This is a genomic window from Pseudoalteromonas sp. MMG010 (assembly GCF_018100905.1).
In the GTDB taxonomy this organism is placed as follows: Bacteria; Pseudomonadota; Gammaproteobacteria; order Enterobacterales; family Alteromonadaceae; genus Pseudoalteromonas.
Genome location: NZ_JAGJEG010000006.1, coordinates 1 through 57671 on the forward strand (window position 1 = coordinate 1; position 57671 = coordinate 57671).

The 57671-nt window shown below is 37.0% G+C and carries 48 protein-coding genes and 2 pseudogenes (1 of these 50 running past the window's edge); 14 read left to right on the top strand and 36 right to left on the bottom strand.

Features of this window, described 5'->3' with window-relative positions; all coding sequences use genetic code 11:
* Positions 1-233 (top strand): annotated as a pseudogene (locus J8L70_RS07900) (site-specific integrase); the annotation flags it as partial.
* Positions 234-398: 165 nt separating this feature from the next.
* On the opposite strand, the gene J8L70_RS07905 reads toward J8L70_RS07900, so the two are convergent.
* Positions 399-2963, bottom strand: coding sequence for a tetratricopeptide repeat protein (locus J8L70_RS07905; RefSeq protein WP_211055003.1), 2565 nt, complete (start codon positions 2961-2963; stop codon positions 399-401).
* Positions 2963-3796: a hypothetical protein gene (locus J8L70_RS07910; protein WP_211055004.1), complete on the bottom strand. Its 834-nt coding sequence runs from the start codon at positions 3794-3796 to the stop codon at positions 2963-2965. The genes J8L70_RS07905 and J8L70_RS07910 overlap by 1 nt, the downstream gene beginning before the upstream one ends.
* Before the next feature lie 601 nt (positions 3797-4397).
* On the opposite strand from J8L70_RS07910, the gene J8L70_RS07915 reads away from it, so the two are divergent.
* Positions 4398-5342 (top strand): hypothetical protein, encoded by a 945-nt coding sequence (locus J8L70_RS07915; RefSeq protein WP_211055005.1) that lies wholly within the window; start codon positions 4398-4400, stop codon positions 5340-5342.
* A gap of 144 nt (positions 5343-5486) precedes the next feature.
* Here the strand turns inward: J8L70_RS07915 and J8L70_RS07920 are convergent, their stop codons facing one another.
* Positions 5487-6524, bottom strand: a complete 1038-nt coding sequence (locus tag J8L70_RS07920; RefSeq protein WP_211055006.1) for an AI-2E family transporter — start codon at positions 6522-6524, stop codon at positions 5487-5489.
* A 122-nt stretch (positions 6525-6646) separates the two neighbouring features.
* On the opposite strand from J8L70_RS07920, the gene J8L70_RS07925 reads away from it, so the two are divergent.
* Positions 6647-7537, top strand: a complete 891-nt coding sequence (locus J8L70_RS07925; RefSeq protein WP_211055007.1) for a TIGR01777 family oxidoreductase — start codon at positions 6647-6649, stop codon at positions 7535-7537.
* 79 nt (positions 7538-7616) lie between these two features.
* Here J8L70_RS07925 and J8L70_RS07930 read toward each other — a convergent pair whose 3' ends face one another.
* Both J8L70_RS07930 and J8L70_RS07935 read right to left on the bottom strand, forming a co-directional pair.
* The gene (locus tag J8L70_RS07930; RefSeq protein WP_211055008.1) at positions 7617-10160 is read right to left on the bottom strand and encodes a glycoside hydrolase family 3 N-terminal domain-containing protein; all 2544 of its coding nucleotides are present in this window, start codon (positions 10158-10160) and stop codon (positions 7617-7619) included.
* Positions 10160-11443 carry a sugar MFS transporter gene (locus tag J8L70_RS07935; protein WP_211055009.1) on the bottom strand — a complete coding sequence of 428 codons (1284 nt, stop codon included), beginning with the start codon at positions 11441-11443 and terminating at the stop codon, positions 10160-10162. Before J8L70_RS07935 ends, J8L70_RS07930 begins: the two co-directional genes overlap by 1 nt.
* 265 nt (positions 11444-11708) lie before the next feature.
* Between J8L70_RS07935 and J8L70_RS07940 the strand changes: the two genes are divergently transcribed.
* The 3 genes from J8L70_RS07940 (at position 11709) to J8L70_RS07950 (ending at position 15578) form a co-directional block, all read left to right on the top strand.
* Positions 11709-13037, top strand: coding sequence for a GH1 family beta-glucosidase (locus J8L70_RS07940; RefSeq protein WP_211055010.1), 1329 nt, complete (start codon positions 11709-11711; stop codon positions 13035-13037).
* Positions 13038-13149: 112 nt separating this feature from the next.
* Positions 13150-14472 carry a glycoside-pentoside-hexuronide (GPH):cation symporter gene (locus J8L70_RS07945; protein ID WP_211055011.1) on the top strand — a complete coding sequence of 441 codons (1323 nt, stop codon included), beginning with the start codon at positions 13150-13152 and terminating at the stop codon, positions 14470-14472.
* Between the two features lie 95 nt (positions 14473-14567).
* A complete protein-coding gene (locus J8L70_RS07950) occupies positions 14568-15578 on the top strand; it encodes a LacI family DNA-binding transcriptional regulator (RefSeq protein WP_211055012.1) in 1011 nt (336 codons plus the stop codon).
* A 37-nt stretch (positions 15579-15615) separates the two neighbouring features.
* On the opposite strand, the gene J8L70_RS07955 is transcribed toward J8L70_RS07950, so the two are convergent.
* Positions 15616-16254 carry a DUF2987 domain-containing protein gene (locus tag J8L70_RS07955; protein ID WP_247664749.1) on the bottom strand — a complete coding sequence of 213 codons (639 nt, stop codon included), beginning with the start codon at positions 16252-16254 and terminating at the stop codon, positions 15616-15618.
* 19 nt (positions 16255-16273) lie between these two features.
* A complete protein-coding gene (locus tag J8L70_RS07960) occupies positions 16274-17077 on the bottom strand; it encodes a glucosaminidase domain-containing protein (RefSeq protein ID WP_211055013.1) in 804 nt (267 codons plus the stop codon).
* Between the two features lie 166 nt (positions 17078-17243).
* Between J8L70_RS07960 and J8L70_RS07965 the strand changes: the two genes are divergently transcribed.
* The 3 genes from J8L70_RS07965 to J8L70_RS07975 all read left to right on the top strand — a co-directional run bounded on the left by J8L70_RS07965 (position 17244) and on the right by J8L70_RS07975 (position 21818).
* Positions 17244-18536, top strand: a complete 1293-nt coding sequence (locus tag J8L70_RS07965; RefSeq protein WP_211055014.1) for an anti-phage deoxyguanosine triphosphatase — start codon at positions 17244-17246, stop codon at positions 18534-18536.
* Positions 18537-18539: 3 nt separating this feature from the next.
* Positions 18540-18845 carry a DUF962 domain-containing protein gene (locus J8L70_RS07970; RefSeq protein ID WP_211055015.1) on the top strand — a complete coding sequence of 102 codons (306 nt, stop codon included), beginning with the start codon at positions 18540-18542 and terminating at the stop codon, positions 18843-18845.
* A gap of 456 nt (positions 18846-19301) precedes the next feature.
* Positions 19302-21818, top strand: coding sequence for a TonB-dependent receptor (locus J8L70_RS07975; protein ID WP_247664750.1), 2517 nt, complete (start codon positions 19302-19304; stop codon positions 21816-21818).
* Between the two features lie 81 nt (positions 21819-21899).
* Here J8L70_RS07975 and J8L70_RS07980 read toward each other — a convergent pair whose 3' ends face one another.
* The 17 genes from J8L70_RS07980 to J8L70_RS08060 all read right to left on the bottom strand — a co-directional run bounded on the left by J8L70_RS07980 (position 21900) and on the right by J8L70_RS08060 (position 39623).
* Entirely contained in the window at positions 21900-22901 is a 1002-nt protein-coding gene (locus J8L70_RS07980) for a branched-chain amino acid aminotransferase (protein WP_348772142.1), read from the bottom strand.
* Positions 22902-23170: 269 nt separating this feature from the next.
* Positions 23171-24223 carry an acyl-CoA desaturase gene (locus tag J8L70_RS07985; RefSeq protein WP_211055018.1) on the bottom strand — a complete coding sequence of 351 codons (1053 nt, stop codon included), beginning with the start codon at positions 24221-24223 and terminating at the stop codon, positions 23171-23173.
* Positions 24220-25263 (bottom strand): FAD-binding oxidoreductase, encoded by a 1044-nt coding sequence (locus J8L70_RS07990; RefSeq protein ID WP_211055019.1) that lies wholly within the window; start codon positions 25261-25263, stop codon positions 24220-24222. The genes J8L70_RS07985 and J8L70_RS07990 overlap by 4 nt, the downstream gene beginning before the upstream one ends.
* 247 nt (positions 25264-25510) lie before the next feature.
* Positions 25511-25942, bottom strand: coding sequence for a GNAT family N-acetyltransferase (locus J8L70_RS07995; protein WP_211055020.1), 432 nt, complete (start codon positions 25940-25942; stop codon positions 25511-25513).
* Between the two features lie 41 nt (positions 25943-25983).
* On the bottom strand, positions 25984-26775 hold the full coding sequence (locus tag J8L70_RS08000; protein ID WP_211055021.1) for an SDR family oxidoreductase: 792 nt from the start codon (positions 26773-26775) through the stop codon (positions 25984-25986).
* A 6-nt stretch (positions 26776-26781) separates the two neighbouring features.
* Positions 26782-27285, bottom strand: coding sequence for an Mpo1-like protein (locus J8L70_RS08005; RefSeq protein WP_211055022.1), 504 nt, complete (start codon positions 27283-27285; stop codon positions 26782-26784).
* 79 nt (positions 27286-27364) lie between these two features.
* Complete coding sequence (locus J8L70_RS08010; protein ID WP_211055023.1) at positions 27365-28033, bottom strand: Crp/Fnr family transcriptional regulator; 669 nt, start codon at positions 28031-28033, stop codon at positions 27365-27367.
* Positions 28034-28038: 5 nt separating this feature from the next.
* The gene (locus J8L70_RS08015; RefSeq protein WP_211055024.1) at positions 28039-28683 is read right to left on the bottom strand and encodes a hypothetical protein; all 645 of its coding nucleotides are present in this window, start codon (positions 28681-28683) and stop codon (positions 28039-28041) included.
* 322 nt (positions 28684-29005) lie between these two features.
* On the bottom strand, positions 29006-30475 hold the full coding sequence (locus tag J8L70_RS08020; protein ID WP_211055025.1) for an NAD-dependent succinate-semialdehyde dehydrogenase: 1470 nt from the start codon (positions 30473-30475) through the stop codon (positions 29006-29008).
* Between the two features lie 178 nt (positions 30476-30653).
* Positions 30654-33854, bottom strand: a complete 3201-nt coding sequence (locus J8L70_RS08025) for a PilC/PilY family type IV pilus protein (RefSeq protein WP_211055026.1) — start codon at positions 33852-33854, stop codon at positions 30654-30656.
* A gap of 1 nt (position 33855) precedes the next feature.
* Positions 33856-34347, bottom strand: a complete 492-nt coding sequence (locus J8L70_RS08030; RefSeq protein WP_211055027.1) for a pilus assembly protein PilX — start codon at positions 34345-34347, stop codon at positions 33856-33858.
* Positions 34335-35327: a PilW family protein gene (locus J8L70_RS08035; RefSeq protein ID WP_211055028.1), complete on the bottom strand. Its 993-nt coding sequence runs from the start codon at positions 35325-35327 to the stop codon at positions 34335-34337. The genes J8L70_RS08030 and J8L70_RS08035 overlap by 13 nt, the downstream gene beginning before the upstream one ends.
* Before the next feature lies 1 nt (position 35328).
* On the bottom strand, positions 35329-35904 hold the full coding sequence (gene pilV, locus J8L70_RS08040) for a type IV pilus modification protein PilV (protein ID WP_211055029.1): 576 nt from the start codon (positions 35902-35904) through the stop codon (positions 35329-35331).
* 411 nt (positions 35905-36315) lie between these two features.
* Positions 36316-36720, bottom strand: coding sequence for a hypothetical protein (locus J8L70_RS08045; RefSeq protein ID WP_211055030.1), 405 nt, complete (start codon positions 36718-36720; stop codon positions 36316-36318).
* Between the two features lie 266 nt (positions 36721-36986).
* The gene (locus J8L70_RS08050) at positions 36987-37835 is read right to left on the bottom strand and encodes a nitrate- and nitrite sensing domain-containing protein (protein WP_211055031.1); all 849 of its coding nucleotides are present in this window, start codon (positions 37833-37835) and stop codon (positions 36987-36989) included.
* A 13-nt stretch (positions 37836-37848) separates the two neighbouring features.
* On the bottom strand, positions 37849-38781 hold the full coding sequence (locus tag J8L70_RS08055; protein WP_247664746.1) for a methyl-accepting chemotaxis protein: 933 nt from the start codon (positions 38779-38781) through the stop codon (positions 37849-37851).
* Positions 38782-39218: 437 nt separating this feature from the next.
* Positions 39219-39623: a hypothetical protein gene (locus J8L70_RS08060; RefSeq protein WP_211055032.1), complete on the bottom strand. Its 405-nt coding sequence runs from the start codon at positions 39621-39623 to the stop codon at positions 39219-39221.
* 194 nt (positions 39624-39817) lie between these two features.
* On the opposite strand from J8L70_RS08060, the gene J8L70_RS08065 reads away from it, so the two are divergent.
* On the top strand, positions 39818-40105 hold the full coding sequence (locus tag J8L70_RS08065) for a helix-turn-helix domain-containing protein (protein WP_211055033.1): 288 nt from the start codon (positions 39818-39820) through the stop codon (positions 40103-40105).
* A gap of 44 nt (positions 40106-40149) precedes the next feature.
* Here J8L70_RS08065 and J8L70_RS08070 read toward each other — a convergent pair whose 3' ends face one another.
* The 10 genes and pseudogenes from J8L70_RS08070 to J8L70_RS08115 all read right to left on the bottom strand — a co-directional run bounded on the left by J8L70_RS08070 (position 40150) and on the right by J8L70_RS08115 (position 50354).
* Entirely contained in the window at positions 40150-41238 is a 1089-nt protein-coding gene (locus tag J8L70_RS08070; RefSeq protein WP_211055034.1) for a cell division protein FtsZ, read from the bottom strand.
* An 81-nt stretch (positions 41239-41319) separates the two neighbouring features.
* Complete coding sequence (locus J8L70_RS08075) at positions 41320-42294, bottom strand: WYL domain-containing protein (RefSeq protein WP_211055035.1); 975 nt, start codon at positions 42292-42294, stop codon at positions 41320-41322.
* Positions 42295-42529: 235 nt separating this feature from the next.
* Positions 42530-44221, bottom strand: a complete 1692-nt coding sequence (locus J8L70_RS08080; protein ID WP_211055036.1) for a hypothetical protein — start codon at positions 44219-44221, stop codon at positions 42530-42532.
* A gap of 40 nt (positions 44222-44261) precedes the next feature.
* A pseudogene (locus J8L70_RS08085) lies at positions 44262-44504 on the bottom strand (restriction endonuclease subunit R); the annotation flags it as partial.
* Between the two features lie 223 nt (positions 44505-44727).
* Positions 44728-46035, bottom strand: a complete 1308-nt coding sequence (locus J8L70_RS08090) for a DUF4145 domain-containing protein (protein WP_211055037.1) — start codon at positions 46033-46035, stop codon at positions 44728-44730.
* The gene (locus J8L70_RS08095; protein ID WP_211055038.1) at positions 46032-47000 is read right to left on the bottom strand and encodes a viperin family antiviral radical SAM protein; all 969 of its coding nucleotides are present in this window, start codon (positions 46998-47000) and stop codon (positions 46032-46034) included. Before J8L70_RS08095 ends, J8L70_RS08090 begins: the two co-directional genes overlap by 4 nt.
* A 731-nt stretch (positions 47001-47731) precedes the next feature.
* Positions 47732-48337, bottom strand: coding sequence for a deoxynucleoside kinase (locus J8L70_RS08100; protein WP_211055039.1), 606 nt, complete (start codon positions 48335-48337; stop codon positions 47732-47734).
* 92 nt (positions 48338-48429) lie between these two features.
* Entirely contained in the window at positions 48430-49101 is a 672-nt protein-coding gene (locus J8L70_RS08105) for a hypothetical protein (protein ID WP_211055040.1), read from the bottom strand.
* Positions 49091-49525 carry a hypothetical protein gene (locus tag J8L70_RS08110; protein WP_211055041.1) on the bottom strand — a complete coding sequence of 145 codons (435 nt, stop codon included), beginning with the start codon at positions 49523-49525 and terminating at the stop codon, positions 49091-49093. Before J8L70_RS08110 ends, J8L70_RS08105 begins: the two co-directional genes overlap by 11 nt.
* Positions 49518-50354: a hypothetical protein gene (locus tag J8L70_RS08115; protein WP_211055042.1), complete on the bottom strand. Its 837-nt coding sequence runs from the start codon at positions 50352-50354 to the stop codon at positions 49518-49520. Before J8L70_RS08115 ends, J8L70_RS08110 begins: the two co-directional genes overlap by 8 nt.
* A gap of 609 nt (positions 50355-50963) precedes the next feature.
* Here J8L70_RS08115 and sbcB point away from each other — a divergent pair.
* From sbcB to J8L70_RS08130, 3 genes are all read left to right on the top strand, one after another.
* The gene (sbcB, locus tag J8L70_RS08120; RefSeq protein ID WP_211055043.1) at positions 50964-52415 is read left to right on the top strand and encodes an exodeoxyribonuclease I; all 1452 of its coding nucleotides are present in this window, start codon (positions 50964-50966) and stop codon (positions 52413-52415) included.
* 205 nt (positions 52416-52620) lie between these two features.
* Positions 52621-53124, top strand: a complete 504-nt coding sequence (locus tag J8L70_RS08125; protein ID WP_211055044.1) for a glutathione peroxidase — start codon at positions 52621-52623, stop codon at positions 53122-53124.
* Between the two features lie 135 nt (positions 53125-53259).
* Positions 53260-54237: a 2-hydroxyacid dehydrogenase gene (locus tag J8L70_RS08130; protein ID WP_211055045.1), complete on the top strand. Its 978-nt coding sequence runs from the start codon at positions 53260-53262 to the stop codon at positions 54235-54237.
* Positions 54238-54369: 132 nt separating this feature from the next.
* On the opposite strand, the gene J8L70_RS08135 is transcribed toward J8L70_RS08130, so the two are convergent.
* Entirely contained in the window at positions 54370-55692 is a 1323-nt protein-coding gene (locus tag J8L70_RS08135; RefSeq protein ID WP_211055046.1) for a sodium-dependent transporter, read from the bottom strand.
* A 150-nt stretch (positions 55693-55842) separates the two neighbouring features.
* Here J8L70_RS08135 and J8L70_RS08140 point away from each other — a divergent pair, with 150 nt between their 5' ends.
* Positions 55843-56583, top strand: a complete 741-nt coding sequence (locus J8L70_RS08140) for a 4'-phosphopantetheinyl transferase superfamily protein (protein ID WP_211055047.1) — start codon at positions 55843-55845, stop codon at positions 56581-56583.
* Here J8L70_RS08140 and lysC read toward each other — a convergent pair.
* Positions 56569-57671, bottom strand: the 3' portion of a protein-coding gene (lysC, locus tag J8L70_RS08145) for a lysine-sensitive aspartokinase 3 (protein WP_211055048.1). It continues 277 nt past the right edge of the window; the window shows 1103 of its 1380 coding nt (coding positions 278-1380); its start codon lies off the right edge, out of view; the stop codon is at positions 56569-56571. The two genes, J8L70_RS08140 and lysC, sit on opposite strands and share 15 nt — an antisense overlap.

Here is a 57671-nt window from a genome sequence, read left to right on the forward strand (position 1 = left end):
ATTTGCAGCGTTACGATATCGGTGGTGGCAAAAAATGGTCTGATTCTTTTTCTAAGGCTTCTAACCGCACCCTACTCTTTTCAACTGGCGCACACGGCCTGAGGCACAGCTATGCTCAAGAAAGAATGGTTGAGCTTCATGCATTAGGTTTTAAATATAAAACGGCCTTAGAGACCGTTTCACAAGAGATGGGGCATTTTAGGCCGGAAATTACTGAAGTTTATTTAAAATGATATTTATTGAAACTAACTAATAACGCAAATTAACAATATGATAAAACTGTTTCGTTAAAACGATTTATTTAAATTAGCTGCAATTATTTACGGCTAATTTAAATGCAATGAATTATGTGTACTTCAATAAGAATTTATTTCAAATACTTTTAAGCTCTATATTATTTAGGCCGCACGATAAATAACTTTTAATTGTTCATCGAGTAAACGTTCTAAAGTATATGTATCATCGTTTTGTGCCTTAAGGTACTTCTCTATAACCATTTCTTTTAAACCTTTAGCAAACTCTGGGTATATGACTCCATTAGCATTGAGTGCATTTAGGACTAAGTGTTTTTTCCCCTGCTCACCGTAGATAATAGCTTTTTGTAATGCGTCATTATAAGATTCAACTTTTTTTACAAATCTAAATGCAGCATTATTCTGTTTTTGTTTTAAACTAGCTATTGATAAGCAAGCCGAGAGTTGAGTTCCGTAAATTCCTTTAAAATTAAGTTTAGTATGGTATGCCTTCAACATAATTTTTTTAGATGCTCTGGCGTCTGAACTTAGTTTTATAATTGCAAATTCGACAGCCTCATTTAAATCTTCAATATCTTTAATACCTTCAATGTCTTCAATGTCTTCAATGTCTTCAATATTTGAAACTTTATATTCGTTTGGATAGGCTTCTTTCCTCTGCTTTTGACCATTTTCCGTAGTCAAAGCATTTAAATATTGAATCCCAAGAAGAGCGCGGCTATCTAATGGGTTAAATGATAAAACCTCTTTGTATTGCTCTCTAGAGGCCTGAAATAAACCTTGCTCTTTTAATATTCTTGCTCTCTCAATAAGGCCAATCGTATATTTTGGGTGACTTTTTTTAAGTTCATCTAATATAGTTAATGCTTCTAAATAAAGCCCTTGAGCTTTCCTCAGCATCGCATACTTTAGCTGTATTGATGGTTTATTTTTAAAGTCATTAGTAATTAAGTTATAATGTTGAATCGCTGATTCATAATCTTTTTTGCTTGTCAGTAAGTATAGTAATTCTGAGTGCAACTCATGAAAATGTGGCTTTTCAGTTGCTACCTTTGTTAAGAACATACAAGCTTTCGCTGTATCTCCTTTAAAGTGAAAAACTCTAGCCTTAGTCAAATCTGTGAAAATATCTTCATAAGTAGAGAAACAATAAGCTTCATTAATTAGTTTTTCTGCTGTATCAAATTTACCTGTTTTAGCATGTATATATGACATTGCACAATAAACGACTCTTTGGGTTTCACGATCTGAATATAATGATAAAGCTTGAGAATAAACCTCTAAACTTTTATCGTATGATTTTAATTCAGCATGCACAGAGCCTTCACCTAAATACCCTTTTGAATCTTCAGGTACTTCTCTTTGAATAATTCTGTAAACTTCAAGAGCTTCAGAATACCTACCTGCTGTACGTAACATATCTCCTTTAACAAATAGCATATTAGCGTCTTTGTCATTAAACTTTTCGGCTTCGGTAATGCATTCCCAAGCTTGAGGAAAGTTATGCATGCCAACGTATGCCCTAGCCTTACCAACGACTCCAAATAGATAGCTATCAACATCACCATCTAAACAAGTTTCAAAAAAGCTCATGGCTTCATGATAGTTTTCTAAATTCAGATATGCATCGGCAACATGTCCATAGGTTCTATAATCTTCTGGTGCCAATTTAGAGGCTTTCAGAGACCAATCAAGTTGAAAATCAAATAGTGTTAATCGTTTGGCACTCTCTGATAAGCGGCATAAAGACATAGCAGCGTATTGATTACCACCATTAAACAATTGATACTCGACTAAAGAATCTATTTCTTGTGTTACAACTTCATACCGGCCATTTTTTAAATGCTTTTTAATATTTTCAATTTTTTTATTAACAGACTCTAGAATGCCAGTCTGTGATATATGCGCTTGCTTTGGCTTACTTCTTATAAGTTTTTCGGTAACCGAGCTAGAATTATCCATCATGTTAGAAATATTTTTTGACTTACTAGATTGCTTCCTAGACTCACTATCGCAATAAGATTCTAAAATAGACTTTAACTGGTTGGTAAAAGGAACTGCACCATTATCTGATAACTCTTTTAATTTTGGTGTCAGCTCAAACAATAATTCTTGTTGAAGCTGCAAGAGCTCCAAGTTTCCAGAAAATAGTTTTTCTGAAATCCTTTTAGAAACAAGAAAGCCCTCAATAAGAGACCTAACTTTTGCTCCATATGAATATTCATAGCATAAGTCATTTATTGAAATAGTTAAGGTTTTTATTTTATCTTGTGATGATATGAGCGAATTTAACAGCTTTATGCAAGAGCTAGTATTATCATCCAAATTTGGTAGTTTTTTGGCATCAAAGAGCTCTAAGGTTCTACTATACATAACATTTGCAACATACTGATAGCACTCATCATCTTTTTGAAATACAGAATCTAGCTCTTTAATTAGAAGAAGCTTAGATTCTCTGTCTATAGAACCATCAAACAGCATTAGGAATAAAAGCAAGCTTTGAGAGTTTTGTGTGTCACGATAAAGTCGCTGACGTATATGTTTTTTGTCACGAACAGTTACACTATAAAAACTATTCTTTTTTAATATAGAGTTCGCTGACTCTACAGAAATTTCCTCTTGAGTCGGTGTTCCATGCTTATACATAGAAACAGCGCTACCATTAAAATTAAGAGCTAGGCCAGCAGAGCTAGAAACATAAACATCCATTATTCACCTCTAACTTGAAATTCAATATTCTTGTTTGTAAGCAAGATTTTTGCACAAGTAACCATGCTATCATCCTTATCAAGTATAGTTACTTTCTCGAAAATTTGGCTAGTAATTGTGCCATGAATATGAGCTTCAATATAGTCCATGTTGTTTTCTTCAGAGTAAAGGAGTGATTTCATTTCTTCAACAGTCTGGTTAGCAGAAAACTTAGAATGTAATTTACAAACTGCCAAAGTACCTTTTTTATCCCAGGTTGCTCTGTAGCCCTCTGGAGGGTTCGACGTGGCACTAACTTTATGTTTTTCAACAAAGGTGTAAACATCTTCTTCAAAAAAAGTTGTTCTATTTTTTATAAAAGCTGTATTGAGCTTAATTGAAGCACCACCATAATAAGAACTACCAGAGTCAGTTAACGATAAAATCCCATAATGAATATCTCTATAATAGCCTGGGCTAATAATAGACTCGTAGCCGTCTCTTTTTGAATCATATTCATTATTTTCATAATTACGAGCATTCCCTGCGATTTGCTGGTGAAATGTAGAGATCATTCGATTGTCTCCTAGGGCTGAAATTAAATCCACAAGGGTTCTACTCATTATCACGAACGAGTTATCCATAGCACTTTCAAGCATCTTTCTTTTAGACTCAAGCCCTTTCAGCTTAACAGAAGCATTTGCATTCATATATCTGCTGGCAAGAGCCTGCTCTTCATGGATAGCCTTCCTTACATTTGGAAAGCCTACGTGATTATTGCAAACATTACATGATGTAGCTCCAATGCTAATTTCATGCCCACAATCACATTTTTCTACTACATTCATTGCCATAAAATTTTAATCATCCTTAAATTCATCAGATTATATCAATCTTTCTCTTTAGCGTATGTAAGCCAAATCTCACAACATAATTTAAATCTGATCGAGTTCAATAGAAATTTATAAGTCTACTTTTAAACTTGTCGCCTTTCCATATAGTCCTTAAAGTCAAAGAGTTTTTCACTTTCTCTCGTTCATGTTTTAACTTATTTCATTCATACTTCCTATTTGCCCAGTAAATTACATTACATAGAAGCAAAAAGTATATTCTTATGTTCTGATCAGTACGTTCATGAAAAATAAATGAATAATTTAGCTTGTATAAAAACATTAATTGTCACTTTAGGGTGATATTACCCTTTGTAATTTAGATGTATCGACTTCAAACATTTTAATTCCTCAGCATTTGTAATAGTACATTTGCGAAGTTTAGCTGAAAAACGTTTTATTGATGGGCGTTGGTGTGTTTGATTTAAAAAATCAAACACAGTCTTTTTTCGTGTTTTTACTTTACTAAATTAACCGTACCTATTTTACACCCTAATTGTATGTACTTTAAATAAACATAGTACTAAGATAGGTACAAAGGAATATGTTTTAGGGAAAATTTAGCATGGTAGCGAAAAAATCTATCCCCATTATTAATACTGTATTATTAAGGCGTTACGTCGTTATTTTGTTAATGCTCACTTGCCCGCAATTAATAGCAAAAGAAACCATTATTTGGCGCGTTACAGACTGGCCTCCATTTTATATTTTACATGGGGAGCACAAAGGCGAAGGCTTGTACGATCAATTAATCTCCCTGTTTGAAAAAAACATGCCCGAGTACACGCACCAGCGACTAGAAATGAATACGCTACGGGTGCAAAGAGAATGGGAAAAAGGCACCCATATTTGCCATCCATCTGTGATCCCTGCTGATATTACCCATAACTCCCTCGTTAACTCTTTTTTGCTCCCTCATCGTGTTATTACCCATAAAAAAAATGAAACGCTATTTCAATCTCCCCGCATTAGCTTAAAAGAAATATTTAGTAAAATATCGCTTAAAGGCGGAATTACGCCGAAACGCTATACCGACAAAATTAACCAATTAATTACCCCTTATTTAATTCAAGAAAACTTAATAAAAAGTCCTATTTATACCAGCTTAGTTAATATGCTTGTAAATAAGCGAATTGATTATTTAATCGAGTATAACCCTGTTGTCACTTATGCTTATAAAGTAAAAGGTTTAAAAAACCCGACCTCGAGCTTTGCTATAAGTGAAACAAGTCAAAATGATTTTTTAGAGGTGGTGGTTGGCTGTAATAAAGACGAGTGGGGAAAACAGGTAATACAAAAAATAAATGCCGTTTTAATTAAAGAAAGCCAAAACCCGCATTACCTAGACTCGCGGTTAGCTTGGTATGAAGGCCGCAGTAAAGTAGAATTAAACCGGGTATATCAACAGCATTACCACCATGATAAACAATTAGTGAGCGCACAATTAGTGAACTCTCAATTAGCGGATACTCAATTAGTAGATACTCAATTAGTGGATACACAGCTGTAAGCGCTCAAGTTTAAACGCTTACAATTGTTTGCATGTATAAATGAGTAACGCAGTAACGTCCCTATTCAGATATAAACTTGTTTACTGCGATAAAATATTTAATTTGATCATTAAGCTCACTGTTTGTCAGTGAGTTTAAATTGCTTACTCTTCTGATATGGCTTCTTCACCAGTACCTATTAGGGTAGCAAACCAACGTCCTTCATTGCTTGCCTCTAGGGCTATTTTAACAATCATAGTTAATGGCACTGATAACAACATACCGACAGTCCCTAATAGCCATCCCCAAAAAATTAACGATAAAAACACCACCAAGGTTGAAAGACCTAAGCCCTTACCCATAAATTTAGGCTCGACGATGTTTCCCATTACTGTATTTATGGTTAAGTACCCTGCAGCCACTAAACCCGCTATTAATGGGCCTTGTGTGATTAATGCTAATAATACAGCGGGAACCGCAGCGATAATCGAACCAATATTAGGGATATAGTTAAACATAAAGGCAATTACACCCCATAAAACAAAGTAATCGACACCCAGTATCCATAAGTAGATTGCTGCAATGAGCCCGGTCCCTAAACTGACTAAGGTTTTTATAGCTAAATAAGAATTTATAGATTCTAAAAAGCGGTCTATTTGCGCCATTTTTCTTTGCGGATCATTAAGCGACATATGTATTTTTTTGCTTAGCATTGGCGCTTCAAACAACATAAATATAACGGTTAATAAAATTAAAAACATATTTGCCATAACCCCACCTAATCCGGTGAGCATATTAGTGGCAACATCAACTAACTTGCCGGGGTCGAACATAGCCAGTATCTGCTCTTTATTTATTAAAATGTTGTATTGCGATGCTACATCGACCAGCCACACAAATTGCTCTTTTAATTTAACTTTATACTCTGGTAATTGCTGCGAAAAATCACTCACAGATTGACCAACCAAGCCCCCTAAACTAATTCCGATCCCAACAATAATTAAAACAACCAAGATAACCGCAGGGCCTTTGGGTATTTTATATTTGCCAAAAAACGTAATAAGAGGATTGCATATAATGGCAATAAACCCGGCCAGGATAAACGGGATAATAACAACACTGGCTGCTTTTATACCTGCTAAAACAACAACTAGCGCTGCAAGTATAATTAAGCTTTTATTAATTCCTGTTAAATTTGCCACTTTTTTTCCTAAATACATATAAGTTGCTTAAGTGTAAGGGAAATTTAAGACAAATGGAATGTGATCGTCAAAACCAGATAAACGTATAAATTAACTAATATCGCTTATGAGCAAAGACAACTATGCATATATTTATTACCGGCGCCACGGGGTTAATTGGCTCACATTTATACCCGCTACTTAACACTCATGAAATCACTGTTTTAACCCGAAACGCGTCAAACGCAATATCGGTTTTAAGCAATGATGTTCGCTGTGTTACATCTCTCGATGACGTTAATTTTAATACCGTTGATGTTGTTATTAATTTAGCGGGCGAGCCTATCGTATCTAAACGCTGGAGTGATAAACAAAAAAATACGCTCATTAATAGCCGAGTAGATTTAACCCATGCTATAAGCAATAAAATAAACAGTTGCGAACACCCTCCTCATACATTTATATCTGGCAGTGCTGTCGGCTATTACGGACGCCAAAACGATGCAGTCATCACCGAAGACAGTACAAATATTCATGATGAGTTTACTCATCAACTATGCAAACAATGGGAGCAAGCTGCATTAACAGCACAGTCTACACAAACCCGTGTTTGTTTGCTGCGCACAGGTATTGTACTGGCAAAAAATGCAGGGGCATTAGCTAAAATGTTACCGGCCTTTAAACTCGGCTTAGGTGGGCCTATTGGCCATGGCTCTCAAGGCATGTCATGGATACATATTAACGATATGACGGCATTAATTATGTATATTATCAATACACCTTCGTTACACGGCGCCATAAATGCCACCGCGCCCAAGGCGGTTTCTAACATGGTATTTACCAAGCAACTTGGTCATGTTCTCGCGCGTCCTACTTTTTTTAAAATGCCTGCATGGGGATTAAATTTAGCAATGGGTGAAATGGCCGACTTACTAACAACAGGTCAATTTGTGTACCCTAAAAAAGCGCTTGAGCAACAATTTAGCTTTAAATTTACAACCCTCTTAAGCGCGTTAAACGATATTTTAAAATAGTACGGGGAAATTACGGGCAATAAAAAAGCCCTTAAAGGGCTTTTTTGTTACACACATAGCTTAACTTATTTGTTATTGACTATTGCTGACAGCTCATCGTAGAGGTGTCGGCTTTATTAGGCACAAAACTAATATTTGCCACTGATAAACCGAGCTCCCCTTTTGTTTTCACTGTAAACGGGCTAGTTATTTTTGCAAAATCAACACCTAGCTGTTTATAACACGCCAAATCGATAGACATTGTTTTCCATTCGTTTAATTCGCTATCTTGTAGGGTCTTGGTAATATCAATACTTGCACCACAATTATATTCACAAGTCATACTCAGTTCGACCGCATCGCTTGGCTTGCTATTTACTTTATAGTCAAACTGTAAGCTCGAATCTGCTTCAATATACGCCAGTTTATCTTCAGTAAAACTGCTGTTTATTTCAACTTTACCAATTTCGCTGCCATCAAATGTAAATTGGCGTGCATCTTCTTGTACCACTTTATCTTCGGTACGAAACTTAATAGCGCCTAAAGTATACGTACTGCTTACAAGTTCTACACGTTCACCGGCTGAATTTAAAAACAATTTCCAAGGGCTTACTGGCGCCCCTTTTAAAATAGCCATATCCGCTAAGCCTTCACTGCTTTTAGGTGCTATTTCGTTTAGATCATTGGCTAAGGTGCTGTCATCGTTATAAGTTAAACCAAACCCGTAAGGTAATAAGGGTGCGTAGTCTGCATCCCCTTTGTTAACAGTTGTTTGAGTAGCTGTTTTAGGCCACGAAAAAGACAGTTTACCAGTAAAATCATATTGCACTTTTTCATCCGCTGTTTTTAACAACACCTGTGCAATACCTTCTCCTTCGGTACCTGGTAACCAAGCGGCAACAAATGCGTCAGAGGCATTTAATTCAGCATTAACCCACATTGGTCTACCCGATATAAATATTGAAACAACAGGAATACCCTGTGCTTTTAACGATTTTAATAAAGCCAGTGACTTTTTATTATTACGTTCAAATTCAAGGTTGTCTCTATCGCCATGGCCTTCGGCATACGGCTCTTCACCAAATACCACTACGGCAACATCTGGACGTTGTTCAAATGTACCATCAGGACTTAAAATAGCCTGTCCACCCGCCGCATCTATTTGCTGTTTTAATCCATCAAAAACTGACGTTGCACCTGGGAAATCGGCATTTTTATTATTTGTACCCTGCCACGTAATACTCCAACCACCCGACTGTTTACCAATATTATTAGCACCATCACCGGCAACTAAAATACGTTGAGAGGGTGACAACGGTAAAATATGATTGTTGTTTTTAAGCAGGACTAGCGATTCGCGAACCGCTTGGCGTGCAATATCACGATGCGCTTTAGAGCCAATAATCTCGGTTTTTCCCGAAAATGGACGCTTGGCTGGGCTAGGCTTATTAAATAAATCGGCACGCAATTTAACACGTAAAATACGGGCTACCGCATCATCAATACGGCTCATTGGGATTTCGCCTGAGTTAACTTGGGCAATGGTATTTTCGTATAGTGGCTTCCAAGCCCCTGTTGGCACCATAAAAATATCAAGGCCAGCATTTACAGCTTGTGCACAACTTTCGTTCGTACAGCCTTCTATTTGTCCATGTCCATTCCAATCACCGACAACAAATCCATCAAAACCCATACGTGTTTTTAATACATCGGTTAATAAATATTTGTTGCCATGGTTTTTCTTACCATGCCAGCTATTAAATGAAGCCATAACCGATTGACTACCCGCCGATAGCCCGCCTACATAGCCCTGTGCATGGATATCAAATAAGTCTTGTTCGCTATCAAGGTTGTTACCCTGATCGTCGCCATCTTTAGTACCGCCATCACCAATAAAGTGTTTAACCGTACTAATTACACGTTGTTCACTTAAAAAGTCGCCATCGGCATGACCTTGTAAGCCATTAACAATAGCCGCAGAGTAATCGCGTACTATTTCAGGGTCTTCTGAGTAACCCTCGTATGTACGCCCCCACCGGTCATCTCTAACTACCGCAACAGTAGGTGCAAATACCCAATCAATCCCGGTTACCATGACTTCTTTAGCCGTTGCTGCTGCAATATCTTCAATTAATTGTGGGTTATTGGCAGCCCCTAAACCTATGTTATGCGGAAATAATGTCGCACCAATCACATTGTTATGACCGTGCACTGCATCGGTGCCCCACATAGTCGGGATCGTACTGCCATCAAGCGAATCATCTATAGAAGCTTGATACATATCTTCGGCTAATTTAATCCAATCTTGGGCAGTGGCGTGTTTATTGCCTTGTGGAAAAGCTCCCCCACCATTTAAATAAGAACCAAAGCCATATTTACGCATATCTTCAACCGTAATATCACGTATTTCGGGTTGAATCATTTGGGCAACTTTTTGCTCTAATGTCATCTGCTTTAAATAATCGGCTATTTTTTCTTCAATGGCAGCGTCTTGCTTGACTGCTATTTTTAATTGTGGCCACACTTTATCGGCTTTATTAACGCTAACGTCTGCTTTATTACTGCTATCACACGCACTTAACAAAAAACCAGAACCTATTAATACCGCTAACGTTAATTTGTTAATAGTAAAGATGCTTTTCATTATTTAGACTCCGAAACTTGAACCGGTTTACTGCCACTTAATCCATAAAAAACAATAAACACATAACATAAAATAGGTAAGAAAAATGAGGCTTGCACGCCCAACGTATCAGCAAATAAACCTTGGATTAAAGGTACAATTGCACCGCCAACAATAGCTAAACATAAAATACCTGAACCTTGTGCAGTATGTTTACCTAAACCGTTTAGCGCTAAACTAAAAATGGTTGGGAACATAATAGAATTAAATAACCCTACTAATAAAATTGCCCACATAGCAATATTGCCACTGCTGCTCATTGCAACAATGATTAAAATAATAGCCATAACACTGTTAAAACCAAGTACTTTACCGGCCGGTACTTTTTGCATAACCGCAGCACCAATAAAGCGCCCTACCATAGCGCCACCCCAGTAATAAGCAATATAATGAGCCGCCACCGATTCGGTGATCCCCGCTATATCTTCTAACGCTAAAAAGCTGACTAAAAAACTACCAATAGCCACTTCGGCGCCAACATACATAAAAATACCTACAGCGCCAAGTACAAGGTGACGGTATTGCCACGCACTGCCTTGCTGGGTTGATTTACCTTCGGCGTTCTCTAAGGTTGTCTCTTCGTTTGTAGCAATATGCGGTAGTTTTAACCAAGAAAAAATAGCCGCTAAAACAAGTAACATTGCTGCGAGCAATAAGTAAGGTATTTGTACCGATTGCGCATCTTGCGCCGGTGTTAACATCGCTTCAGCAGATGAGTCTAAAATCAGTAGCGCGCCAAAAAACGGGGCTACGGTAGTCCCTAATGCGTTAAAAGCTTGGGTCATAGTTAAACGTGACGATGCCGTTTTACTAGAGCCTAATAAGCTAACAAATGGGTTAGCTGAAACTTGTAAAAGTGTAATACCACTGGCTAATACAAAAAGTGAAAATAAGAAAATAGGGTAACTATGAAAAGCGGCAGAAGGATAAAATAGCGCACACCCAACGGCGGCAATTATTAAACCCGTCACTATCCCGTATTTATACCCTACTTTTTTAACAATCAAGCCCGAAGGCAAAGACATAATAAAATAAGCACCAAAAAAACAAAACTGTACCAGCATCGCTTGCACATAAGTTAAGTTAAAAACGGCTTTTAAATGTGGAATCAAAATGTCGTTTAAGCAGGTAATAAATCCCCACATAAAAAACAATGTGGTGAGCGAGGTAAGTGCAAACTTGTAACTTTGATTGCTACCTGTTTCAAGTTGTGTGTGTGGTGGCGTTATCGGTGTGGAAGCCATGTGTTCTCCAATTTATTATCGTTTTAGTACTTTATTTTTAACGTATCTTTTAAGGCATAAATTTACCTTTGTTTTACGTTTAAAATGTATTTAATTATTGACCTGAAGTGTAAATAACACTACCCTAAATGTAAGCGCTTTCACCCCTATTAAATACGACATTTAACAATTTAGCAATCTATTTTGTAAGCGCTTACAAAAATATTTTATCAAACATCATTTTCAAGGTTATTACCTGCCCATCGTTACAATAAGGCTCCGTTATATGACATCTTTATCATTACCTCAACATTCAACAATGCTTGATAAAAGCTTCGTTTATGGGGTTGCAACAGCGTCCTTTCAAATAGAAGGTGGCTCAGCCGATAGACTGCCCTGTATCTGGGATACCTTTTGCGACACAAAAGGTAAAATAGCTGATAACTCAAATGGTCATGTTGCATGCGATCACTACACACATTGGCGTGAAGATATTGCGCTTATCGACTCTTTAGGCGTAGATGCATACAGGTTGTCAATTTCATGGCCACGAGTCATTTCCCAAGATGGTAAATTAAACCCTGTCGGCGTAAAATTTTACACCGATATTTTAGACGAATTACAACACCGTGATATAAAAGCATACGTGACCTTATATCATTGGGACTTACCCCAGCATTTAGAAGACAACGGAGGTTGGTTAAACCGCGAAACAGCATATGCTTTTGAGCATTATGTTGATTTAATTACCACCGCATTTGGCGACAAAGTCCATTCGTATGCCACGCTAAACGAACCATTTTGTAGCGCATACCTAGGCTACGAAATTGGAGTACATGCACCGGGTATTAAAGGAGCTAAATTTGGTCGCCAAGCTGCGCACCATTTATTGCTTGCTCATGGTTTAGGCATGAAAGTACTAGCTAAAAATAGCCCAAACACTCTCAATGGTATTGTTTTAAACTTTACGCCTTGCTATAGCGTGTCGCAAAGTGACGCTGATTTAAAAGCCACGGCTTACGCCGATGACTACATGAATCAATGGTACATGAAGCCCGTAATGGATGGCGCTTACCCCGACATAATAAACCAACTGCCGATTGAAGTGCGCCCTACGATATTACCCGGTGATATGGAAATTATTTCTCAACCGCTCGATTTTTTAGGCATTAATTTTTATACCCGTTTATATTACAAAGCCAGTGATACCGCTCCTTACGAAGAATTAGCACATCAATTCCCTCGCACCGATATTGGCTGGGAAATATACCCGCAAGCGTTAACCGACTTATTAGTAACACTTAATGAGACTTATACGCTTCCTGCTGTGTATATTACGGAGAACGGCGCAGCTATGGCTGATAAGCTAGAAAATGCTAAAGTAAACGACCAAGATAGATTAGATTATTATCAACAACATCTAAATGCAGTACATAATGCAATAGAGCAAGGTGTTCGCGTTCATGGTTACTTTGCATGGAGCTTAATGGATAATTTTGAATGGGCCGAAGGGTACTTAAAGCGTTTTGGTATCGTTTACGTTGATTATGCAACACAACAACGTACTATTAAAAAAAGTGGCTTAGCGTACCGAGACTTAATTTCTAATCGTTAATAATTTACCTGTATGTAGCTGACACAACTACAGCTAGATATGCGTGTAAAAACGCATATCTACAACAGTACAACGATTAACACACATATTTTATAAAACGAGATACACGACAATGGTCAGTATAAGAGAAAAAATAGCGTATGGGTTAGGTGACACAGCCAGCAATATTATTTTTCAAACTGTGATGATGTTTTTAATGCTTTACTATACCGATGTGGTGGGTTTATCCCCCGCAGTTGTAGGGTCTATGTTTTTAGCCGTACGGGTATTTGATGCCATCACAGACCCTATTATGGGTAATATTGCCGACAAAACCCATACTCGCTGGGGCCATTTTAGGCCTTACTTGTTATGGCTTTCTTTACCCTTTGCACTTATTAGTATTTTAGCGTTTACCACTCCCGATTTAACGGGCGACGATAAAATTATTTATGCCTTTTCTACCTATTCACTATTAATGGTTGCATATACCGCAATTAATATTCCTTACTGTGCTTTAGGCGGTGTAATAACCACCGATGCTAAAGAGCGCGTTACTGTGCAATCATATCGTTTTGTGTTTGGCATGTTAGGCGGTGTTATCGTCGCAGCATGTACAATGCCTATGGTTGAATACTTTGGCCAAGGCGATGCCGCTAAAGGGTATCAATACACCATGACCACCATGAGTTTATTAGGCTTGGTTATGTTTTTACTTTGCTTTATAGGTACCAAAGAGCGCATTACGCAACCGACAGAGCAAAATATTTCATTTATACACAGTGCAAAATCCCTATGGCAAAACGACCAATGGCGTATTTTGTGTTTAGCGGCGCTTTTTTTATTAACCGGTCAGGTACTGCGCTTTACCCTTGCGGTATATTACGTAAAGTATTATTTAGCCCGAGAAGACTTAATCACTTCATTTATGACCTTAGGGGTTATCGCCAGTATGATAGGTTGCGCTTTAGCACAGCCATTAGCGCAGCGTGTATGTAAAATAAAAGCCTACATCGGCTTACAGCTTATTGCTGCAACGATTTGTGCCGCTAGCTTTTTTATTAAAAGTGATCAGCTGTTCCTTGCTTTTGCCGCATTTATTGCCTGGAAATTCTTTTTAGATATGGCCACCCCGCTACTTTGGGCTAAAATGGCCGACACCATAGATTACGGCCACGATAAAACCGGTAGTCGAATCACCGGATTGGTTTATTCTGGTGTGATCTTCTTTATAAAAATGGGGGTTGCGTTAGGCGGTGCAATGGCTGGTTGGATGCTTGCATTTTATGATTACCAAGCTGACGCTCAACAAACCGAAATGACTCAGCAAGGCATTTTGCTCTCATTTACACTACTCCCAGCGATTGGCTCATTTGCCGTCGCAGCGATTATGAGCAAGTACACATTAACGACGCAAAAAGTCGAAAAAATTCAGTCAAAGCTTGGTGTGTTGTAGTTTATAAAGAATGGCTCAGGTATTATTTGCAACTAAGTTAGCCTGCTACTTACTCATAATGTAAGTAGCAATTATAATTTTTAAATAGGATGTTTATGGCCACGATATACCAAGTTTCAGAACTTGCAGGGGTTTCTTTAGCGACCGTCTCTCGAGTAATGAACAAAAACACCCGGGTCAGTGACAAAACCAAACAAAAAGTACTTGATGCCATGGAGCAACTTGGCTACAGACCAAACTCTATAGCCCAATCTTTAGCTTCAAATAGAACCAACAGCGTAGGCATTTTAGTTTCTGAGTTACAAGGCCCTTTCTTTGGCCAAATGATGGCAAGTATCGAGTCGTCACTTAGAGCCGCGGGCAAACATGTTATTATTACCGCAGGTCATAGTAACGAGCAAAAAGAAAAAGAAGGCATTGATTTTTTAATTAGCCGAAATTGCGATGCAATTATTATGCATGTTGAAGCACTCAGTGATGAATACTTAATTGAATTGAGTAAAGGTAAAACACCGCTTTATTTTGTAAATAGACACATCGAAACGCTTAAAAACCAATGTATTAGTCTAGACAATCAAGTGGGTGGCTATTTAGCAACAAAAGCAATGATAGATCTGGGCCATAAAAACATTGCTTATATTTCTGGACCGCAGTTTAAATCTGATGCAAGAAACCGTTACACGGGCCATCAACATGCGTTAGCTGAGCATAACATCCAATTTAATGAACAGCTTTTTTATCATGGCGACTTTAAAGAAACCAGTGGTAGCAATGGCTTAAAACATTTTATAGATAATAAATTTTCGTTTAGTGCCGTGGTGTGTGCTAATGACGAAATGGCCTCTGGCGCCATGAAGTATGCGCGAGAACATGGCTATTCTCTTCCCAATGATTTATCTGTTATTGGGTTTGATAATGTAATTTTTGCTAACTACCTTTACCCGACACTTGCAACTATTGATAACCCCGTTTCTAAAATGGGTGAAATGGCAGCTAAGTTAGTATTAAAAGATGTTTACCTGCATAAAATTGAGCAAATACAACGTGTATTCGAACCAACTTTATTAACGAGAGACTCTATTGCACAGTGTGTAGATAACCCATAATTTTTAATGGATTATCTACTTTTTACCCACTTTAAATTTATTTAGCTATCCAAGGGGTTACTTTAACTATCTGTACATCAGCGGCAATTAACTGTGTGTTTTGCTCATAGCTATCATCAACCGCAAAATAGCAAACAGTTTGTTCACACTTTACACCTAAAGAAGAAAAGTCTTGTGGTTGAGTAAACGTGACCACCACCCCTTTTTGTTCAGGTAATAAAAACCACATTAATTTACTAACAAAGAAACCAGATAGGTCTGTTAAAAGCTTATCTAATTCATTATGAACAATAAACAAATTGTGCTTAGTAAAGGCCAACGATGAGAACTCTTTCGCCTCTATTTGCAGTTTTAATTGGCAGTCATGCAGAGGATTGACCGGTTCGACAACAACCACCGCTTTATCGGTATCAAGCTGCTTATCAAATGGTAAAAGTAATTGTGCATGCTCTGTAAAATTTAACGGGTATTCATTTTTTTCGGTTAAAATAGTGCCACTTTTAATGGCACATGTTTGATTAGTGCCAATATCACTAATATAAAAATTAACCTGTGCATATTGAAAATCCCCTTTATTTACTACTTTTAGGCGATCATAAAAACCATCGTAAGACATCACAAATTCTTTCGCGTAGACACTGTTTATTGCCGTGATCACAAATAACCCAAGTGTCATAAGCGTATTACTTAGTATTTTAGTCATTAAAATAAACTCTATTTTGGTTAATCATTTTATTTAGCTCGTTGATGTATGGTTCGCCTCGTTCAGAATACGACTTAAGCCCTTGAGTTAGCTTTATTGCATCAATAGGCGCTTGCTGCAAACGTAAATCGGCTCTAATTGCACGTAACGCTTTATAAGCATCATGCGTATTTATATTTTTAAAATAAGCGTGTACTGCAGCGCTGACTGATTTAAATGCTGCAACTTCATGAACATCACCCGCATTTCTGCGTTTTGGTATCATGCCGCAGCCTTTGCTATAACACCATTGGCCAAAAAAGTTTAAACCAATACGAGCAAACCGAGAGGTCCCCCATGCAGACTCTTTTGCCGCTTGTATTAGTACTAATTCCTTTGGAATAATATCAACATAGTTCAATGCCAACGCTAAGTTATAGCTACTAATCGTTTGGGGTAATCCATACTGTGTTAGTATTTTAGTTAAATTACGGTGCTGTTTTTTAGTTAGAGGTTGCTCGTGATCTAACATTAATTTTGCAATATCAAGTTGTGCGCGTTGCGTAAGTATTTTTTTATTTTCGGCTTTAACATGTGGTTTTATAAAATTAAAAAAAGCACGTTTTTTTTCTTTTACATCTTTATAGCTTGAAAAATCAGGTAACTTTACATTATGTAATGGTTTTTCTTGTTCTGGCTGCTTTTTTTGCTGCAATGGCTGATCTGTCTTATCCGAATTTGTACTAGATAAAAAAGGGTCGGCAAGTGCCCAAATAAAAAACACCGCCACTAACAACTTCAATAAAGCTTTAATCATAAACTCTCTCAATTAAACGTATGCAACATATTACAAAAATAAACAAAGGCCAATTATACCTAAGCGAATAAATAAAGGCTAACAACTCCTCTTAGGCACTCGCATTTTACCACGCCATCGGTATACTAATTTGCTATTAGCTTAAATTATAAAATGAGTAAGTAGTATGGACTATCAATGGCAAGCTCGAATAATTGAACAACATAAGCATCGCCCAAACGATAATCGCTCCCCTTGGCAAATAGACCGTTCTCGTATTATTCACGCTGCTGCTTTTAGACGTTTACAAGCTAAAACACAAATAATGGGAATTGGTTTAAACGACTTTTACCGCACACGCCTAACCCACTCATTAGAAGTATCACAAATTGGTAGTGGAATTTTACGTCATTTAAAAGCACAGCACCCTGACTTTACACACTTCCCTCCTACCGGTTTACTCGAAACCTTGTGTTTAGCACACGATATTGGTCACCCGCCGTTTGGTCATGGTGGTGAGATTGCGTTAAATTATATGATGCGAGAACACGGTGGGTTTGAAGGTAATGCTCAAACATTGCGTATAGTGGCTAAATTAGAGCCTTATAGTAATGGCCATGGTATGAACTTAACCCGTCGTACACTACTTGGTTTTATTAAGTATCCTGAGTTTATAGATACGCTTTGGCACACAATTGCACATACCAGCAGCAATAACCGTTATATAAAAGCCGATGATTGGCGCCCTGCAAAAGGTTTATACTCAGATGATAAAGCCATCTTTGATTGGGTGACGGCCTCATTGTCGAATCACGATAAAAGCTTATTAAGCCAATCAAAACCAATCGACGGTTATCGAGCTAAAACACTTTATAAATCACTTGATTGTGCAATTATGGAACATGCAGACGATATCGCTTATGCGGTTCACGACCTAGAAGATGCCATTGCAACTCATGTTTTAACACTTGATGATTGGCAAACTCACGCATTACCCAAGTTACAGGCGCTTAAAATTAACTGGCTTGATAATCTACTTGCATCACTAAGTACTCGATTATTTTCTAAAAACGACTACGAACGCAAAGACGCCATAGGTGAATTAGTTAACTCATTTATTATCAATATCAGTTTAGCTATGCAAGATGAGCGTTTTGAATGCCCTATTTTAAAATATACTGCTAAACTCGACAGTGAATATGCAAGCGTATTACAGGTACTAAAAACCTTTGTATATCAGCGTTTAATTCGAGATCCACAAATGCAACAAATAGAATTTAAAGGGCAAAATTTGCTGATAGATTTGTTTAGCGCATTTGCCAGTGATCCACTTAGGTTATTACCCGAAACAACCCAAGCGATGTACATTGAAGCCGAAAAAAAACACCAAGGTATGCGTATTATTTGTGATTATTTAAGTGGAATGAGTGACGAATACGCTTACAAAACTTATCAACGTTTATTTTCTCCGAGCCTATAAATAATGCAAAAAAAATATACTTCATTTAAGCAATTTTACCCCTACTACTTATCTGAGCACCAAAATACGGTGTGCCGGCGTTTACACTTTATTGGCAGTTGTTTAATTATAGCTGTTTGTGTTTTATCTATAATAACAAACGTTTATCAAATTTTATGGAGCATACCTATACTCGGTTATGGCTTTGCATGGGTTGGGCATTACTTTTTTGAAAAAAACCGACCGGCTACATTTACTTATCCTATTTATAGTTTGTGGGCTGATTGGGTCATGTTTAAAGATATATTAGTAGGTAAAATCACATGGTAATTTACATTTTTTATTCATTAAGACACAATTCTAAAACTTTATAGTTAGATTTATTTAATATAGAAAACAAAAAGTTAATCTCATTAAAGAATAAAAATTATCGTAATTATGGCGATTTAACAATCCTCCTGTTTAATTTTCGTAAAAAACAAAAATGCTTTAAACAAACCATATTCGTGACAATATCGACGACTTTAGCAACAACTTCCTTCAATAATTAATTTAAATCACAAAGTAATAGCGCGTAATAATAGATAATTTATCTAAGTAAAGGCTTATTATAAATAAAGCACTTTAAAAAAAACTAATTCACACGTGAATCAAATTCAATTGACCTAAAATGTTAAGCAAGGGTAAGTTTATGTAAAAGAAGTAACAATAATAAACAACTAGGATGACAATATGAAACAACTGAAAAAGCGAGCATTTACCAAGCAATCTGTTAAATCCTTAGCAATGCTTAGTGCGGTTGCTGCATTTACTGGCTCAATTTCAGCGTATGGCGCCGAGCAAGAAGCACAAGTAGAAGAGCAAATTGAGCAAATAAGTGTTATCGGTTCTCGACGCATTGGACGTACCATAGAAGATAGCCCTGTTCCTATCGATATTATCGGTGCTGATACCCTAAGTAGCTCAGGGCAAACTGAAACAAACGGTTTATTAAGTGCTTTATTGCCAAGTTTTAACTTCCCACAAGCGTCTGTTACCGATGGTAGTGACCATGTACGCCCTGCGCAATTACGTGGCCTTGCTCCAGATCACACCTTAGTGTTAGTCAATGGTAAACGCCGCCATAGTAGCGCACTTTTAAACTTAAATGGCTCTACGGGGCGTGGTTCATCTTCTGTCGATTTAAATGCGATCCCAGCAAATGCCATTGAACGTATTGAAGTATTACGCGATGGTGCAGCTGCACAGTACGGTTCAGATGCTATCGCGGGTGTTATAAACATCGTACTAAAAAGTGCCAGCAGTGGTGGCTCTGTGTCGGCAATCTATGGCGCGAATGTAACGCAAATGGATGGTGTTCCACAGTTAGAATCTGTTTATGCTGATGATAACGGTGATTTAGCATTTGAAGAAGGTAGCGATCGCTCTTTAACCGACGGCCAAACGCTTACCTTACGCGGCAACGTTGGCTTAGAGCTAGGTGATAATGGTTTTGTTAATATCTCAACTGAATACCGCGACCGTCACTCAACTAATCGTGCTGATTACGATCAACGTGAAAACTACGACCGTTTAGACGATGGTTCACTCGATCCACGCGAATTCACCTGGGATCGTTACAATCACAACTTTGGTAATGGTAACGTTGAAGACTTAGCCGTATTTTATAATGCTGGCTACCAATTATCTAATGATGCAGATTTTTACTCTTTTGGCTCGTACAGTAAACGTGAAGGTGAAGGCGCAGGTTTTTATCGACGTGCATCAGATAGCCGTAATGTAGTTGAAATATACCCCGATGGCTTTTTACCTGTGATCACATCAGATATTAACGACTTTTCGTTAGCCGCGGGTGTTAAAGGTTATTTAGAGCAATGGAATTATGATGTTTCTGCTGTGTATGGTGAAGATGATTTTGCTTTTGGGGTAACCAATAGTTTAAACACCTCATATGGTCCCACTAGCCAAACCACTTTTGATGCAGGTTCATTAATTTATGACCAATTAACACTAAATATCGACTTTAGCCGTGAAATTGACGTCGACTTTTTAGCCAGTGGTATTAATGTTGCCGTTGGTGCAGAATACCGCCGCGAAGGCTACCAAATTAAAGCCGGTGAAGAAGCCTCTTATGCACAAGGCACATATGGTCCATATGGCGATGAAACCGATCCAGTAGATGGCCCGTTTGGCTCTGCTGGTTCGCAAGTATTCCCAGGTTTCACTCCAGAATCAGAAGGTGATAACAGTCGCCATAACATTAGTTTATATGCCGATTTAGAAGCGTATATTACCGATGATTGGAACCTTACCGTAGCCGCACGTTACGAAGATTACTCTGATTTTGGCGATACAATAAATGGTAAACTCGCTACGCGTTACACCCTAACAGAAGACTTTGCATTACGTGCTTCTATATCAACGGGCTTTAGAGCCCCTTCACTGCAACAGCAATACTTTACTTCTGTTGCTACCGTATTTGTTGATAACGAACCTACCGAAACAGGTACATTCGCCCCTGGTAGTGATGTTGCAAAAGCACTGGGTTCACCGGGTTTAGATGCTGAAAAAGCAAAGAACTATGGCGTTGGTTTTACTTGGACTACAGAAAACGACTTCAGCTTATCGGTTGATTACTATCAAATTATTATTGAAGATCGTATCGTGTTGTCAAATAACTTATCGGGTGCAGGCGTAGAAGAGCTACTTGAAGGCACTGGTGCTACTCAAGGGCGATTTTTCTTAAATGCTATTGATAGCAAAACCAGTGGTGTTGATATTGTTGCCTCGTATAATTTAGCTATACAAGATTATGGTGATGTTGCCTTTAACCTAGGCTATAACTACGGTAAAAACGAAGTTACCGATATCATAGACCCACCAGCAGAATTGCAAAGTGCCGGCGTAGATCAAGACAATTTATTCTCTGGTACTGAGCTTAGACGCTTTGAAGTAAGTACACCGAAAGACAAATATAACTTAAGTGCCGTATGGAGCATGGATGATTTACGTACAACATTACGTGCAACGCGTTATGGTGAAACACAAGATCCATCTGCAACAGAGGGTTTAACTGAAGTATTACGTGCTAAATGGGTAACCGACTTAGATGTTGCATACTCAATCAGTGACACGTTAACCTTTAGCTTAGGTGCTAATAATATTTTCGACGTTTACCCTGATGCAACCAGGGAGTTAGTTGACGAAGTGTCTACATTCTCTCGTATTTTCTCATACTCAGGTTTTTCTCCGTATGGCTTTAATGGTCGTTACGTTTACGGGAAAATTGAAATGACATTCTAATATTGCTTAATGCAATTATTTAGCTAATAAAAAGCCATCTTACTAAGATGGCTTTTTTATAATTTAAATTTTGTATAACAATTAAATTTTAGTTAACCAACCATGTATGTCAGGTGCTTTACCCCATTGAATGTCGTTTAATGCTTGGCGTAAGCGTGCGGTTGTTGGGCCGGGTTCACCGCTACCAACTTTGTATTCTTTATCGTTATGAATAAAGGTTCCTACCGACGTTAAAACAGCCGCAGTGCCTGACAGTGCAGCTTCTGTGCCTGGCTTAGCAGCGCGTTCTAATAACTCATCAACAGTAAAGTTACGTTCACTTACTGTCATGCCTAAATCTTTTGCCAGCACTAAAATACTATTACGCGTTACTCCGTGTAAAAACGAGCTATCAAGTGCTTTGGTTATGATTTCGTTTCCATCAATGAGTATAAAATTCGCAGCGCCGGTTTCTTGAACATCACCGCCTGGGCAAAATAGTATTTGATCTGCTTGGTATTTATCGCGTGCAGCCGAAATAGGCGATAAAGCACTGGCGTAGTTACCACCACTTTTTACCATGCCCATATGTGGTGCACAGCGCATCCCATCTTCTTCTAACAATACTCGCAGTGCTTTAGCGCCTGCAGTAAAGTAATCACCTACCGGTGATAATAATGTATATAACAGCGAAGTCAGCGAAGGAGCCGCGGCTTTACCTATTGCAGCCTCTGTTCCAATATGTGTTGGACGAATATACATTGAGCCTGGTGGCAATGGGGTATCATCAGCATATTCACGCACAATATCAATAATCATATTTTTTAGCATATCGCTATCAAAGCTAGGTAGGCTTAATAAAGCAGAGCTTTGCTGCATACGCGCAATATTTGCATCCATTCGAAATAGGTTTATAGAGCCATCTTCATGACGAAATGCCTTTAACCCTTCAAAACATGTGCTTGAATAATGTAAGACATGCGCACCGGCATGTAATTCTAATTTGTCTGAAGGAACAATTGAGCTTTCACCCCATGCGTTATCAGCAAAGCGAGCTTGAATCATCTGTGGCATAAACACAGTACCAAATGCGGCCATTTTTATTTCCTTTGTGTGGATTGCTTGTCACCATTGTATGACAGACGCACCACATTTAACCATAGCTAAAGTCGTGGTTTTTTAAATAACAAAAAGAATTTTTTGCAAGTACTGGTTATAAAGCACACAAAAATAAATGACATTGTAGCTGATATGGCTCAACCCGACTTTTACCATGTAAAAATGGGAAATTTAAAAGAAAATAAAACACTAAAGAAATATATAAGAAATGGCACAACCTGAGGCTTTTTTGCTCAGGTTATGCCATTTACAAGTTATGAAAACGAATAACGTAATATTCGCTTTAATACCGAGCCATATTGGCTAAAGAAACTCCCGGTATTATAGGCAATGCCATGTTTATCTAAAACAGCATTAACCTGTGGTGCAATTTGTTGATAACGCGATGAAGGTAAATCAGGAAATAAATGGTGCTCGATTTGACAACTTAAGTGCCCCGTTAAAACATGAAACCAATGCGGCCCTTTAATATTTGAAGAGCCCAGTACCTGGCGATAATACCATTGACCTTGGCTTTCGTTTTCGCAATCTTGCTCGTTAAAGGTTTCGGTTTGCTCAGTAAAATGACCACAAAAAATAATGGTAGAGGTCCATATATTGCGAATTAAGTTAGCCACGACGTTAGCAACTAAAACCCACAAAAAAAATGGTCCAGCTAAGGCCGGAAATAAAATATAATCTTTAATTATTTGCCGAGCACCTTTACTGAAAAAACCGCGTTTTAATTGTGAGTCTGTTACTAAACTTTCACGGTTTTCTTTCTTTTTACCCATAAACACGCGTTCAGCGGCTAACTCATGGTACGAAACACCCCACTGAAATAACACGGTTAAATTTAAGTAAGTGATAAACTGCCAGCTATTTTTTAATCGCCATTTAAAATCATTACTTAAACGCAGCAAACCATAGCCAAAGTCACGATCTTTACCAATAATATTGGTATAAGTATGATGCTCGAAATTGTGCACCCGATGCCAACTTTGGCCATCGCAGGCAATATCCCACTCATAACTTTTAGAGTTGAGCTGTTTATCGTTCATCCAATCGTATTGGCCATGCATCACATTGTGGCCGATTTCCATATTATCTAAAATTTTAGCTAATGCTAAAAGTAATACACCAACAACCCACAAAACAGGTTGCAATAAACCCAACATAATTAATACCCGACCAGAGAATTCGCATATACGTTGCTTACGTACAACGCGTCGAATGTAATCGGCATCTTGTTGGCCAACTTGAGCCAAGGTATCCATTTTTATTTTATTAAGATCCTGCTCTAGTTCACTAAAGTTAATGTTGTTCATGCTTTTATCTCCAGATCACTTAAAGGCTGACTAATACATAGTTGAATCAATTGCTCGCCATTATCTGATAACTCACCCGTTTTTAAATTGCGTACAATACCCGACTTTTTAACACACTGACATTGATGGCAAATACCAATGCCACAACCACGTTTAGCTGCAATATTTTGTTTTTCAAACTGATTTAATAAGGGTTCAGTACTACTAACTTGATGAGTTAAAGCCCCTATTTGTAGACTAAATATATTTTCATCTTCAATGGGTGGAAGAGTTAAGCCAAAGGCTTCTTGGTAATAAGTAAGCTGATGCTTTGTTGCAAAAACACGAACAACATCCATAAAACCATTTGGCCCGCAACAATAAATATCAGGCTTTTCACTAATATTAATATCAGAGGTGATATCGCTTGCATCGTTGCGCGTTAATAGCACGTATGAAAAGTGAGTATGTAACTGCGCTAATTGCTGTAATTCGGTAACTAATTGATGCATATTTACTTTTGCGTAATACACTAACTTTGTTTTTTCACTTACATTGGCTAAATGCTGTTTTAACATTGCAATAATGGGGGTTATACCGGAGCCTGCAGCAATAAACACAACTGGTTGCGCTGATGGTTTAAATACAAATCCCCCCATTGCCGGCGAAATATTGCACCAATCACCTTTTGCTAAATATGTAATCAGTTGCGACGTAAAGCGGGTGTGTGCAGTGGTTTTAATTAATAAACGAATACAACCATTGATTTTATAATCGGCCACGCTACTTGCAATAGTAAATACACGGGTAAGCAATCGACCATTCATTTCAACAGTTAAATTAAGGTGTTGCCCAGCAATAAAACCAGACCAGCCCCTTTGCGGCTTTAATTCTAGCTGCAAATAATCATCGGGTTTTAATTGTATGTTTTTAACCTGCGCACGGTAATAACCCGCACGGTATGAAGGTTTTATGGTTTGAATTATTGGTTCTATATAACCGGCAAAACTCTCATGGTGTAAAAACCATTGAGAAAACGTATTTAATGCTGACGTAATCATAAAGGTGTCTCTAAATCACAAAAACTTTGAGAGTACACATGTACGCTCAATTTTAAGCGCACAAGTGTACGCTGAAAAAATTAAAATTCAAGGGGATTAGAGTAATTAATCTAAATGCAAAAATAGAAAACCAAAAAAAATAGTTTATATTTTTGATTTTTAATAACTTTATGTGAATTTAAACATTAATTGAATGCAGAGTATGGACGTTAATAAACTTAAGCGAGGTCTATAAATTAAAATAACATCATGTTTGGTATGGGTTTACCCGCGAAATTTGCAAAAAGAGATTTGGCTCATTTAGTTCAGTAAAGCCAAATTGTTTATATAATCCATGCGCATCGCTAGTTGCAAGCATAAACCGACGCAACCCTTGTAATTGCTCATGGGTTATTATTGTGTTCATTAAGTATTTACTTAGGCCCATTCCCTGATATGTTGGCACAATAAATACATCTGCTAAGTAAGCAAAGGTCGCACTATCAGTGATAACACGAGCAAAACCAACTTGTTCATTTTGCCCAGTATAAACGCCAAAACATAACGCGTTTTCAATCGCTTTTTGCATTAAGCTACACGGTATGTCTTTGGCCCAATAGCTATTCGATATAAATTGATAAATCACATCAAAATCTAACTTTTGCTGATCGGTACTAATAAAGAAGTTGTTATGATTCATATATTATCCTCGGTGTGAATAACGTTTGCGCTATATATATTTTAGCGATATTCCACTTTAGCCGTTAAATAATTAAATAAGGTTGGAAAAAAACGCTTAATGGTCACAGACCATTTGCTTAACCCTTTGCCAATAACGATTTCTTGTTTATTTGCTTGTATTGCTTTAACCATTTTTTTAGCCGCAAGCGATACATCCATGCCATTTTCAATCGAATCTTCTGCTTTATTTTGCGCTACACCCTGATTATTTAAGGAGTTATGAGCAATATTTGTTTTTATAGACCCAGGGCATATAGTCAAACAATTAATGTTATATTGTGCAACTTCTGCACGCAAACAATCCATAAATCCAACTACGGCATATTTAGAGCCCGAATAACCAGTTCTAAATTTTGAACCAACTTTACCCGCTACACTACTAATGGCAACAACACTTCCATGTTTTCTAGCAACCATAGACGGTAACACAGCCTTGGTTAATGCCACTAAACCAAAGTAATTTACCTCCATTAATTGGCGATACACTTTAAAGTCATTTTCTAAAAACAAACTACGTTGCGATACCCCCCCATTATTAATTAATATATCTATTGGGGGTAACGTTGGCATTAATTTAGTTATATCGTCATACACGTGTTCTGGTTTGGATAAATCAATAGTAATAACTAAATGACCATCACCAGGGAGTGTGTTTTTTAATGCCGTTAATTTTTCTGTATTTCTGGCAGATAATATGACACTTGCGCCATGTTCTGCGCACTCTAATGCTAAAGCACGCCCTATTCCAGATGATGCACCTGTGATCCACACCGTTTTATTATTTAAATCCATACATTATTACTCTTTAGTAGGGCCTGCTATTTCATTAATTTGCTCTTCAAGGTTTTTATATAAGCCAAATATAAACAGTAGCTCAGCAAGCACATACAAAGGGCCAATCACCAAGCCAATTAAGTCATCAACAAACGCCGGTTTTTTTCCCTCAAAAAAATGACCAATAAATTGTAATAGCCAACCAAAAATAAAAATGCCAATACTGGTGCATAACCACAAACTAAAACTAAGATGTGCAATAGGTTGAGCAAGTATAGTTAACAAAAACAACAATACAGCCATCATTAAACCTAATGAAACACTTAAAATTACATAGTAAAAAACAAAGGCAAGCATCACAATGTGGGCCGCATTAAAACTAAACTGCGTGCTAACAAATTCTAAACGTGCCAGTAAACAAATAATGGCAAAAACAATTAATGGAATACCGATAAAGTGGGTCATCACATTACGCTTAGAGCGATGATAAAGACCATAGTTACCCAATTGCTGTTGTAGTGTTTTCATATAAAATACCTGTGTGTGTTTTTTTCACTATAGCAAGTTTATAAATAGGCACTCTGTCGCCTAGACGACAATGTATATATTAGTGCGCTAATTGTTCTAATAGGCTTTTATTAATTATTGTTAATTGGTTGTACTGTAGGGTGATCACTGCCTTTGCTTGCAGTTTTTTAAGTAATTGGTTGGTTGTCTGTCTCGATAAATAAGTCATATCTGCAAGTTGTTGTTGAGATAAATTAAATGTATATGCTGTGGGGTTATCAATATGGCTGCACAATAATAATAAACGTTTTACTAAACGTTGCTCTGCAGATAGAAGTGCGTAATCTTCTAAAGAAATAAACAACATACGCAATTTTTGTGCAAGCAGTAAACCAAAGTCTTGCCAATATTGTGGGTATGTTTTCAGTAATTGCGCTAATTTGTTTTGCGGTACAAAAAAAACCTGTAAATTCGTTTGGGCTATTACATCATGAGTACGTACACCATTATCAAATAAGGTCACTTCACCAAACCATAACCCAGCATCAATAAAGCTTAAAACGGCTTCTTTACCTTGGCTGTTTACCCCAGAAATACGCGCAACACCATTAATTACCGCGTAAATCCCATCGTGATTATCGCCTCTTAAAAATAATGACTCACCTGCGTTTAAGTTAAGTATTTTGCCACAACCAAATAATGCGTCTTGTAAATGGCTATCACGGTCGCAAAACCAACGCCCTTTTTTTAAAAGCTGTAATTGTGTCATCTACGTTATTGCATTTCAGCGTTTGGGGGTCTTATATTTAGCATTAAAGAAGTAGGAATATCAATATTATTAGCAACAACATAGTCTTGGTAAGCTTCTGTACCAGAACTAAGCTCAGAAATAAGTTGTTGACCATGGTAAATTTTTACATTCACACCTGAGTCCGTTTCATCTGAATACATAATGTAATATCGGTAATCGTGCTGAGTAAAAAATAATATCGTTTCATTTATGCCATTCACTTTACGAATATAATAAGCAAATGGCGTATTATTATTTGCTGTGCTCATCGATTCAATTGCGCCAAGCTGGCCATAACGATAAAACATTTTTGTATTATCTTGTGATAAACAAATTGATAATACTTTATAGATGTCTTGGGTATCATGAGTGTTAGCCACCGAGCGTGCTGCAATTACGTCGTGCATCTTGGCGTTCATATAAGAAATTTCATCATTATTACAATGTGAAGCAACTAAACCATTAACAATACTCGGTTCAACATGGCTAATAGGGGGTAATAGCTTAGTCTGCTTTTCTGATTGCAATAATGTTTTTTCACTGTCAGCTGAATTTTTATTATCTTTACCACAACTTACTGTAAATAATAAACTTAGGCAGCATATTACTGTTGTTATTTTGCTACGCATAATCTCACATTTCCCAAAATTTTTATCTGGTTGTTAAACTCAATTATATAAAACGGCACGACATTCATCGTAATTAATAAATATAACCAAATAAAATAATACATTATATTAACATATTTTTAATATAACCCCCACCCTTATGTAATACAAATTAATTGCGAAAAAAGACAGGAAAAAGAGATAATAGAAACGCATAGGTTGAGGTAAGAATAATTCTCAGGTGATAGTCAATTTAGCAAACACATTTTGCTGGTTTGCTCAAAAGCATCTTGTCGCTTGATATAGAATAACAACAACAAGATACTTTTATATAAGGTACTTATTACAGGATGTCTCCCATACATAAATATTTTATTTCAAGGTAGTCATCCAAGCCATATTTAGATCCCTCTCGTCCATTACCTGACTGTTTCACCCCACCAAAAGGTGCCACGGCATTTGATATAATGCCTTCATTAATCCCTATCATGCCAAAGTCTAAGCCTTCTGCAACACGCCAAATAACACCAATATCACGCGAGTAAAAATAGGCAGCTAACCCATATTGAGTATCATTACCCAAAGATATAGCCTCATCTTCTGTCTTAAAAGACATTATAGGGGTGACCGGCCCAAATATTTCGTGCTTAGCTACGCTCATTTGGGGCGTTACATTTGTTAAAACCGTCGGTTGATAAAACTGAGATCCTAATTGACTTACTTTACCTCCCAAAATCAGTTTGGCCCCTTGTGCAACAGACGCTTGGACTAAATCATCAATACCCTGCACCGCTTTCGTTGAAATCAGTGGACCAATATCAGTATTATCGCTTAAACCGTCACCTAATTTTAATTTAGAGACTGCTTCAACAAATTTATCAGTAAACTCTTTAAGTATGCTTTCATCGACCAAAATACGGTTTGTACACACACATGTTTGCCCTGCATTTCTATATTTAGAAATAATGGCTCCTTTAACGGCAGCATCAATATCTGCGTCTTTAAAAACAATAAAAGGGGCATTGCCTCCTAATTCCATCGATACTTTTTTTACTGTGCTTGCACATTGACTGATCAGCAGCTTTCCTACTGCGGTTGAACCTGTAAAAGTAAATTTTGCAACATCAGGATGCGTAGTGAATACCTGCCCGATTGCGTTGGCGTCTTCACCAACAACAACATTAAACACTCCCTTAGGCACCCCTGCTCTTTGTGCTAATTCAGCCATGGCTAACGCCGTTAATGGTGTTTTTTCAGCTGGACGTACTACAAATGTACAACCCGCAGCCAGTGCTGCAGCGGCTTTGCGTGCAATCATCGCGCAGGGAAAGTTCCATGGCGTTATCGCTGCGACAACACCAACGGCTTGTTTAATTACTATAATGCGTTGATTTTGCGACTGAGCAGAAATCACATCGCCATATACCCGCTTAGCTTCTTCACTAAACCATTCAATAAACGAAGCACCGTATGCAATTTCGCCTTTTGCCTCAGCTAAAGGTTTTCCTTGTTCAATGGTTAAAATACGTGATAAATCATCTTGGTGTTGCATGATCAAATCAAACCATTTACGCATTATTTTGCCACGCTCGTGCGCCGGCATTTTAGACCATGATTTAAATGCACGTTTAGCTGCCTGAACAGCACATTCAGCCTCTCGTTTAGAGCCATTACTCACTTTTGCTATTGTTTGGCCTGTTACGGGGTTATTGACATTAAAATGAGTTTTTGACTCATACCACCCCCCATCAATAAATGAATCTGTTTGAATTAACTTATTGTCGTTTAGTGAAAAATATGAATAGTTTTCCATTATGAGCCCGTCGCTAAATAAACGTAAAAAGTAGAATGAGTATGCATGAATGTTACTGAATAAGAGGTGTATTGTCTTTAAAAAGGGATGTATAAAAATAGAAATTGTTAAATAAAAAAAAGCGTCAACACAATAATAATTTATTAAATTAAAATGCTAACGCTTTATTTTTTAAAGGTTAATCTTGTTGTTTTATTTCGTCGTTTTCTTCGCGTTTATAAATATAGGTCTGCTGAGTTTTAAATCCAAAGCCGATAGAGTCTTCATCATTCACTAATTGAATCGTGCCATCTACAACCGTTAAATCTGGACCTATAATTTCAACAGGTTGTAAAGGATTAGCAGCATCTTCACCTTTGATACCTGGACCAATCAGGTAAAATACGCTTTGCTCTTCAACGTCAACGGTTGGGTCATTATCACATTTACCATCATTGTTACTGTCTTCACATGAAGTACCTTCACCGTAATAAAGCTGAGGTGTATCAGGTACATCGTAACTGGTCGTGAATTTTAACTCATCGTAAACTTTCGTCCCATAATGTAAATGAAAGGCATATAAAGAACCCGAACCACCGCTTAGTGAACATTGGTTTTGCACCGACGAATCACTTTGTGGCGTGAAAGAAGTGTAATAAGCAACCCCACCAACAACGGTGGCCTCGGCTAATGACTTTTCACCTCCGGTGAGTTTATATTTCCAGCCTTTAAATTCACCCAACTTCGCTTCTAATTTAACAAACTCTTCAACGTCATCTAAATTCTCACCAAAAGGGTCATCACTTATATCCATTAAATCATCAAGTGAAATACTCTGCGGAGCATTCGTCAAATACGACTTCGTTGTAGTATTTTCATCCCGTATCATAAATAAACGATCATCGGTTTCTGAATTAGTCGGATCTGAGCGGTTACCACTGCCTATCACAATAGCATCAAAGGGGGTGTCTAAACGGGTAGTCACGTCATCTTTAATCGTAACCTTACTAAACATCGTTCTAGCCACTAACGGAGTATAAAAAAATCGTCTATCTTTATCCGTTGCAAGCTCAGCAAATTTATAAAAGCTAAATTTAGATGTATCAGAGCCTGGCATATCAATACGCCAAATATCTCCGCCTGTATCTGAGGCATAAATTCTATCGGTATAACCGTCATAATCTGAATCTAATAATGATACATTAGCGGCAATGCTATGCTCACCTTTAAAGCTTGTGTTGGTTCTGAGCGACCACACTAAAGCACCGGTTTTTGCATTAACAATAAATACGTCACGCCCCATGGTGTCGTTGTTCCGAGAGGTATCTTTTGCTGTGTCATAACCCCCTCCAAACACTAATAAAGGGTCTTCGCCAAACGCTTTTATATAGGCCAGTTGTGGTTTTGACCATGTTTGTCCTAATTCTTTAAATTTACTATCAACCCCACCTTCTATTGGCTTCGACCATAAGTTTTTTGGAGCGTCTGGGTTTGTAATATCTAAAGCGTATATATTTCTTCCGCCTCGGCGCATACTAAAGAAAGCCCATACCTCATCACCACTGCTGGCATCAATAACCCCATCAGTAGCCGTGCCTGTATTTAAGTTTTTATTATTAAAGTACACACTAATCGGGCCATCCATTCCATACTCTTTACCCGTAGTTTGTGCGCGTAAAGGTTTGATAATGTCAAATAATGCAGAAGGAATAAACGCCCAGCTTTCATTCACTGAATCGGTTAATTGGTTACCTTTGCTATCAACCGTATCCTGATCTTTAAACATATGAATAAAGCCCGCATTCGTACCAATTAAAATGCGTATATCATCATCACCATAATCAATTGCAATGGGTTTAGAATGCAAAGGGTCACCAAAAATGTCACTTCTGTTATCGGTTATGTCTAAATCGCCATCTTCATCATCAACATCAACCCCTCTTGCCCAGTTAATATCATTAATTGATAAGGTCGTGCTCTCATTTGAAGGCAAAGCTAATATTTCACTGACTAAGTCACTGTTAAAAGTAACAAGTTCACCTTCATTTTCAGTGTATAACTTTCTGTCACTTACTTTAGTTGTTGTTAGCGACAAATTAACTCCGCCTTGGGAAACAATATTGCCATCAGCAGCACTGCCATCCGGTAACCAAAATGTCTTCGAACTTGATGCGATTAAACCATCATCATCCAGTGCTTCATTACCATCACTGTCAACAATGGTATTGCCCGATACCTTTAATTTTTTTAAATTTCCGCCCCACCTCGTGCCTGTTTCTGGGTAGAACATAGCAAAGTAAATCGAATCTCGACTTCTCGTCTGATCCACATTATTACTTGCAACAGATGGAGAGGTAAAACTATCGTTAACAGCATTAATATGAGAAACAGCACTATTAAGAGATTTAGATAATTCATCTGGCGTGCTGGCTGGTAAGTTTTCCCCGCCTCCATAGGTAGCCGCTGTTTCAAGTAAATTTTGGCCCGCATAACTCATACCTGAACCAAACCCTATCGTGTATAAGCGTCCTGTTTCAACGATATCAGAAGTAGAGGGATATAAGTCAACTTCTTGTAATGACGTACCGTGTATGATTTTAGCTAACTGATGTAAATAGCTACTATATACTTTATTGCTATTAGATAAATATGAACCAAAATACTTGTTGTGCTCACTGCTTATATCTGAATCACTATTTGTATCATTAGAGGGATCGCCATCGGTCATATAAATAATATTTACTGAGTTATCACAACGTGCAGCTTCTGCTGTACTGTCACTAAATGGTGAGATGTATGAATATGAGGTTTCTGTAAATGTTTGATTACTACATTCATACCTCCATCTATTGTTTTTAACTACATACCCACAGACTTCTTGTTCATAAGTACTTGAATGGCTTTCTTCTACACTGGTATCGCGTTGAGCTTGAGAGACTTCCTCAGCCCAATCTATGCTTTGTCCTGTAATATAAAGATAAGCTTCCCATAGTGTTTCTGTCAGTGGTGTTCCCCCCGCTGCAACTAATGAAGCAATAGACGCTTTAATACTCGCATGAGAGCTGCCAATACCGTTTAAAATGTAACCACCATCACTGGCATTAAACCGCATTAAACCAAAATCAATATCTTCATTGTCATCAATTAACTCTATCATTGCTAATTTAGCCGCAGCCATACGGCTATCACTACATTCAATCCACCCCGCCTTATAGCCACAGTCATCCCCCGTCAAAGAGGAAAATGCCATACTGCCAGAGGTATCAAAAATAAGTAAAACCCGTGGCTTTTCTTCTAGATCTACATCATGGTTTACAAATAAATCAATATCTTCTGCCGAAGCAGATACAGTGATAAAAGCGAGCGAAAGTATAAGTATTTTCTTTAAGCTACATTGCATATTACATCCCCTTACTTGATGAGCTCATTTCTTGAGCAACACCGGTGACAACACTTAATCCATGTTGATTTTTTGAACCATACGATATCGTTGTGGTTACCTCTATCATGTTACATGTCACACCCGCGGTATAACTAAACCGCCTTGGACACTGTAATGACTGTTCACCATTATTTAAATTAACCATATTACTTTTCATATCAGCATCTGCATCTAATACCATACCGTCACTCGGTACATCTTCATTTGTATATAAAAAACGGCTATCAGCACCTAAACTCGCTTCTTCAGCTATTAAACGCTGTACTTCACCCATGAGTTGGTTTTCAGCAACATCGCGCTCTTGTGCTGCATTCGTTATTTTTATATCAACACTACTGTTACTCATTAATGTAACGGCAATACTCGTAACCGCAATAACCATAATTAAAGCGGTTAAAAGTACAATGCCGCTTTGTTTTTTACTTGATACTAAATTACTTACATTTTCCATAAGTTAGCCCCAACATTATTTAAACGTATGGTGGTGGTAAAAACTGCACGCCTAAAATCATCATCAAAAGTTAACGTTCTAGCGTTACTATCTTCGCCCAGTACATAGGTTTGATTTTTAAGTGTTAAACCATTATCTGCGTGAATAGTCCTTACCAATAAAAATATTTGTACGGTTAATATTCGTTTACGATTTTCCCAATCACTTAATGAAATATCACTAATACTTCTATACCCATCTACGCGACCATCTGCATTAGTATCTAGACCAAAAATAAAACGCATATTTTCAACGCCTTCCATTATTGTATCCTCCACTATTTTGTCTCCCTGTAAACGCTTTCGCATTAATACTGGGATCGTAGTATCTGTATTGTTCATTTGATACGTTTGATCGGCGATATAATAAATATGATGGCTATAAGGCCAAATTGAGGCATTTATATTTATATCGGCGCTTGCTTGTGAGCCTCTAACAAATTCTGCTTGTTCTTGCTGTGCAATAAAATAATTTTCATCGCTGTCATTAGCCACTGTATCTGCGACGGTTAATCTTTCACCTTGTAAAAATTTAAGCTGCAAAATATCAGAATTAGTTTTTGCTGAAGCTATGCAATTAAATGCAAGCAAACTACTGGCTGTTTCTGCATAAATTGAACGAAAATTACTACTGCTTGATAAATCGGGAAAACTGCCATTATTCACCGTCGAATAGCAATCACTTGTTGGATTATCTAACGACGTCGTATTCGCTGATGTGAACGAGTCTTCATAAAAAGTCCCCCAAAAACCAACTTGCTCAATATCACGTTGCATTATATTAATGGCAAGTCTGCCTGATTCCTGTAAATCACCAATATCTAATGTATCTTTGGAGGTGGTTTTCATACTAATAAAAGTAAACATTACCCCTGCGAGAATAAAGGCCCCGATAAACAGCGACACCATCATTTCAACAAGTGTAAAACCTTTATTTTGCATACTAACTCCTTAAATAAACATAACTAGACAAAACCACCAATCGGCGCTGCCCACTCGATAGTTCAAGCTCTGAAGAGGTACACTTAACATCAGAGTTAACCGTCTTAGGTGTAAATGTCTGACGCCCTTGCCACGAAACAATTACCTCTATGTTATATCCCTTACCAGCGGTGCCCGATTCGAGGGTTGGATTTATACACACAATTGCATTATCGAGAGCGCCTGTATTTTCTCTGGCTCTAATTGCTCTTTTCCATTGTTCAATATCTAAATCTGCAATTTGTTGATCATCACATACACTGCTGTAACAAGTGGCCTTTTTTTGAATTCCAGTTTCGCTAGTAAGTACTTTGCCATAGAGCGAAATCAGATTACTTGTATCATTCACACGAATGCGGCCTAAAATATCATTACCTAATGCAATTGCTGCTGCACGTTGCATAGAATCAAAACTTGCTTGTTTTGCTTTTGCCTGTAAAGCAATTGCTCCTAATAAACCAAAGCTCAAAATGATAAATGCAATTAAGACTTCAATTAAAGTAAAGCCGGTCGTTAATTTTTGTTTGAATGAATACATATTTTTTACAAAATAATAATATCTTATTACCAGTTTAAATAAAAAATAGTTAAATTTAAAGCTAGGAACATAAATGGGTTAGATTATTTTTATATATTAAACAGATTGTTGTATAAAAAAAGAACTATTATAGGAACGAGCAAATAGATTAGATTTTAGAAGTGGTTTTTATTTAATAAATAATTAAATTAGGTACGTACTATAAAATGTATGTTTCTATAATAAATACATGAGGTTATGTTTTTATAAAAACAAATACAAGATCACCTGGTGTGTATGCTTTATAAAATATCGCTTTGTGAAAGTGATTTTATGAAATCATTTTTTTGTTAATTTTTTAATATATGAGCTAAATGCGCAGATATGACAAATAGCCCAAACATATAAGTTCGGGCTATTTATTTTAATTTATTATAACGAAAGCGTTTGCTTAGCACGCTTTAAATTATGTGAAACCAATTCGTTATCTGAAGTTTGTACCGCTTCGTATAAATCGGCAATTGCTGCGGTATCATTATGTGCTTTTAAACGGGCAACACCACGGTTGCTTAAAGCAAAAGACGTTAATTCGCGCACTTTATATGAAGACGCACTCGACTCTTGTAAGATAGCAAGTGCTTTAGTACACACTTCTTCAGCTTGTTCATAATTTTTAGACTTAACATTTAATGCACAGCTATTAAACGTTTGCTCAAGATGAATCGGTGCAGTTTGCGCTTCGATAACCATCACTTTAAAATCATTTTGATCCGCTACAGCAGCCGCCGAACAAGTAATTAATGTGCCAAATGCAATAGTTTTGATAAATGATTTCATGGTTTTATTCCTAAGTAAGTGAGCCGTGCTTGTTGCCGACCATTGAACTTTAGAGTATTTACTCAACCCTCACAAACGAGAAAAACAAACCTAATAGATGAATAAAACTAAGCCATAACCCAATAAATAATAATAAATAACTAATTAAACAATACCACTGTGTTTATATTTACGTAATACATTATAAAATTTTACATTTTTAATTTAAGTGACAAACAAAATTTACAGTATGATTTATTGCAAATATCGTAATAAATATTTGTTTTTTATTTTTTATCATTAATTATTTTTTCAAGTTGTTTTATTTGGTGATCAAAAACATGATTAACCGCAGTAATCGAGCTTGTCGCAAGTTCAAAATAATCAGTATTCGCGATAGATATCGTCGGTGAGGTAATTAGTTCTTCATGTATCACGGTTATCAGCTTATTTATTTTATCTGTCGCATCGTCTATTAATTGCTGATGCATTATTTTTTCTTGCGTTAAACAAGTTAATTCCTTTAGAGATGTCTTTGTTGCCGATTGCATATTTTGAATTAAAAAATTAAGTTTAATTTCGTTGACATGCGAGCACTTTTTTTCAGTTGTAACGGCCACCCCTATTGCGCGCGATTGCCCAATCGTTTCGGCTAAAAAAATGAGCTCACGCCACAAATACCCAACCGTTTCTAACTGTGGTACATGTTTCGCGGTTAAAGAAAAGTTTTCAGCTGTATCTTCTAACAAATAAATTAAATTTTTGATCACCGATGTATGTTGATCAAAATTATGCTCAGGAGAAAATTCATCTATCACTATTTGTAACCTCGACCAATGATCACAAAAGCTATCCCAACGCTCATTATTAGCAACCGGTGTGTTTGATAAATCCGCTATTTGAGTTGCAATAACGCGCTTTATATCATTTAGTGTGTTTAACACCGACTCTTCACCTTGCAGCCTTGCAACAGACAAACCGCGATGCTGCTGTACAAGCGTTATAATTGTTTTCAGTGACTTAATATAAACCACTGCGTTTAACTGCTTTTGATAGTGTTTTTGCTTATTACGCTTTACTCTAACAGCCAATAATACAGCAACACCTAATACGCCTAAAAGAACATAAAACATCACCGTATTTTCCCCTTTAATTACTATTAAATCTCAATGTTATTTTACGTAAATGATTCGCCACTTGCTCTGATTGAGCTGCAATACCTGAATTGGCTTTTGCCCCAAGTACAACTTGCTCAATATGTTCTGCAATTTCATTCGTTACTTTCGATTGCTGTATTGACACCCCAGACACCGTATCCATTTGATGCTTTACTTGCTCTGTTGCCAATTCAATGTTGTGTAATGCCGTATCTACATCCAGTGCATTATTTAAACATTCGGTAGTTTGGATAACGACGATATCCATGGCAGTAACAATATCGGTATTTTTGTTAAGTACCTGCGAAATAGTACCCACAATATTTTCTGTCGCATTATGAGTGCGTTCAGCCAGCTCTCTAACTTCTTGTGCAACAACGGCAAAGCCTCGGCCATGCTCACCAGCCCTCGCAGCTTCAATCGATGCGTTTAAAGCTAATAAATTGGTTTGTTGCGAAATTTGTTGAATTGTGTCAGTCATTTTTTCAACATCGGTAATCAGTGTATTTAGCACATTCATCCCATTTTGAGTATGCTGGGCTTGCTTGTTTGCCTCGTTAATCGCTTGCGTTAAAAGCACTAATGCGGCCTTTCCTTCATGGGCTTTGTTTGACGCTAAAAGTGATGAGTCATGTGTCAGTGAAATTTCTTTATTTACATCAAATAAAGATTGGCTCATTTGTGTAATAGCCGACGCTGTCGAGTTGGTTGCATCAGATTGTAATAGCACATTGTTTTTTACTTCAGTGGCAATATCAATAACCTGATTGGCGCTATACTCTACTTCTTTATTATTTTCTTGATGGTGTTTGTTAACTCGCCCTAATTCTCTGTAAGTTTTTAATAATTCGTTTAAAACATCTGAGCCAAGCAGCAAGTCAAAGTATATTTCTCGATGATCAAAATCATCGGTATTAATATGCATGAGTACATGCTTAACGCTTTTAAGCTGATTAAAAACAATAAAAGCGGCACCTGAAACTAAATAGAGTAAACATAGACAAAATAGAGCGGAGTAAATGTGTGTAAGATAAAACAGACTTACAAAAATAATGATAAAACAAAGACTACCTAGTACAACAATACTCTTAAATCCAAACAACCTTAAAAGTAGCAATATAGGATAATAAAAACTCACAATAACTCATTCCTTTTAGTTATATACTATTTAAATCTAGCAAAAACCACACCAAAAGATAACTGGTTGAATTGTAATATATTAATTATCTCTTCTAGCAAATACGTTCCTAATTACAGCACTTCACGCTTAATATGCACCGAATTAGCGCAGTGTAAAAAAACAAAAACCCCACATTAGCCTAAGCTAATGTGGGGTTTTTACTTAACTGTATTAAATAAAGCTTACAGAGCTAAATCTTGTTTCGCACGTTTAAGGTTATGCGACACTAATGAATTTTGTGAAATTTGTACCGCTTCATATAAATCCGATAACGCAGCTGTTTCGTTTTGCGCTTTTAAGCGTGCTACACCACGGTTACTTAATGCAAAAGACGTTAATTCACGCACTTTATACTTAGGTGCATCAGATTCTTTTATTAAAGCAATGGCTTTAGTACAAATTGTTTCGGCTTGTGCATAGTTTTTTGATTTTACATTTAACGCACAATTATTAAACGACTGCTCAAGAGGCTCAGGCGCTGTTTGCGCTTCGATAACCATTAATTTGTAGTCACTTTGATCCGCTACAGCAGCAGCCGAACAAGTTAATAAAGTGCCAAGTGCAATAGTGTTTAAAAGTGATTTCATGATTAGTTTCCTATTAAGTTAGCCGTGCTTGTTGCCGACAACTGAACTTTAGAGTATTCACTCAACACTCACAAACGATCAATACAAACCCAATAGATGAAAAAAACTAAGTTATAGACTTTAGTCTAATAAACACATAGCATAAACTCGCTAAGTTCATTAATAAAACACTAAAAAGCTAATGGAATATCACCATGTTAAGTAAAACGCAAAGCTCATTTTACCGACGATTATTTATTGCTAATTTAATCGACGAAGGCATAAACACCCTACCGTTAATAATGAACACCATAAACATCCCCAGGCGCACCGCACAAGACACTATAAAAGCACTGCAAGAGTTACATATTGATTGCAGCTTTAATGGTGCGAGCAAAAATGGTCATTACATTATCAACTCATGGGGCCCAATAAACCCAACCTGGGTAAAAACGAATAAAGCCTATTTAGCTAACAGCTTAAATTATCAAATAACTAACTAATTCAATTCTTATCTTACTGGTACAACTAAGCCTGGGTATTCGTTTTATTGGGGCGCTGGTGATTTGGTTCTAATATATGCCGGTATATCAAAAATATCTGCGGGGTTAGGTTTTACCATTTTTACCGCTGTATTTTTTTGCGCTTCGTCTTCTTTATCACTATTCTCAAGCAACATTTTAGTACTGGCGCCTGTCGCAATCACCAACAACTCATAGTCAACGGTTAAATTTTCTATTTTAGATACACCACAAATTACTAACGCATTTGGACTAACTTGCTGGCGAACGGTATCGGTAATAAGATTATAACTGCCCAAAGATATCTCATTTTTACAATTTACTTGTATAATTACTCCGGTACTAGATGACATATCAACCTGATTAACTAGCGGGTTATTAAGAGCTTCATCAAGTGCGTTGGCCAGTTTACTCTCTTCATCACATTTTCCTACACCAAGTACAGCATCCCCTTGGCAATCCATAATTTTGGCAAAATCGTTTAAATCCACATTTATAAGACCTTGATAACAAAGCATATCAATTAACGACTTAATGAGTGAATGGAGTATTTGATTACTGTGCTTAAACGCATCAAATAAGCCGATATCGTTTCCAAGCACCTCAATTAGTTGATCATTTGGGAGCGTAATAACCGCATTAGCATGCTCTTTTAGCTCATTTAGCCCAGTTTGCGCTATGTTGCTTCTAAACTGCCCTTCACTACTAAATGGCAATGTCGCAACAAATATAATGGGTTTGCCTTGCTCACTAGCAAGCTCTGCAATATACGGGCTAGCGCCAGTCCCAGTACCACCACCCAACCCTGTTGCACAGAGTATGATATCGCAACCATTAATAAGCGTTAAAAGCTGTTCTTTACTCTCTTCTGCTGCTTGTAGCCCAACTTTAGGATCTGCGCCCGCGCCATACCCATGCGTGAGCTCAGCACCTATTAGTACCGCTTCATCACTTTGTGTATGCTCTAGTACCACTTTGTCGGTATTAACACTGTACAAGAATGCCTGATCAGACTCGCGCTGTGCAAAAATACTGTTCAACGTATTACAGCCGCACCCACCAATACCAAATACACCGATTGTTAAACCATCATTTTGCTGAATTAATTGAAACATAACCTAATCACTCCTAAACTTTTAAAGGAGCATAACAAATAGGTGCGTCAAATTTTGACGCACCTAAACTTTAAAAATCAATTAACGGTAGTTTGCAGTCGCCGCTTTAAGCTTACTAACAATTCTTTGCCGCAGCTTTTCAGGTTTAACAACCTCAAGCCAATGAGCACATTTAAATAGCTCATCGGTCAATTGCTCGGTATCAATAGTTTGGTAGGTTAGTAATACGTTTTTATCATCAATATATTGCTTATCGGTCAGCTCGCCAAGTTCAATAAATCCTTGATTAACAGCCGAATGGCTCGCCACCTTTACAACAAGCTCTATGCACTGTTCGCTCATGCCTTTATTAATCGCACTACGCAGTGTTTTTAGTTGATCAGTACTGGGCTCTCTGCGATTTTTTTGTAGTACACGTATCTGGCGAATACGATAAACCGGCATCTGGTAGCATTTATCGTGCAGCTCCCCCACCATAAACTGCGCCATTAAAACGCCGCCTTGCTCAACTAAGTTATAAAAACTCAATTCAGCAAATTTAAGCCAATGAGCCTCATCATAAAGCACTCGATAAAGCTCAGCACTCACGGCACGTTTATGCTTAATGGCATGCTCAATTTGCTCAACTAACTGAGTATCAACATTCACTTTTAAAGAAGGCTTAGGCAAAGTTGAAAGCCAATCGGGCACATGTCCATTAAAGCGTTTAAGCGCCTGCTCTGCTTTAATACATACCGACTGTTTAACATCGCTCGGCACAGACTGCGGTAGTAACTGCTCTAGCAGCAAATAATGCTCAGCCACTTCGCTGCTCATTATTTTCGCGTTACCACCTCGCCACTGCGCATTAATAGACCAACCATACGGTTTACTACGGGTCTCTTTTTCAAGTCCAAAACAACCTTGATCGTAAAGTGATTGCAAGTCGCGCTGGAGCATGCGGGTTGATAAAAAAATACCTCTTAGTGACAAGTCATCTTGTAGCTGTTTGACTGAAATACTTATAGGGCTGATAGGTATATATTCTAAAAGAATCAGGTATCGTAAAGGTTTCATTTTTATTAGTCTTACCAACTAGGTCAAAAGCTATCTCATCTTCATAGTACGTTATTAATATCAATCATTTCAAAAATCTAATTAAATTAATATATATCAAACAAGCCTCTAACATGAATTTAAAATACCAATGCTTTTGTTACTTTAGTACATATAAATTGTTGATTTTTAAATATAATGAATGGAAATCTATATAATTCCCTTTTAAATCATATTAAATAATTAGAGGTTTTAATTATTTTTCAGATAACTCATTCGCAGATCCAATAGACCGATGGTCTTTATATGTCAGCCTTTTCTTTAGTTCGAGTCTGCCATCAGCGGTCCATTGCTTAGATTCTTTCTGTACTAGTGTTAAAACTACACCTGCCTTTCCATTATCTAACTCGATTTCTTTAGTATTATTGGGTTCGCTCCATAAAGAGATCACGTTACTTTTAGGAAACTCACCACCATTTGTAGAGCGTTCAACTATCCCATAAGGTGAAATAGTAAGGACACTACTCCCCGGCTCATCGACTAATGTGTGCGAGTAATGACCAGGCCAACGCTTTTGAAGTTGAGGTCCATCTAAAAGTAAAGCAACGACAAGGTGTGGAGCTAGTGAACGTAAAACCCCCGAAATAGGCTCTTGCCTAGCTAAGTCTTCACATATTAATGGGCATATATGAGTTGAACTTTTTTCAAATGAAAGTAATTTTCTAGATCCAATTAAACAGTTTTCCCACCACTTTAATTTTTTATCTTCAAAAACCTTCTGCAAATCATAATTATTTACTTGTTGCTGATCAATAGCCCAGCGGTGGTGTTTTTGTTGAGTCTCCGCAACAAAGCAACTCGTGTTTTCGTCCCAAACTAATACAGATAAGCTATTCTCACCGTATGAACCATCGGTTCCTTTTGCAAATACGCCAAATATAAAAGTCGGAACTTCTATATGCTTGTTTTTAAAATACCTGCTTAACTCTGAACTAATAGTTTGCTTATTTTCACTATCAATTGAACACTCTGGAATTACAACAAGATCTAAAGGGCTATCAGAACCCTCTATTGCATATATTATTTTTTTTGCTGTAATTACTTCTAAGTTAGAATATGAGAAGAACCCAAATTCATCATCCATTTGTAATCGTGGTTTTACAGCTGTATTGAAGAAATTATCTTCTACTTTCAATGGCCAAGGCAAAAGTAAAATATTAAAATCTTTTTTCTCATTTTTGTATTCGACTTTTTGGGGTAGTGAGTTTATCTCTACACCTGCTTTTACATAAGCTAAATCGTGGCTCAAACTATTTAAGGATATACCTGATTGTGGTGTGTGGGTTTTATAATGAACACTTCCGTAACTGGAATTACAATTTGAAAAGCTCAATATCGCTGAACTTTCTGAACGTGCTAGCTTTTTAACCTGGGCTGCCATGTATGCGGGAGCGCCTTCTGAAAATAAAGTATTTTTGATATTAAAAGCACAACTATCGCTTGCATTAAATAACTCTATTAACTGACTAAAATAAGTGTGGTTCTGGAGTAAATCACTAACTTGTTGACTTGCATTAGAACTCTTAAATAAATTGTACAAAAGCTCATAAAATCGCTGGGTCACTTCTATTGTTTTTTCATTTTTATTGAATAATATAGATTGACGCCACGTTAGGTCATGCCTTCCTGTTGAGCATTTAAAGGGGAGTTCACTATAGTTTTTTAAAGATAATACGTTTTGATACACATCAAATGTATCAAGCATTCGAGCAATGATGTGAAATGTATTCATAGGCCAAATGATATAAGATAGGAAAGTATCTTTTTCTAACGAAATAGAAATAATACCTTCTTTCCTATTATTCTTTGGCACTTTAACGAACTCAATAGCACGCCCCTCTGCATCATCCCCTAATATTGTATTTCTTAAAAAAGTAGCTAATTGCATATTATAAAGCCTGTTCGACTATGGCGACGTTTAAGTGGACTACTTCATGCTTATTCGCTTTAGCCTCAATGACAGCAAGCGGCATACTGGGTTTATGGTAAAGCACTATATCAGCCGATTTAACCGTTTTACGTACACCAAGCTGCCCACGAACGATTACTTTACCGTCACGTAGTTTAACCTCTTGGCGTATTTGAGTTATGTCGTCCCACCCTGCGCTTTTAACTGCGGGCAGAATGAACTTGCTGATTATATCGGTTTCGCTGAGCTTTCTTTTATCCATAACTTAAACCATCCCTAAATACTACACTATGAGTGCGCACAACTCATTGATTCAACGCGTTTCATGCTATTTAGTGATGCTATATAAAATATAGTTAATAAGCAAAAATAAAAGGTAATTAAAAAACGAGAGACAGTATCTCTCGTTTTTACTTTTTAAGGCGCACTGCGATTATTCATTCATTAAATTTAACCACTTAGCATTTTTAATAATTGCATGTATTTTATTTCCCGCAGCAATTCTTATACTTTACATTAGAGCCGCACAAGCAAGGTTCATTTCGTCCTAACTTAGTTGTTTTAGTATAAGACTTTTGCGGCCTTATTTTTACTCTGTCACCTTTAATTTCCTCTAGTAAACCAGAAAATAGCTCTCTTATTTTCAAGTACTTTTCATCAAGGTACAAAACGGCTTTTAAGTTACCAGTAGCAATTGCTTGGCATAAGTAATGTTGAGCTAGTTCGTCATCTTTTGGAACTAACTCACCTTTGTAATAGATCTTACCTAATTCAAACATTGATTGATTACAACCTAGCATTACTGCTTTTTGAAAACTCTCAACGGCTTTATCACTATTAATTGGACAAGCTTTACCTGAAGAATATAAAACACCTAACCTTTGAAATAAAAAGACTGTGTTCTCGGCTTTTTTATGGGTAAGGTATTTATGTGCTTTTTTATAGTCTTCACTTAAATAATGGCACCAACCCAAATAGGCATATGCAGCATAAAAGCCTCTTTTCGCTAATACGTTGAGTATTATTGTTATCTCACTTATTAGTAAGGTATTTACTTTATTATTTAGACATAAAAGAGCATATTTGAATAAAATTTGATGACTTGCCTGAGCAATCGTTATTTGTTTATCGCCAGAATTAATAACGTCAGTTACCGTTTTCTTTGAGCAAAGTTGAAAAGCGCTTTTATAAGACTCAGCAGCAAATGAATACATGGCCTGTGCGCGCGCAGTGAAAAATCTATCTTCTAACGCTTGGCTTTCAAACGCTTCACCCACTTTCTCGTAGAAAATACCTAAACTTAAATACTTTTTATAATCACAAGAGTTTAAACTGTTAAACCATAAATCTTTGTACTCTTGACCTCCTTCGTTTATTAACTCGTATTTAGGTATGCGTTCACCCAGCCCTAAGCTCAGGTAAGCACTTTCCAGTAAGTCTAAAACTTTTGTTCTTGAGGCTAGCGCCTTATTCAGCAATTCTTCGTCGCTAAGCGCCTTATCATGAACTCCATCATTTGTTAACTCTCTAACACTATGAAATAGCTCTCTATCTGCACCATGAATTGCGTTAATATCTGCTAGTTCATTTATTTGCTCACATAAATTTTTGCTTGTAAATTTATAACTATGACGCTGTTCATAAAGTAAGCACAAGGTCTCTAATATCTTACGAAATTTAAACAAACTAACATCAGGGTTCACATTCATTAGTAATAGTGCATTTTTGTAATCTGATGCAATGGATTCTTTAAACAAGGCTGCAAATTGTTGATCGTTATTTATAGTACTCATGCTATTGCTCCCGATTTTAACGCAACATTATTTTGTTTATTTTTAAGCTGATACTCACTATTACTAATAAGGCTAATTGTATTATCCTTTTTGTATCGACTGGCAAACGTCTCCCAATTTATTTCACAGATTTCTAACGCTTGCTCTACACCTACATCTAAAATTAAATCACCATAAACGTATCCATTTTGATTTGAGCTATTTTGATAAAAACGTCCTTGAGGATTAATCATTAAATAAGAATTTGTCATCGCTTCGTTATCTTCTGCCACCATGACTTCTTTTAATGAAGCATGGCGTTTTACAAACCCAGAAAACTGCTCATCAGACACTAATAAGTTGTCATTTAATACTGGCAACACTTGGAAAACCTTCCATTTTTCGGGTTTTATTTTTGTTATTAACTGCTCAAATGATTCTTGGTAATTAAGGCTATTAACAACGGTGTTTACTTTTATTATGATGGATGGGTTAACGTTACGAAGCTGTGTAACCGCTTTAATTAAATCGTGACTTCCAAAAGATTCATCTTTGCGATCTATTCGACCAATATTTTTACGTGCACTTAAAGATTGGCTGTCAAAGCTGATCCCTATCATTGAAAACATTGCGCCATAGTTATTTATGAAAGAGTCTGTTAGGTAATGGCCATTCGTAATGAGCGATAAGTTAAAGCCGAGTGACTTTGTTTTTATAATTAACTTTGCAAAACGTTTTTTAAGAATTAACGGCTCGCCTCCTGCAAAGTTGATACGCACACTTTTATAAGGGAAAACCGCTTTTACTTGGTTGGTATTATCGTCAAAAAAGTAATTAGCTAACTTTTCAAGCATTAACTCTGCGTCTTGGCCATTAGCGTGTATTTCATTAGGGCGGTCCCACTTTGCGTAGCAAAATTTGCATGAGTAATTACATACTTCTGTAACATGATAATTAATAACTAATTCATCAATAGCCTTATTCATGTGAACCTCCTAACACAAGGCTCAATAATGTTGTTTTGATAGCTGAATCAGCTAATGTAAGTTCATTGGTTTCATTGAGTAATGAAAAAAGAATTAAATGGTGCATTATAATCTCCTAATATCACCGCAGAGTGCGGTGACTTCAGGAGCCAGTATCAACCTGTGAAATTCACAAAAAAGAGAAATAACAAATTATTTCACCCTAAATTCGCACAAACGTTTCATTTTTTAGATTAGATAGTTAGTTGCTATAATTCGCCACCTTCTCGCAAAAATTTGCAAGTGGAATGTATACCACTTACCAGTTAAGAAACGGTATTAGATTTACCCTTTGTTAACTGCAAAGTCGATACCGCTCTAAATTAAAGCGACTGAACGAAATATGAGGTTGGGCGGTATTACCGCTAATATAGAAAATAAAACAATTACAAAGTAGTAAGTCTATTAAATGGTGAGTTGTCTTCAATGAAGAATGTATTATAGACGAGCAACGCTAAAGAATTAATTAGTGAGGAACTAATTTGAGCAGAGAAAGATCTAGTTCAAGTCTGACCTAGTATCTTTCATGAATTATGCACGGTAAAACCAAAGAATTAAGTGGCTTCATGAGTCATTTTTTGTACATTCCTCATTCTTTTTTTTCTGTTTAATATATACGTTTATGCCTCAAAAAAGGGGATTGTGAATCCAATAAACCCCCTCATTTATCCCCTTAATTAATAACCCTATTTTTAGTTGTAGCCGCCAGAAATGATACGTTCAACTTCACCTTTCATTAGTTGATAATTTTCTGCTATCGAGCGACCACATTTTTGTGATGTATCAATCTCTACAATTGGAATATTAAACCATTGGAAAATCTTTTTATAAGCTGTTTCTACACAGTTATTTTGCGTCACGGCATCTCCATACCACTGAATACAACCTCCTCTAGCCTCAATTCTACTGTTTATCGTTTCCGCATCGGCCTTAACAAAAACAATGACTTCAGGAAGATGGATGTTTTGAGTAATACTAAGTGTATCAAAAATATTCTTAACGAGTTCTTCTCCAAGCATAATTGTCTGATACGCTAAAGTTGAAAAAATATACCTGTCAACTATGACATTTTCAGACTTTAATGCTGTTGAGACAGCATGACTTCTCAAAAAGTTATTTAGTAAAAAAAACAGAAAAGCACTCTCTTTAGACTCATAGGTATCAATGACTTTTCTCAGCTCCAGTGCTTCTTCAATTACAGCTGAATGAACAACCGAGTTTTTTTCTTTTGCGTAGAGAGAGCTTAGTGTTGTTTTTCCGCAGGCATCAAGCCCTTCAAAAGCGATAAATTTATTCATTATAATCTCCTAATGTCACCGCAGTAGGTGGTGACTTCAGGAGCCAGTATCAAACTGTTAAATTCACAATAAAGGGGAAGGAAGTAAACATTTTAATATTTATTGAGCAATAAGCTATATTCTTCGTATTCTGCTTTTTTAGCGTTGTATAGATTTACTAGCCATTGGCCATGATCGCTCATAAAGGCATCGGGATTGTTAGTAATTAGTTTACCTAAAACACCAAATTCGCCCTCGATAACGGCTTTTAGTGCTAAATCATATGGGCTCGATTGCGTATCAAACTCAATAGAATTAGCAATCATCTCCATTGAACTATATTTACCTTCATTAAATGGATATGGGATTTCATCTTGTGACCAATCTATATTTTCATCTGATAGAAAAAGCCTTAAATCACCAATACGCTTATCGAGTGCTTGAAATAGTAATTTTTTAGCCTTCCACTCCTTGGCAAATTGCTCAAAACTTTCAGTATTGATCTTTTCGCCATTGAGCCACTTTACGACTAATTTTTTATCTTCAAACAATGTATCTAGAATAACCAGATTACGAATAAATACGTGATTACCTGCTTTGATTGGCTTTGGTACATAATCGACTGACTCAGATTTTATATCTGCCTCATCGAGTAGTTTAGCTTTGAGGTTTTTATCTTTAACGTAATAGTTTAAACGACTCCTTAACCTCTCTGGTAACAAGTTGCGGTCAATTCCTAAAGCTTGGCAAGCAACCGCTGCAATACTTTTATTTTTACCGGCCATACTGACCACCATAACAACCAAGGCGTTCCTCTACTTTACGAACGGTTAAATCTCCGCTAGCAACGTAAGGGTAATTGATTTTGTATGTATCTACTTTACACCGTTTTGCTATTCTATAAATTGCACCAACACATATGCCTGCCAAATGTGCTTCTTTGAGCGATGTACTTAAAGAACCCAGTAGCGATTTCTTTTGTTCTAAAAACTCTGAGCAAGACGCTTTCCATTCAATATCCTTCATATAATATAAATTGTAACCAGTGCATTGGCCTGCCAAGTGCGCCTCAGTTACCGAGGTTGAAAGCCTTTTTAGGAGTGAACGTTGTTGTTCTTTTTTTTCTTCACACGCAAGCTTTATATCAACGTTTGCGAAACTGCTTGCACTGAAAAGGATGAATAGGACTAATATAAAATTTTTAAACATTAGCAGTACCTGTTTTTTTTAAGTCTTTTTCAGCTACTTGTTCTAATGGTTTTTCTTCAGATTTAAAATTAATTAAACATGTAATAAATAAGCTAATTATTATAATGTCATCAATCCAATAAACGTTATAGGTACTCACAATAAGAAAAGGAAGAATGCATAATAGGTTTACTTTTATTAGTATATTTAACGAGTGAATACCTAGTAAACTGATACTAAAGCGAAAAGGAGTGAAAGCTAATTTTTTATATTTCCCAATTAAATTACTCGCTGTTTTAATATTTACAATCCAAAACCAGCCTATTAACAACTTAACGAACAAATTATCCTGAGTTTTATCTAATACTAATAAGCTAATAACCCCGAGCGTTAAAATAACTACGAGCATGATTAAAAAGTGAAATAACGAGTGAACCCAACTGCTTGGTTTTAACAACTGATCTATTTGTTTTGCTCGTGAAAAAAAGTAAAATTTTGGTGGTTCACTCTTAGATTCTAGCTTTGTGAGCTGCGACAAATGCTCAAAAACTAGCATATGTTTCGCTTTATATATTGAGAAACCATTATCAGATAATTGAAAATCTTCGTTTTCATCTAATAAAATATTTTTCGTATCCAGGTATTTCATTGCCTCCAACGCAGAAATTAGTTTCTCATCGTCTTTATCTGGATCTTTAGGTACTTCAAATCCGGTATCTTTTTTTAGGGAAGCAACATTTACCCGCCATTGCTGTATTAATTCATGCTGAGGTAAAGGTTTTACTTGGCTTTCAGTTTCTACTTCCTTAGCCACTTCACTTTCGGTTGAAGGTTGATTATTACTTTCCATACTTCTCTTAATATCCTTTTATGAACAACTAAATTTTAAAACTGCTACTCTGGCCAACTGTATCCATACTACATATTACCAGTTGTACAATAATATATAGGCAATTGAAATAATAGGGAATTAAATAATAAAATAAATGTATAACACACCAAAAATTAACACCAGAAAGATAAAAATTTGATTATTGGACTACCCTGCTTTTACTAAACAGTTTCTAGCTCTATGCGAGGATATTTACCTTGGCTGAGCCTGTATTGTATATGGAAAATGTAGTCTTGTACTTTTTTAATGCTCAGTCTTGGATAGTGGCCTAGCGTGCTAATTACCTGCTTATCATTAACACGGCAACGGTATTACCATGTTATTGCGCCTTTGCTGATACTCTTACACTTAAACTATCTCTGTGCGATAATACGCATGGTGTTTAAATTTTATCTAACCGCTTTCTTAATTTGGTGTTGCTGATCGCCATTTAATTTTTTATACACAGTTAGCAAAATATTTATACACGATTGCTATATCCACAATGCGCCGATTGCAATAAACACGAAAATACAAAAAGTATATAAGCGCAGTAAAACCCATTTGATAAAAGGGCCAAGAGACTGAATGAGTGAACCAACATATTACGAAAATCAACCTACAATCTACTGGCACGATTATGAGACATGGGGGGCTAGCCCACAAAAAGATAAACCCAGTCAATTTGCGGGTATTCGTACCGATTTTGATTTAAATATTATTGGTGAGCCTTTAATCGAGTATTGCAAACCTCAGGCCGATTATTTACCACACCCCGAAGCATGTTTAATTACGGGTATAACGCCACAAGTGGCGATGAAAAAAGGTCTTCCTGAGGCTGAATTTATGGCTAAAATTCATGCTCAATTTAGTATGCCTAATACGTGTGTGGCCGGTTATAACAGTATTCGTTTTGATGATGAAGTAAGCCGTTATAGTTTTTATCGTAATTTTTATGACCCATACGAGCGTGAGTACAAAAATAATAATAGTCGCTGGGATATTATTGATTTAGTACGTGCCTGTTATGCTCTTCGCCCCGAAGGCATTGAATGGCCGCTAAAAGAAGATGGCAGCCCAAGTTTTAAACTTGAACATTTAACCGTTGCAAATGGTATTGAACACGCCGCTGCACACGATGCACTAAGTGATGTAACTGCAACCATTGCGTTGGCTAAATTAATTAAAGAAAAACAACCTAAGCTATACAATTTCTTTTTTGGTTTACGTAACAAAAAAGCCCTTGCTGAATTGGTTGATGTATTTAATATGACCCCGTTAGTGCATACCTCTTCGCGTATTCCTGCTACACAAGGCTGCACGACGTGGGTTGCACCTATGAGCTTTCATCCACTCAATAAAAATGCGGTTATTTGTTTTGATTTAACCCAAAACCCACAAGTACTCCTTGATTTAAACGTTGAAGAATTACGCACGCGTTTATATACCAAGCGCGTTGATTTAGCTGAGGGTGATTTACCCGTTGGCTTAAAGTTAGTGCATTTAAATAAATGCCCTATTTTAGCTCCCGCAAAAACGCTGTTACCCGAAAATGCTGCGCGCTTAGGGATTGATAGAGAACTATGTTTAGCTAATTTAACCTTACTTAAAGAGCATACACAGTTGCGTGAAAAGGTAACCGAGGTATTTAACGAAAAAGGCGATTACAGCGCGACCACAAATGTTGATTACTTACTTTACGATGGTTTTACTAGCCATGCCGACAAAGCTAAGTTTGCCATTATACGTGATGCCAGCCCAGAACAATTAGCCACATTAAAGTTAGAGTTTGAAGATAATAAATTTCATACCTTGCTGTTTAGATACCGTGCACGTAACTGGCCACACACGTTAAATCAGCAAGAATTAGAACAATGGCGTCAGTACTGCCAAAACAAGCTAATGCATGGCGAAGACCAACCTTCTATTAGCGCACAAGACTTTATGATCACCTTAGAAAACTTGGCACACGAGCACGACGATAACGAAAAAAATCTCACTATTTTAAAAGCGCTTTATAATTACGCCCAAAGTATGTAACGGGTTTCACCGCTTAATAGTCCATGTTGTCGATTAATAACATATTGCTTATTAATCGATAACCGTTTTTTATATACCTCAATATCTTCACTGCAATAAAACTGACCTATTTCCCTGATAAACTCTTTATTATTGCTTATAACTCCAGCCAGCATTAAGCAACCTAGCACTTTATATCGCTAATTTATAATTAAGCAGGACACTTATGGACAGTATTTATCAGTTTAATGCATCGCTTTATACCAGCGAAAATATGCCACTCAGTCAATTTAAAGGCAAAACTGTTTTAATAGTCAATACCGCGAGTAAATGTAGTTTTTCTGCTCAGTTAGCCGCTTTAGAAAAATTGTATCAAGAGTATCAACCTCATGGATTTAGTATTTTAGCATTCCCTTGTAATCAGTTTGGCCAAAATGAGCCTCTTGATAATCTTGCTATTAATGACTTTTACCAACAACATTTTAATGTCTCTTTTCCTATATTTGGTAAGGTGATGGTTAACGGCCCAGAAGCCCACCCATTATTTAATTACTTAAAAGCGCATACGCGAGGGATCTCAAAAAATAGAGCAATAAAATGGAATTTCACAAAGTTTTTAATTAATCCACAAGGACAATTAATAGCTCGATACGCCCCCCGAACAAAACCAGACACTTTAAGGCAGGTCATTGATAATTGCTTAAACGAATTCAACTCACAATCGGCTTAAAGCTTATTTTTTCTTACACGTAATTTGAGTTACATCAAACAATAATAATTTAACATCGCTTTTGCTATAAACTGATTGACCTAGCCATTGATAATTCGTTTACTAAAGTGAATGTACTTATTATGGGGAAATGAGATGAAAATTGCTTTTTTTAGTGCTCAAGCCTACGAAAAACCTTTTTTTGAACACACTGCTACAGCGTATCCGCACATAAAGATTGATTATTTTTCACAATCACTCAATCAAAAAACCGCGGTGCTCGCCAACGGCTACGATAGTGTTTGTGTATTTGTTAATGATGATATAAATGCACAGGTAATCGCCCATTTAGCCTCTAATAATATTACAACGGTGTTATTGCGCTGCGCTGGCTTTAACAATGTTGATTTAACGGCGGCAAAAGCTCATAACATAAAGGTATTACGTGTACCAGCGTACAGCCCAGAAGCCGTTGCCGAGCATTGCATAGCGTTAATGCTAACGCTAAGTCGCAAAACCCATAAAGCGTATAACCGCGTGCGCGAAGATAACTTTGATTTAAATGGCTTACTGGGTTTTAACTTGCATAACAAAACTGTGGGGATCATTGGCTGTGGTAAAATTGGCTTAGCACTGTGTAATATTTTAAATGGTTTTGGAGCAAAGGTATTAGTTTCAGACCCCTATGCGTTAGCGGGTAACTATACCCTTTGCGATTTAAATACCCTGCTCAGACAAAGCGATATTATTTCACTGCACTGCCCTGTTAATGAGCACACTCATCATATTATTAATGACGAAGCATTTAGCAAAATGAAACCCGGTGTCATGTTGATTAACACCTCTCGCGGTGCATTAGTTGACAGCAAAGCCTGTATACAAGCGTTAAAATCTAAAAAGCTCGCTTACTTAGGACTCGATGTTTATGAGCAAGAGTCAGAACTGTTTTTTAAAAATCACAGTGATGAAATATTACAAGATGATGTATTTTCGCGCTTAGTCAGCTTTAAAAATGTATTAATAACCGGACACCAAGGCTTTTTCACACAAGAAGCGCTCAGCGAAATAGCCAACATTACTTTACGCAATGCGCAGGCTGTTAAAAATAACCAGCCTTTAATTAATCAAGTATAAATTAATGATTTAGCAATTAGCATCAATACAATTGGTTAAACGTAAAAAGTGATTAAAAATGAGGGGCAGTCGCTGCCCTAACCAAGTGATTAGGGCTATAAAAAAGCATGTTAATAAATACTGTTGCCAGGTTTAACCAAACGCAACGTTTGCAAATACCAGTGTCATTAATATAGGGCAAACAAAGCGAATATATTGTGCAAACCAATAGTGAGCGCCGTGAGCTGTTTCATGCAACTTACTGCCTCGCTTAAACATCCAGCCTAAAGTTATAAAGTAAAATAATCCCATTAGCGGCAATTGATATTGTGTAAACACCATAATAACCAGACCAAACAACCAGTCAAAGTTAACAATAATGATACTGGCACTTAAAAACACAACGGCGCTGACAATCCAGGTCGCTTTAGTACGATTTACTTCATGATTTTCAACTAAAAATGCCACCGGTATTTCAGTAGATGAAATGGTTGAGGTAACCGATGCTATCGACATTAATACAAAAAATAATAAACCAACCAGTAAGCCTATTTCGCCCATGGTATTAAAAAGTGCAGGTAAAATAGCAAATATAAGTTGTCCTTCACCAATTAATTTACCGTTATTAAAGACTTCGACACCATTATGTTGTGCAACATAAATTGCCGGAATAATTAATAAACCGGCTAAAAACGCCACCGCGGTATCAAGCAAAGCGACGCTTATTGTTAACTTTGGTAAATTTGCATTCGGTTTTAAATATGAGCCATAAATCATCATACACCCCACCCCTAACGACAGTGAGAAAAAGGCTTGTCCCATCGCGGCAATAATTAAATTAGGGTCGAGTATTTGGCTAAAATCAGGCACTAAATAGGCGGCAAAGCCTTCTGCTGCGCCATCAAGAGTTGCAATATAAACAATTAAGCCAATAAGTAATATTAACAATATGGGCATTAAACGTCGCGACCACGTTTCAATCCCCGATTTTACCCCTTTTAAAATAATACTGGCTGTAAGTAGCACCATTAAGGGAGTAAATACAAAATTACGCAGCATCGAATCACTTTGTAAAAATGAACTTAACGCGTTAAAACCTAAAAATGATGCAACCGGCTCTATGGCATACGACAGCATCCAACCCGCAACAATCGAGTAAAAGCTTAACATAACAATTGCGCCAGCTAATCCGATATAGCCAGCCGCAGCGCCGATTTTTTTTTCTTTGTGTTGCCATGCGCTAGCCAGTGCTTTAACCGGGTTTGCTTGTGCTTTATGGCCTAAATATAGTTCGGTGTATAACGCAGGTAATGCCAGCAAAAAAATAACAATAAAATACACTAATAAAAATGCACCACCGCCATGGTTTGCCGCTTGGGTTGGAAAGCCCCAAATATTACCTAAGCCAACCGCAGCGCCCGCTGCAGCTAAAACAAAACCAATTCGGCTTTGAAATCCATCACGCATTTGTGTCATACACTTTCAAATCTGTTATTATTTCTTTGTGGGAATTAAACCATATTTATTGGCCACTGAGTATTAAAATCGTTGCAAGGCGCACTTAGTATCATTGTTTGTATAAAATCCATACAACCTTGCTTTTGTTAGTATTAATTTAGAGCATTCATGACAGCACTGCATTTTAACAACACCTTAAAGCACACGCCATTAAACGATAAAACGTTACTCACCCCGCGCAGTATCGTGTTTTTTAATGCACACCATATAGCCCTAGCCGATTACGAGTTAAATAAAGTACTCAGCCCGTTTGAATTAAATACTATTGAACGGCGCAAAAGCCCATCAGCAAAGCAAGAATATTTAGCTAGCCGCTTATTATTAAAGTTTTTAGTAAAGCACGCGCTGCCCGAATACAAACAACTTAAATTAAACGCAATAAGCTCTGAATTTGATGACACAAGCGCTAAATTACAACTACATATAAATAATGAACGCATCATAAATAGCTGTATTTCGCACTCACATGCCATGGTCGGTGCGGCATTAAATTTACAACAAAGTGAATTTGGCTTTGATATCGAAAAGATAAGTACTAAACGCCCTTTTGAAAAACTGGCAAAGCACTTTTATCATCTAGACGAAATAAATATGATTTGCGATGCTAAAAATGAAGCAATAAAAGCAGATAGATTTTTTCGGATATGGACCTTAAAAGAAGCATTAGCAAAAGCAACCAGCCGCCCGGTGGCTAAATTACTCAGCCCAAACGTATTTACTGAGCTCGCATTAGCCAAACTAAACGCTAAAAGTATGCAATTTAATGGGTTTGATATAAGTGCTGTGCATAAAAAAAACACCGACTGGCGGTGTTTTTCAATGTCTCAAAGGCAATTAACCTTCGAGTAAATGGCTGTGTATCGCTTTTACAACATTGTCTGATTCGTCTTGTTCAACTAAAAAGCACAAATTGTGTTTACTCGCACCATGACAAATTAAACGAATATTAAATGCTTTTAATACATCCATTAAATTCACTTCTTGTTGGCGTAATTGAATCTCAGAACCGATCAGTGCCACCAGCGTTAGGTTACTTTCTACCGAAACATGACAAAACTCAGCTAACTGTTCTAAACACGCTTGATCAAGTTCTGGACGAGATGCATTTGGGGCGTTATCAAGTGTAATTGCAACACTAATTTCAGATGTTGTGACTAAATCAACCGAAATATTAAAGTTGCTTAATATAGAAAATACGCGCGCTAAAAAGCCGCTTGCTAATAGCATTTCGGGGCTTTTTAAGGTTAATAATATTTGGTTTTTACGTTGCGTTACTGCACGTATTCCTGAGTGCTGCGATTTTTCACGCTCAATCCACGTACCACCACGCTCTGGCTCACGGCTTGAACCAACAAACACATTTATATGACTACGGCTTGCCGGTAAAATGGTAGCTGGGTGCAATACTTTCGCCCCAAAAGTTGCCATTTCTGCGGCTTCGTCAAAGCTTAAACGTGCTATCGGAGTGGCTTTGGCACATAAACGCGGATCGGTACTAAAAATCCCCACTACATCAGTCCAAATATGCACACTTTTAGCATTAATCGCTTCGGCTAACAGTGCTGCACTGTAATCAGAGCCACCGCGCCCTAGTGTGGTTGTTTGACCAAATTCATCACTGCCAATAAAACCTTGAGTCACAATCACTTGTTCTTCTAATAATGGAATTAAATGCGCTTTTGCAGCATCGGCAGTAGATGCAACATCGGGGGTGGCTTTTGAAAACTGGCTGTCGGTTTTTAATACACGACGTACATCAAATCTATCGGCGTTTAAGCCTTTTAAGCGCAGTACCTGTGCAAATAAGTACGACGACAAACGCTCACCAAAGCTCAGTAACTCGTCTTGGTGTTTTGCAGTATTTGTTATTTCACGGGCATGTTGTTGAAACGCTTTTAAGGTTTCGTTAAAGCCAATGGCTAAATCGGCATCTAGCG

Coding starts and splice junctions, on each gene's coding strand:
- J8L70_RS07905 (WP_211055003.1), bottom strand. CDS start 2,963: ATGGATGTTTATGTTTCTAGCTCTGCTGGCCTAGCTCTTAATTTTAAT.
- J8L70_RS07910 (WP_211055004.1), bottom strand. CDS start 3,796: ATGGCAATGAATGTAGTAGAAAAATGTGATTGTGGGCATGAAATTAGC.
- J8L70_RS07915 (WP_211055005.1), top strand. CDS start 4,398: ATGGTAGCGAAAAAATCTATCCCCATTATTAATACTGTATTATTAAGG.
- J8L70_RS07925 (WP_211055007.1), top strand. CDS start 6,647: ATGCATATATTTATTACCGGCGCCACGGGGTTAATTGGCTCACATTTA.
- J8L70_RS07930 (WP_211055008.1), bottom strand. CDS start 10,160: ATGAAAAGCATCTTTACTATTAACAAATTAACGTTAGCGGTATTAATA.
- J8L70_RS07935 (WP_211055009.1), bottom strand. CDS start 11,443: ATGGCTTCCACACCGATAACGCCACCACACACACAACTTGAAACAGGT.
- J8L70_RS07940 (WP_211055010.1), top strand. CDS start 11,709: ATGACATCTTTATCATTACCTCAACATTCAACAATGCTTGATAAAAGC.
- J8L70_RS07945 (WP_211055011.1), top strand. CDS start 13,150: ATGGTCAGTATAAGAGAAAAAATAGCGTATGGGTTAGGTGACACAGCC.
- J8L70_RS07950 (WP_211055012.1), top strand. CDS start 14,568: ATGGCCACGATATACCAAGTTTCAGAACTTGCAGGGGTTTCTTTAGCG.
- J8L70_RS07955 (WP_247664749.1), bottom strand. CDS start 16,254: ATGACACTTGGGTTATTTGTGATCACGGCAATAAACAGTGTCTACGCG.
- J8L70_RS07960 (WP_211055013.1), bottom strand. CDS start 17,077: ATGATTAAAGCTTTATTGAAGTTGTTAGTGGCGGTGTTTTTTATTTGG.
- J8L70_RS07965 (WP_211055014.1), top strand. CDS start 17,244: ATGGACTATCAATGGCAAGCTCGAATAATTGAACAACATAAGCATCGC.
- J8L70_RS07970 (WP_211055015.1), top strand. CDS start 18,540: ATGCAAAAAAAATATACTTCATTTAAGCAATTTTACCCCTACTACTTA.
- J8L70_RS07975 (WP_247664750.1), top strand. CDS start 19,302: ATGCTTAGTGCGGTTGCTGCATTTACTGGCTCAATTTCAGCGTATGGC.
- J8L70_RS07985 (WP_211055018.1), bottom strand. CDS start 24,223: ATGAACAACATTAACTTTAGTGAACTAGAGCAGGATCTTAATAAAATA.
- J8L70_RS07990 (WP_211055019.1), bottom strand. CDS start 25,263: ATGATTACGTCAGCATTAAATACGTTTTCTCAATGGTTTTTACACCAT.
- J8L70_RS07995 (WP_211055020.1), bottom strand. CDS start 25,942: ATGAATCATAACAACTTCTTTATTAGTACCGATCAGCAAAAGTTAGAT.
- J8L70_RS08000 (WP_211055021.1), bottom strand. CDS start 26,775: ATGGATTTAAATAATAAAACGGTGTGGATCACAGGTGCATCATCTGGA.
- J8L70_RS08005 (WP_211055022.1), bottom strand. CDS start 27,285: ATGAAAACACTACAACAGCAATTGGGTAACTATGGTCTTTATCATCGC.
- J8L70_RS08010 (WP_211055023.1), bottom strand. CDS start 28,033: ATGACACAATTACAGCTTTTAAAAAAAGGGCGTTGGTTTTGCGACCGT.
- J8L70_RS08015 (WP_211055024.1), bottom strand. CDS start 28,683: ATGCGTAGCAAAATAACAACAGTAATATGCTGCCTAAGTTTATTATTT.
- J8L70_RS08020 (WP_211055025.1), bottom strand. CDS start 30,475: ATGGAAAACTATTCATATTTTTCACTAAACGACAATAAGTTAATTCAA.
- J8L70_RS08025 (WP_211055026.1), bottom strand. CDS start 33,854: ATGCAATGTAGCTTAAAGAAAATACTTATACTTTCGCTCGCTTTTATC.
- J8L70_RS08030 (WP_211055027.1), bottom strand. CDS start 34,347: ATGGAAAATGTAAGTAATTTAGTATCAAGTAAAAAACAAAGCGGCATT.
- J8L70_RS08035 (WP_211055028.1), bottom strand. CDS start 35,327: ATGCAAAATAAAGGTTTTACACTTGTTGAAATGATGGTGTCGCTGTTT.
- pilV (WP_211055029.1), bottom strand. CDS start 35,904: ATGTATTCATTCAAACAAAAATTAACGACCGGCTTTACTTTAATTGAA.
- J8L70_RS08045 (WP_211055030.1), bottom strand. CDS start 36,720: ATGAAATCATTTATCAAAACTATTGCATTTGGCACATTAATTACTTGT.
- J8L70_RS08055 (WP_247664746.1), bottom strand. CDS start 38,781: ATGCATATTAATACCGATGATTTTGATCATCGAGAAATATACTTTGAC.
- J8L70_RS08060 (WP_211055032.1), bottom strand. CDS start 39,623: ATGAAATCACTTTTAAACACTATTGCACTTGGCACTTTATTAACTTGT.
- J8L70_RS08065 (WP_211055033.1), top strand. CDS start 39,818: ATGTTAAGTAAAACGCAAAGCTCATTTTACCGACGATTATTTATTGCT.
- J8L70_RS08070 (WP_211055034.1), bottom strand. CDS start 41,238: ATGTTTCAATTAATTCAGCAAAATGATGGTTTAACAATCGGTGTATTT.
- J8L70_RS08075 (WP_211055035.1), bottom strand. CDS start 42,294: ATGAAACCTTTACGATACCTGATTCTTTTAGAATATATACCTATCAGC.
- J8L70_RS08080 (WP_211055036.1), bottom strand. CDS start 44,221: ATGCAATTAGCTACTTTTTTAAGAAATACAATATTAGGGGATGATGCA.
- J8L70_RS08090 (WP_211055037.1), bottom strand. CDS start 46,035: ATGAGTACTATAAATAACGATCAACAATTTGCAGCCTTGTTTAAAGAA.
- J8L70_RS08095 (WP_211055038.1), bottom strand. CDS start 47,000: ATGAATAAGGCTATTGATGAATTAGTTATTAATTATCATGTTACAGAA.
- J8L70_RS08100 (WP_211055039.1), bottom strand. CDS start 48,337: ATGAATAAATTTATCGCTTTTGAAGGGCTTGATGCCTGCGGAAAAACA.
- J8L70_RS08105 (WP_211055040.1), bottom strand. CDS start 49,101: ATGGCCGGTAAAAATAAAAGTATTGCAGCGGTTGCTTGCCAAGCTTTA.
- J8L70_RS08110 (WP_211055041.1), bottom strand. CDS start 49,525: ATGTTTAAAAATTTTATATTAGTCCTATTCATCCTTTTCAGTGCAAGC.
- J8L70_RS08115 (WP_211055042.1), bottom strand. CDS start 50,354: ATGGAAAGTAATAATCAACCTTCAACCGAAAGTGAAGTGGCTAAGGAA.
- sbcB (WP_211055043.1), top strand. CDS start 50,964: ATGAGTGAACCAACATATTACGAAAATCAACCTACAATCTACTGGCAC.
- J8L70_RS08125 (WP_211055044.1), top strand. CDS start 52,621: ATGGACAGTATTTATCAGTTTAATGCATCGCTTTATACCAGCGAAAAT.
- J8L70_RS08130 (WP_211055045.1), top strand. CDS start 53,260: ATGAAAATTGCTTTTTTTAGTGCTCAAGCCTACGAAAAACCTTTTTTT.
- J8L70_RS08135 (WP_211055046.1), bottom strand. CDS start 55,692: ATGACACAAATGCGTGATGGATTTCAAAGCCGAATTGGTTTTGTTTTA.
- J8L70_RS08140 (WP_211055047.1), top strand. CDS start 55,843: ATGACAGCACTGCATTTTAACAACACCTTAAAGCACACGCCATTAAAC.